This is a genomic window from Streptomyces thermoalcalitolerans (assembly GCF_039525155.1).
Lineage (GTDB): Bacteria > Actinomycetota > Actinomycetes > Streptomycetales > Streptomycetaceae > Streptomyces > Streptomyces thermovulgaris.
This window is the reverse complement of sequence record NZ_BAAAHG010000038.1, coordinates 1-54,741: the sequence shown is the minus strand read 5'-3', so window position 1 is coordinate 54,741 and position 54,741 is coordinate 1. Positions and strand designations below refer to the sequence as shown.

General features: G+C 71.5%; 55 protein-coding genes, 2 pseudogenes and 1 riboswitch (1 of these 58 only partly in view). Of the genes and pseudogenes, 22 read left to right on the top strand and 35 right to left on the bottom strand.

Annotation, left to right across the window (positions count from 1 at the left end):
- The 8 genes from traA to ABD224_RS20570 all read right to left on the bottom strand — a co-directional run.
- On the bottom strand, positions 1–499 hold the 5' portion of the coding sequence (gene traA / locus ABD224_RS20605) for a plasmid transfer protein TraA (protein ID WP_344052011.1). It extends 50 nt beyond the left edge of the window; only the first 499 of its 549 coding nucleotides appear in the window; the start codon lies at positions 497–499; its stop codon lies off the left edge, out of view.
- A gap of 19 nt (positions 500–518) precedes the next feature.
- A complete protein-coding gene (locus tag ABD224_RS20600; RefSeq protein ID WP_344052009.1) occupies positions 519–1,019 on the bottom strand; it encodes a hypothetical protein in 501 nt (166 codons plus the stop codon).
- A 45-nt stretch (positions 1,020–1,064) separates the two neighbouring features.
- The gene (locus tag ABD224_RS20595) at positions 1,065–1,403 is read right to left on the bottom strand and encodes an RRQRL motif-containing zinc-binding protein (protein ID WP_344052007.1); all 339 of its coding nucleotides are present in this window, start codon (positions 1,401–1,403) and stop codon (positions 1,065–1,067) included.
- Positions 1,403–2,368: a DUF2637 domain-containing protein gene (locus ABD224_RS20590; RefSeq protein WP_425581020.1), complete on the bottom strand. Its 966-nt coding sequence runs from the start codon at positions 2,366–2,368 to the stop codon at positions 1,403–1,405. Before ABD224_RS20590 ends, ABD224_RS20595 begins: the two co-directional genes overlap by 1 nt.
- A gap of 187 nt (positions 2,369–2,555) precedes the next feature.
- Complete coding sequence (locus ABD224_RS20585) at positions 2,556–2,825, bottom strand: DUF6284 family protein (RefSeq protein WP_344052005.1); 270 nt, start codon at positions 2,823–2,825, stop codon at positions 2,556–2,558.
- Between the two features lie 575 nt (positions 2,826–3,400).
- On the bottom strand, positions 3,401–4,138 hold the full coding sequence (locus ABD224_RS20580) for a GntR family transcriptional regulator (protein WP_344052003.1): 738 nt from the start codon (positions 4,136–4,138) through the stop codon (positions 3,401–3,403).
- Positions 4,139–4,563: 425 nt separating this feature from the next.
- Positions 4,564–5,043, bottom strand: coding sequence for an HIT family protein (locus ABD224_RS20575; RefSeq protein ID WP_344052001.1), 480 nt, complete (start codon positions 5,041–5,043; stop codon positions 4,564–4,566).
- Between the two features lie 188 nt (positions 5,044–5,231).
- Complete coding sequence (locus tag ABD224_RS20570; RefSeq protein ID WP_344052041.1) at positions 5,232–6,878, bottom strand: FAD-dependent oxidoreductase; 1,647 nt, start codon at positions 6,876–6,878, stop codon at positions 5,232–5,234.
- A 282-nt stretch (positions 6,879–7,160) separates the two neighbouring features.
- Between ABD224_RS20570 and ABD224_RS20565 the strand changes: the two genes are divergently transcribed.
- The 7 genes from ABD224_RS20565 (at position 7,161) to ABD224_RS20535 (ending at position 12,457) form a co-directional block, all read left to right on the top strand.
- Positions 7,161–8,309 carry a SchA/CurD-like domain-containing protein gene (locus tag ABD224_RS20565; protein ID WP_344051999.1) on the top strand — a complete coding sequence of 383 codons (1,149 nt, stop codon included), beginning with the start codon at positions 7,161–7,163 and terminating at the stop codon, positions 8,307–8,309.
- 63 nt (positions 8,310–8,372) lie between these two features.
- A complete protein-coding gene (locus ABD224_RS20560) occupies positions 8,373–8,789 on the top strand; it encodes a cupin domain-containing protein (RefSeq protein WP_425581023.1) in 417 nt (138 codons plus the stop codon).
- The gene (locus ABD224_RS20555; RefSeq protein ID WP_344051995.1) at positions 8,786–10,054 is read left to right on the top strand and encodes a beta-ketoacyl-[acyl-carrier-protein] synthase family protein; all 1,269 of its coding nucleotides are present in this window, start codon (positions 8,786–8,788) and stop codon (positions 10,052–10,054) included. The genes ABD224_RS20560 and ABD224_RS20555 overlap by 4 nt, the downstream gene beginning before the upstream one ends.
- Positions 10,051–11,301: a beta-ketoacyl synthase N-terminal-like domain-containing protein gene (locus ABD224_RS20550; protein ID WP_344051993.1), complete on the top strand. Its 1,251-nt coding sequence runs from the start codon at positions 10,051–10,053 to the stop codon at positions 11,299–11,301. Before ABD224_RS20555 ends, ABD224_RS20550 begins: the two co-directional genes overlap by 4 nt.
- Positions 11,302–11,372: 71 nt before the next feature.
- Positions 11,373–11,630 carry an acyl carrier protein gene (locus ABD224_RS20545; RefSeq protein ID WP_344051991.1) on the top strand — a complete coding sequence of 86 codons (258 nt, stop codon included), beginning with the start codon at positions 11,373–11,375 and terminating at the stop codon, positions 11,628–11,630.
- 1 nt (position 11,631) lies between these two features.
- Positions 11,632–12,114: an SRPBCC family protein gene (locus tag ABD224_RS20540; protein ID WP_344051989.1), complete on the top strand. Its 483-nt coding sequence runs from the start codon at positions 11,632–11,634 to the stop codon at positions 12,112–12,114.
- A 19-nt stretch (positions 12,115–12,133) separates the two neighbouring features.
- On the top strand, positions 12,134–12,457 hold the full coding sequence (locus ABD224_RS20535) for a TcmI family type II polyketide cyclase (protein ID WP_344051987.1): 324 nt from the start codon (positions 12,134–12,136) through the stop codon (positions 12,455–12,457).
- 261 nt (positions 12,458–12,718) lie between these two features.
- Here ABD224_RS20535 and ABD224_RS20530 read toward each other — a convergent pair whose 3' ends face one another.
- The 5 genes from ABD224_RS20530 to ABD224_RS20510 all read right to left on the bottom strand — a co-directional run bounded on the left by ABD224_RS20530 (position 12,719) and on the right by ABD224_RS20510 (position 18,123).
- Positions 12,719–13,747: a methyltransferase gene (locus tag ABD224_RS20530; protein ID WP_344051985.1), complete on the bottom strand. Its 1,029-nt coding sequence runs from the start codon at positions 13,745–13,747 to the stop codon at positions 12,719–12,721.
- Positions 13,748–13,820: 73 nt separating this feature from the next.
- Positions 13,821–14,879, bottom strand: coding sequence for a right-handed parallel beta-helix repeat-containing protein (locus tag ABD224_RS20525; protein WP_344051983.1), 1,059 nt, complete (start codon positions 14,877–14,879; stop codon positions 13,821–13,823).
- A gap of 114 nt (positions 14,880–14,993) precedes the next feature.
- The gene (locus tag ABD224_RS20520; protein WP_344051981.1) at positions 14,994–16,496 is read right to left on the bottom strand and encodes an MFS transporter; all 1,503 of its coding nucleotides are present in this window, start codon (positions 16,494–16,496) and stop codon (positions 14,994–14,996) included.
- A gap of 69 nt (positions 16,497–16,565) precedes the next feature.
- Complete coding sequence (locus ABD224_RS20515) at positions 16,566–17,546, bottom strand: zinc-binding dehydrogenase (RefSeq protein ID WP_344051978.1); 981 nt, start codon at positions 17,544–17,546, stop codon at positions 16,566–16,568.
- Positions 17,547–17,622: 76 nt separating this feature from the next.
- Positions 17,623–18,123, bottom strand: a complete 501-nt coding sequence (locus tag ABD224_RS20510) for a hypothetical protein (protein ID WP_344052039.1) — start codon at positions 18,121–18,123, stop codon at positions 17,623–17,625.
- Positions 18,124–18,165: 42 nt separating this feature from the next.
- Here ABD224_RS20510 and ABD224_RS20505 point away from each other — a divergent pair, with 42 nt between their 5' ends.
- Positions 18,166–19,581, top strand: a complete 1,416-nt coding sequence (locus tag ABD224_RS20505) for a M1 family metallopeptidase (RefSeq protein ID WP_344051976.1) — start codon at positions 18,166–18,168, stop codon at positions 19,579–19,581.
- A gap of 52 nt (positions 19,582–19,633) precedes the next feature.
- On the opposite strand, the gene ABD224_RS20500 is transcribed toward ABD224_RS20505, so the two are convergent.
- Positions 19,634–20,209, bottom strand: a complete 576-nt coding sequence (locus ABD224_RS20500; RefSeq protein WP_344051974.1) for a TerD family protein — start codon at positions 20,207–20,209, stop codon at positions 19,634–19,636.
- A gap of 182 nt (positions 20,210–20,391) precedes the next feature.
- Between ABD224_RS20500 and arfB the strand changes: the two genes are divergently transcribed.
- Positions 20,392–20,856: an alternative ribosome rescue aminoacyl-tRNA hydrolase ArfB gene (gene arfB / locus ABD224_RS20495; protein WP_344051972.1), complete on the top strand. Its 465-nt coding sequence runs from the start codon at positions 20,392–20,394 to the stop codon at positions 20,854–20,856.
- A gap of 199 nt (positions 20,857–21,055) precedes the next feature.
- Here arfB and ABD224_RS20490 read toward each other — a convergent pair whose 3' ends face one another.
- Positions 21,056–21,547 carry a flavin reductase family protein gene (locus tag ABD224_RS20490; protein WP_425581022.1) on the bottom strand — a complete coding sequence of 164 codons (492 nt, stop codon included), beginning with the start codon at positions 21,545–21,547 and terminating at the stop codon, positions 21,056–21,058.
- Between the two features lie 650 nt (positions 21,548–22,197).
- Here ABD224_RS20490 and cdgB point away from each other — a divergent pair.
- The gene (gene cdgB, locus ABD224_RS20485; RefSeq protein ID WP_344051968.1) at positions 22,198–23,844 is read left to right on the top strand and encodes a diguanylate cyclase CdgB; all 1,647 of its coding nucleotides are present in this window, start codon (positions 22,198–22,200) and stop codon (positions 23,842–23,844) included.
- Positions 23,845–23,963: 119 nt separating this feature from the next.
- The gene (locus tag ABD224_RS20480) at positions 23,964–24,863 is read left to right on the top strand and encodes a CBM35 domain-containing protein (RefSeq protein ID WP_344051966.1); all 900 of its coding nucleotides are present in this window, start codon (positions 23,964–23,966) and stop codon (positions 24,861–24,863) included.
- Between the two features lie 6 nt (positions 24,864–24,869).
- Here the strand turns inward: ABD224_RS20480 and ABD224_RS20475 are convergent, their stop codons facing one another.
- The 3 genes from ABD224_RS20475 to ABD224_RS20465 all read right to left on the bottom strand — a co-directional run bounded on the left by ABD224_RS20475 (position 24,870) and on the right by ABD224_RS20465 (position 28,008).
- A complete protein-coding gene (locus ABD224_RS20475; protein ID WP_344051964.1) occupies positions 24,870–25,802 on the bottom strand; it encodes a 1-phosphofructokinase family hexose kinase in 933 nt (310 codons plus the stop codon).
- 120 nt (positions 25,803–25,922) lie between these two features.
- Positions 25,923–27,065 (bottom strand): N-acetylglucosamine-6-phosphate deacetylase, encoded by a 1,143-nt coding sequence (gene nagA, locus ABD224_RS20470; protein WP_344051962.1) that lies wholly within the window; start codon positions 27,063–27,065, stop codon positions 25,923–25,925.
- 7 nt (positions 27,066–27,072) lie between these two features.
- Positions 27,073–28,008, bottom strand: a complete 936-nt coding sequence (locus ABD224_RS20465) for an ROK family protein (protein WP_344051960.1) — start codon at positions 28,006–28,008, stop codon at positions 27,073–27,075.
- A gap of 338 nt (positions 28,009–28,346) precedes the next feature.
- Here ABD224_RS20465 and ABD224_RS20460 point away from each other — a divergent pair.
- Positions 28,347–28,574 (top strand): annotated as a pseudogene (locus ABD224_RS20460) (DUF3263 domain-containing protein); the annotation flags it as partial.
- 59 nt (positions 28,575–28,633) lie between these two features.
- Positions 28,634–29,530, top strand: coding sequence for a trehalose-phosphatase (otsB, locus tag ABD224_RS20455; protein ID WP_344051958.1), 897 nt, complete (start codon positions 28,634–28,636; stop codon positions 29,528–29,530).
- Positions 29,531–29,582: 52 nt separating this feature from the next.
- Here the strand turns inward: otsB and ABD224_RS20450 are convergent, their stop codons facing one another.
- Together ABD224_RS20450 and ABD224_RS20445 are read right to left on the bottom strand one after the other, a co-directional pair.
- The gene (locus ABD224_RS20450) at positions 29,583–31,013 is read right to left on the bottom strand and encodes an alpha,alpha-trehalose-phosphate synthase (UDP-forming) (protein ID WP_344051956.1); all 1,431 of its coding nucleotides are present in this window, start codon (positions 31,011–31,013) and stop codon (positions 29,583–29,585) included.
- A gap of 193 nt (positions 31,014–31,206) precedes the next feature.
- Positions 31,207–32,178 (bottom strand): glucosyl-3-phosphoglycerate synthase, encoded by a 972-nt coding sequence (locus ABD224_RS20445; RefSeq protein ID WP_344051954.1) that lies wholly within the window; start codon positions 32,176–32,178, stop codon positions 31,207–31,209.
- 146 nt (positions 32,179–32,324) lie between these two features.
- A riboswitch (SAM riboswitch) is annotated at positions 32,325–32,502 on the top strand.
- Between the two features lie 18 nt (positions 32,503–32,520).
- Here ABD224_RS20445 and thrC point away from each other — a divergent pair.
- From thrC to groL, 4 genes are all read left to right on the top strand, one after another.
- Complete coding sequence (gene thrC, locus ABD224_RS20440; RefSeq protein ID WP_344051952.1) at positions 32,521–33,825, top strand: threonine synthase; 1,305 nt, start codon at positions 32,521–32,523, stop codon at positions 33,823–33,825.
- Complete coding sequence (locus ABD224_RS20435) at positions 33,822–34,097, top strand: ubiquitin-like small modifier protein 1 (protein WP_344051950.1); 276 nt, start codon at positions 33,822–33,824, stop codon at positions 34,095–34,097. Before thrC ends, ABD224_RS20435 begins: the two co-directional genes overlap by 4 nt.
- Positions 34,098–34,543: 446 nt before the next feature.
- Positions 34,544–34,747, top strand: a complete 204-nt coding sequence (locus ABD224_RS20430; RefSeq protein ID WP_004986573.1) for a cold-shock protein — start codon at positions 34,544–34,546, stop codon at positions 34,745–34,747.
- Between the two features lie 330 nt (positions 34,748–35,077).
- Positions 35,078–36,703 (top strand): chaperonin GroEL, encoded by a 1,626-nt coding sequence (gene groL, locus ABD224_RS20425; protein WP_344051948.1) that lies wholly within the window; start codon positions 35,078–35,080, stop codon positions 36,701–36,703.
- A gap of 210 nt (positions 36,704–36,913) precedes the next feature.
- Here groL and ABD224_RS20420 read toward each other — a convergent pair whose 3' ends face one another.
- Positions 36,914–37,210, bottom strand: coding sequence for a hypothetical protein (locus ABD224_RS20420; RefSeq protein WP_344051946.1), 297 nt, complete (start codon positions 37,208–37,210; stop codon positions 36,914–36,916).
- 108 nt (positions 37,211–37,318) lie between these two features.
- On the opposite strand from ABD224_RS20420, the gene ABD224_RS20415 reads away from it, so the two are divergent.
- Together ABD224_RS20415 and ABD224_RS20410 are read left to right on the top strand one after the other, a co-directional pair.
- Positions 37,319–37,684 (top strand): hypothetical protein, encoded by a 366-nt coding sequence (locus tag ABD224_RS20415; protein WP_344051944.1) that lies wholly within the window; start codon positions 37,319–37,321, stop codon positions 37,682–37,684.
- A gap of 279 nt (positions 37,685–37,963) precedes the next feature.
- Positions 37,964–39,088 (top strand): NADH:flavin oxidoreductase, encoded by a 1,125-nt coding sequence (locus ABD224_RS20410; protein ID WP_344051942.1) that lies wholly within the window; start codon positions 37,964–37,966, stop codon positions 39,086–39,088.
- A 160-nt stretch (positions 39,089–39,248) separates the two neighbouring features.
- Here ABD224_RS20410 and ABD224_RS20405 read toward each other — a convergent pair whose 3' ends face one another.
- The 11 genes and pseudogenes from ABD224_RS20405 to ABD224_RS20355 all read right to left on the bottom strand — a co-directional run bounded on the left by ABD224_RS20405 (position 39,249) and on the right by ABD224_RS20355 (position 50,963).
- Complete coding sequence (locus ABD224_RS20405; RefSeq protein ID WP_344051940.1) at positions 39,249–39,833, bottom strand: NADPH-dependent FMN reductase; 585 nt, start codon at positions 39,831–39,833, stop codon at positions 39,249–39,251.
- Positions 39,834–39,986: 153 nt separating this feature from the next.
- Positions 39,987–41,456: an aldehyde dehydrogenase family protein gene (locus ABD224_RS20400; RefSeq protein ID WP_344051938.1), complete on the bottom strand. Its 1,470-nt coding sequence runs from the start codon at positions 41,454–41,456 to the stop codon at positions 39,987–39,989.
- Positions 41,457–41,568: 112 nt separating this feature from the next.
- Entirely contained in the window at positions 41,569–42,540 is a 972-nt protein-coding gene (locus ABD224_RS20395; RefSeq protein WP_344051936.1) for a quinone oxidoreductase family protein, read from the bottom strand.
- A gap of 84 nt (positions 42,541–42,624) precedes the next feature.
- A complete protein-coding gene (locus tag ABD224_RS20390; protein WP_344051934.1) occupies positions 42,625–43,239 on the bottom strand; it encodes a nuclear transport factor 2 family protein in 615 nt (204 codons plus the stop codon).
- A gap of 35 nt (positions 43,240–43,274) precedes the next feature.
- Complete coding sequence (locus ABD224_RS20385) at positions 43,275–44,342, bottom strand: MBL fold metallo-hydrolase (RefSeq protein WP_344051932.1); 1,068 nt, start codon at positions 44,340–44,342, stop codon at positions 43,275–43,277.
- Positions 44,343–44,691: 349 nt separating this feature from the next.
- Positions 44,692–45,798: an NAD(P)-dependent alcohol dehydrogenase gene (locus ABD224_RS20380; protein WP_344051930.1), complete on the bottom strand. Its 1,107-nt coding sequence runs from the start codon at positions 45,796–45,798 to the stop codon at positions 44,692–44,694.
- Positions 45,799–46,999: 1,201 nt separating this feature from the next.
- Positions 47,000–47,782, bottom strand: coding sequence for a FadR/GntR family transcriptional regulator (locus ABD224_RS20375; RefSeq protein ID WP_344051928.1), 783 nt, complete (start codon positions 47,780–47,782; stop codon positions 47,000–47,002).
- Between the two features lie 213 nt (positions 47,783–47,995).
- Positions 47,996–48,367: pseudogene (locus ABD224_RS20370) on the bottom strand (transposase); the annotation flags it as partial.
- 68 nt (positions 48,368–48,435) lie between these two features.
- Positions 48,436–49,020 (bottom strand): hypothetical protein, encoded by a 585-nt coding sequence (locus tag ABD224_RS20365; protein WP_344051926.1) that lies wholly within the window; start codon positions 49,018–49,020, stop codon positions 48,436–48,438.
- 24 nt (positions 49,021–49,044) lie between these two features.
- Positions 49,045–49,980: an N-acetylmuramic acid 6-phosphate etherase gene (gene murQ, locus ABD224_RS20360; protein ID WP_344051924.1), complete on the bottom strand. Its 936-nt coding sequence runs from the start codon at positions 49,978–49,980 to the stop codon at positions 49,045–49,047.
- Positions 49,981–50,066: 86 nt separating this feature from the next.
- Positions 50,067–50,963 (bottom strand): MurR/RpiR family transcriptional regulator, encoded by an 897-nt coding sequence (locus tag ABD224_RS20355; protein ID WP_344051922.1) that lies wholly within the window; start codon positions 50,961–50,963, stop codon positions 50,067–50,069.
- Between the two features lie 110 nt (positions 50,964–51,073).
- Between ABD224_RS20355 and ABD224_RS20350 the strand changes: the two genes are divergently transcribed.
- Positions 51,074–51,460 carry a hypothetical protein gene (locus ABD224_RS20350; RefSeq protein ID WP_344052037.1) on the top strand — a complete coding sequence of 129 codons (387 nt, stop codon included), beginning with the start codon at positions 51,074–51,076 and terminating at the stop codon, positions 51,458–51,460.
- A gap of 27 nt (positions 51,461–51,487) precedes the next feature.
- Entirely contained in the window at positions 51,488–51,766 is a 279-nt protein-coding gene (locus ABD224_RS20345; protein WP_344051920.1) for a DUF4031 domain-containing protein, read from the top strand.
- Here the strand turns inward: ABD224_RS20345 and ABD224_RS20340 are convergent.
- The 3 genes from ABD224_RS20340 to ABD224_RS20330 are packed head-to-tail and all read right to left on the bottom strand — an operon-like array spanning position 51,748 to position 54,069.
- A complete protein-coding gene (locus ABD224_RS20340; protein WP_344051918.1) occupies positions 51,748–52,815 on the bottom strand; it encodes a GNAT family N-acetyltransferase in 1,068 nt (355 codons plus the stop codon). The genes ABD224_RS20345 and ABD224_RS20340 overlap by 19 nt on opposite strands.
- Positions 52,816–52,843: 28 nt before the next feature.
- Positions 52,844–53,488 (bottom strand): HD domain-containing protein, encoded by a 645-nt coding sequence (locus tag ABD224_RS20335; RefSeq protein ID WP_344051916.1) that lies wholly within the window; start codon positions 53,486–53,488, stop codon positions 52,844–52,846.
- Between the two features lie 47 nt (positions 53,489–53,535).
- A complete protein-coding gene (locus ABD224_RS20330; protein WP_344051914.1) occupies positions 53,536–54,069 on the bottom strand; it encodes an ATP-binding protein in 534 nt (177 codons plus the stop codon).
- Positions 54,070–54,178: 109 nt separating this feature from the next.
- Between ABD224_RS20330 and ABD224_RS20325 the strand changes: the two genes are divergently transcribed.
- Positions 54,179–54,655 carry a helix-turn-helix domain-containing protein gene (locus tag ABD224_RS20325; protein ID WP_344051912.1) on the top strand — a complete coding sequence of 159 codons (477 nt, stop codon included), beginning with the start codon at positions 54,179–54,181 and terminating at the stop codon, positions 54,653–54,655.
- Positions 54,656–54,741: the final 86 nt, after the last annotated feature.

Sequence of the window (54,741 nt, the reverse complement as noted above, 5' to 3'; positions counted from 1 at the left end):
GCCGGACCCGGTTGATCTCCTCCTCGTACTCCTGCTGGAAGGTCGCGTAGCAGGCGGCAGCGTTCTTCGCGGCGTCCCGCAGCGCGTCAGCCGAACGCTGCAGCTTGCGCGCGACCTTCTGCGCCCGGACCCGGGAGCCGAACGCGCGGCCCTGCGGGTCGGGTACGGCCGTAAGAACGCCCTTGAGGATCTCCGCGCCCATCGCGACCTCGATGGACAGCGCCACCGCCGCGGCCCGCAGCGTGTTGCAGTACTGCCGCACCTGCGCCGGCGAGGTGAACTCCGGAGACGGAAGCAGCGCCTCGGCATGCGGGCGCCCGTCCCGGCCACCGCTGCCGCCGCCGTGGTTGTGGGTCGTGCGGTTGACGCTGACGTTGATCGGCGGGGCGAACGAACTGCCCAGACCACCGATGAACCCGCCGGCGGCGGCGCCCGCGTTAGCGAACTTGTTGCCCTTGCCGTCGCCGCTGGCGGTGCTGTTGCGCGTCGGGGTTGCCATCAGAGCAGACCTCCTCGGGTCAGTGCGTGCGGCGGACGATGAGCCAGGCGGTCTGAGCGGTCAGCCAGGTGAGCAGCCACAGCAGCTCCAGCGGCCCGGCCAGCGGCCCGAACCCGGCCGCCAGCGCCACCCAGGCGCAGGCAACGCCGGCCAGGGCGGCGAGCCCGGCACGCCAGGCCAGAACCGCAGCACGGGCGGGCCGACGGCGCTGTATGACGGCCAGCCACACCAGCGGCGCCCCAGCGGCCGGGGCGAGCAGCAGCCCGGACCACCACGCGATCGCGTGCAGGACAGCAGTCACGGGCACAGCCAGCAGCGCCAGCCCGGTCGGAGCGAGCGCACCGCGGAAACGCCACAGCAGGCCACCCAGCACGCTGAGCGCTTCGCGGGCCAGGGAGGGACGTTCGGGGACGACGATCACAAACGGCTGCGCGCTGCGGCGTCCGCGCCGGCGCGGGATGTGGACGGTGTGCACGCTCGCGGCCGTCTTCACGCCGCGAGCACGGGTACGACTGGACACAGCACAACTCCTTCTCGGAGCAGACGAAGGGGTGATGGAAAGGGGTCAGGCGGCGCGTTGTTCCTCGGGAAAGGCGCAGGTGACGCACATGCCGAGTGAGGTGGGGATGACATATCCGGCATCCCGGCGGCATTCCGGGCACCTGCGTCGTGCGGCGTTCGCCCTGGCCAGCGCGGCCTGCTTGGCGGGTGTCATGGGCCGGACGGGCTTGGCCAGGTCGATGCGGTAGAGGTAGGCGACCAGCGGGCCGCGGCGGCGGCGTGGGCGTTCGAGCTGGGCGGCCACGGCCTGGCCGCCCGGCCGCAGCCCGCGGGCGCGAAGCTGCCGGCGGGTGGCCAGACCGTCAGGGGCGAGCCGCCATGGATAGACCGGGACGGCGGCCATCAGCGGCTCGCAATCGCCAGCTCAGCCCCGCCCGCAGCCGGGGCACGATGTTCGGCGTAGCGGGCGGACACCCACCCCACCGACCAGCCGCACAGCTCAGCCGTCTGCCGTACAGGCAGCCCAGCTGTGAAGGCGGCAGCCACGATTCGGCGGGCCTCGTCTTCAGGGAGCTTGCCCGTGGCCGGGCCGCGGGCAAGCAGCGCGGCGCGTTCACGCTCGGCCTGCTCTGCGCGGGCCTGGCGTTCACGGCGTTCACGTTCCTCGCGCTCGCGGCGTTCCCGCTCACGGCGTTCGGCGGCCTCCCGCTCGATGCGTTCACGTTCCCGTTCGCGCTGTTCACGCTCGCGTTCACGCCGTTCACGCTCGGCCCGCTCCGCAGCCTCGCGGGCAGCCTGCAACTCCTGCTCTTTCAGCCAGCGTCGCTCCTCTCGCTCGGCCTGTTCACGAGCCAAGCGGGCTTCATGCTCGCGCTGTTCACGCTCGCGTTCACGGCGTTCGCGCTCGATCCGCTCGCGCTCGGCGCGCTGCCGCTCCTCCAGTGCCGTCACCGCAGCGGCAATGGAGCGGCGGTAGGCCAGCCCGGTCTCCGCAGTGACAATCAGCAGCAGCGGCGCCACCGCATGCACGGCCACGCCCACCAGGTCTTTCTTCAGCGCGGAGTCTGCGGTGTTCAGGGCCAGAGTCATGACGCCGGTCATCCACCGCAGCGTGACCGGCCACCGCCCGCCACGCTCGCCGAGCCGGGCCAGCACCGAGTCCAGACGGACCACGATGACCACCGCGGCATCGACCACGAGCGGCAGGATCGGCGCCGTCCAGTCCCACTCATCGGGAGTATGGGCGGCCATCAGCGGGGTGACGGTGAGGACCGAGTACAGCATGGCGCCGCACACGATCAGCCACGTGCCCACCGACAACGCGCGCTCCGCTGAACGGATCTGAGCACCGCTGTGGATACCGTTCACGACCCGCCCCCGATCCGCTCACGGCTAGAGGTCGGCATCCGGCGGCGATCCCTCACGGCGTCGTCCGCCGTGAACGCGATCATCTGTCGGACAGCCTCTGCGTGAACACGTTCATCTCCGGGCGTCCAGCCGTGAACGGCGGCACCGGTCGGCAGCATCCCGGTCCGCACCGTCGTGAGTGTGCGGTTCATGCCGCACCTCCCGGCAGGCTCGCGCCGGCTGTGCGGTTGGCCAGCGCCCGGCGCGCGGCCAGCACCCGGCGGCGGGCCCGGCGGATACGGTGGACATCCAGCTCGGTCGGCGTGCGGTCCAGGGTGATGATCTGCGCGTCGAGCAGGTCGATGTCCGCGAGGATCGTGGGCATCTCCTCCTCGATCGCGTCCAGCTCCGCGGTCGTCGGCTCGATCCAGTCGGCGAACGCGGTAACAGCGTCCTGAACGGTGACGATGTGGCTCATTGGGTCGTGTTCCTCTCACAGATGGAACGGCCCGAACGCGGCTCCCGGGGGGCGTCCCGGGGGCCGCTTGCCGTTGGAGTCGGCTCCGGCTCCCCGCGCTCCCGCCCGTATGACCACGCGCAGTACGCGGGACAGACGGGCGGGAGAGGCAGCCGGCCGTGGCGTCTTGTGCTGTGAGGCCGGGAAGGGACCGCGAAGGGGTTGTGCAGGCGCCGCCGACCGGTCCCTCTCACGGCGGCGCCTGTCGATGTCGTCGACTCACCGGATCTCTCCTCACTCGAAGCGGACAAGGACTGCTGCAAGGGGGACCTGTGTCCCCACCCTCCGGCCGTTGCTCGCGGTCACCGGGCCACCTCGCCAGTCGGGCCGAAGCCCTGTCCCCTGGCCTTGTCGGGCGGTCTTGCAGCGTGTCCGCCCTGAGAGTCCGCGCACGCCGGATGAGCCCCTATGGGCTCCCCGGGCGGCCAACCTCCCTAGGGATATTTAAAGCACTCCTCCCTAGGGAGGTCAACAGGTGTCGGGCATACGAAAAGGGCCCGCCTGTGGCGGGCCCTCTCGGGTAACGCGCTTTCCGGTCAGCTCGTGATGCGGTACTCCATGACGTACACGCCGGCGTCCAGGAGCATCCTGTTCACCTCTACCGGCTTGCCGTCTTCCGTAATGGCGGTGCGGTAGATCTCCACTACCGGAGTCCCTTCGGCCAGATGCAGTCGCTCAGACTCGTCCTGACTCGGCATCCGCGCCCGCAGTTCCTCCACGAACCGAACCGGTTTCGCCCCGAGTTCAGCGAGGCGCGCGTACGTGCCGCCCGGCCCGGTGTCTTCCTGAGCAATCGCCGACCCCCGTACCAAGTCGGCCGGGAGGTAGGAGACGGCGGCCTGCACAGGCTCACCCTCCACGGCGAAGAGCCGATCGCGGACTACTACGCGTGCGCCGTCCTCCAGGTCGAGGATCCGGGCCACGTCATCCGGTGCCGGCGCTTCATAAACCCGCAGCTCGGTGACCGTCATCGACCGCTGGCCTATGTCAGCACTCCAGATGGAACGCCCTCCGCCCCATCGCTCCTGTGAAAGCCTTTCGTTCGCGACCCGTCGGATCGGCTGGAACTCCCGAACGTACGTCCCGCTGCCCTTGCGTCGGACAGCCAGCCCTTCAGTCACCAGCAGGGTCAGAGCCCGACGGGCCGTCTCCTTGGCTACCCCGTGCTCCCGAACAAGGGCGGGCTCACCGGGGAGCCGAGCACCGGGGCGCAGCTCGCCCGAACGAATGCGGTCGCGCAGTTCGTCGGCGATCTCCCTGGCGGTCTCCGCCATCAGTTCCTCACTTCCCTAGGGTGGTTCCGACTACCAGCTTGACACAGGTGTGCCCAATACCCCACACGGGAGAGATGCGGATCACGACGGCGACGTAAGCAGCGGCAGCCGGCCTCTGGCCAGGGAGCGTTGTCGCCGCGGTCTCAGTTCCGGTCTCAGTCGTTGCTTGTTCCGTGAGCGTCCGCCCTTGTCTCCTGACGTCTGGAACACCTGCTGAGCAGGCAAGGAACCGATCCCGCGTACGCTCACGGACGTCCTCGGACCAAGATCGGACAACTTGTAATGCGTAGGTCGTCGGTTCGAGTCCGACAGGGGGCTCTGAGAAAAGCCAGGTCAGACGCTCTCTGACCTGGCTTTTTCCGTTTCCGTTCCGTTCCGTGCCGTGGCAGGGGGGGAGGGCCGGCCCGGGAGGCGTGTCCATGGCGTCAGGGCGCCGAGTACAGCCGGTCCAGCTCGCTCTTGATCGCGTCGCGCGGCACGTCGTGCCGCGGACCGAGCCGGAACCGCTCGTCGCTCCACCGGTCACGGGGATACAGCCACACCGGCCTGCTCACCAGCTCGGGCGGCTCCCAGGCGAACCGGGGCCAGACGTGGGCGTGCAGAAACGGGTCCTTGTTCCCCAGGATCTCCAGGTTGACCCGGCGGAAGCCGGGGTCCAGGCGGCGGCAGGCCCGTTCGACCGCCTCTCCGAGCCGGTCCATGTCGGACAGGAACGACAGCCGCTTGGCCCTCGGCAGGTCGGACAGCCGTCGCACACCCGGTTCGTCCACCAGGAGGACCGAGTAGCCCGGCAGGAACTGCACGTCGCCGAGCACCGCGAAGCCCGCCTCGAGCCGTCGCAGGACGGTGGGGTTCTCGCCTCGCAGAGCCGCCTCGATCCGGTGCGTACGCCAGTCGCCGGTCATGCCCCGAACCTATCCCCGCGCATACATGCGCATGAGAGGCCGGCTGTCACGGTCCGTTGCGTGCGCCGGACGCCGGACGGCGGAGGTCCGTCCGGTCGAGCAGGTCACCCGCGTCGCCCCCGCGCCGCGGGTGACCCTCCTGACCTGACCGTCCGTCCGTCTTCGCGGTTCAGGCGGTTCTGAGCAGCTCAGGCGGTTCTGAGCAGTGTCCGTACGACCTGGCGCAGCGTCGCCTCGGCGTCCGGTACGGCGCCTGCCGCCCGCCAGGCGACGAAGCCGTCCGGGCGGACCAGCACCGCTCCGTCGGAGGTCGTGCCGTGGGCCTGGGCCCAGTCCGGTGCGGTGCCGGACCCGTCGTCCTGCGGGGCGTACGTCAGCTCGGCGCCGAACCGGTACGAGACCAGGCGTGTGCCGTCGGCCTCGGCGATGCTCCGGGCCGCCGTGTGCCAGTCCGTCGCCGACCGGGCGTCGCTCAGCAGGACCAGGGAGCGTTCGTACAGGTCGAGGGTCGAGATCCGCTCGCCCTCGTGCCGGACCCACAGGTGGGGAGCCCGGGTGCCCGGGTCGCCGTTCAGGCGCAGGGCGTCGGGGACGACCTCCTGGTCCGGGTCGGCGCCCAGGACGGCGCCGTGGAGGTAGCGGTAGCCGAGGACGACGTTGAGGATGCTGCCGCGCTTGGCGCCGCCGACGCCGGGGGCGGGGGCGAAGCCGGGGTGGCTGTGCTCGACGGAACGGGCGGAGGCGCGGGCGCTGGTGGCCGTGGCGACCGGGCGGCGTTCGGTGTCGTAGGTCTCGAGCAGGGCGGGACCGGCCCAGCCGTCGAGGACGGCGGCCAGTTTCCAGGCGAGGTTGTGGGCGTCCTGGATGCCGGTGTTGGAGCCGAAGGCACCGGTGGGGGACATCTCGTGGGCCGAGTCCCCGGTGAGGAACACACGCCCGACCGCGTAGCTGTCGGCCACTCGTTCGGCGGCTCGCCAGGATGCCTTTCCGGTGATTTCGACATCGAGGTCGGAGACGCCGACGGCACGGCGGATGTGCCGGGTGAGGCGGTCCTCGGTGAACTCGTCGAGGGTTTCGCCGCGCTCCGGGTGCCAGGGGGCGTGGAAGACCCAGTGCTCCTTGTTGTCGATGGGGAGGAGGGCTCCGTCGGCCTCCGGGTTGGTGAGGTAGCAGCAGATGAAGAGGCGGTCGCCGACGACATCGGCGAGGAGCTTGGAGCGGAAGGTGACGCTGACGTTGGCGAACAGGTCGCCGGGGCCGCTCTGGCCGATGCCGAGGCGGTTGCGGACGGGGCTGCGGGGACCGTCGGCGGCGACGAGATAGGCCGCGCGGACGGTGTACTGCTCGTCGGTGTCCCGGTTCCGTACGACCGCGGTGACCCCTTCGCCGTCCTGCTCGAAGGTTTCCAGCTCGTGGGAGTAGCGCAGGTCGCCGCCGAGCCGGCGGGCGCCGGCGAGCAGGACGGGCTCGAGGTCGTTCTGGCTGCACAGGCACCAGGTGGTGGGGCTGAACCGGGCCAGGCCGCCGCCCGGGTCGATGTGCTTGAAGAGCCATTCGCCGGCGTCGCCGACCAGCGTCGGGGTCTGCAGGATGCCGTGGTTGTCCGCGAGCAGTGAGGCGGCCGTCTTGATCTCGGGCTCGATGCCGGCGACCCGGAACAGCTCCATGGTGCGCACGTTGTTGCCGCGCCCACGGGGGTGGATGGAGGTGCCGGAGTGCCGCTCGACCAGCATGTGCGGTACGCCGAGGCGGCCGAGGAACAGCGAGGTGGACAGGCCCACCAGGGAACCGCCGACGATGAGGACGGGTACCTGGTGGTCGGCTTTGTGGTGCATCGATGCCTCCAGGAGCGGGGTGCGGGTGGGGGCGCGGCCTGTGGGGCGCATCGGAGTTTCCTTGCCCGGTCGGGGGCCGGTTCGCGTGCGCCGGCGGGCTCAATCACCCCTGTGATCACCCGGGTGGTGCACACGAGTCGCGGACCGTCCCGTACCGGCACAGGATCGGGATCACGCTGACGTCGCGTCATCCGCGGCCGGCGTTCTCCCTGTCCCGCCAAGCCCCGCCAAGCCCCGCCAAGCCCCGCCCAGGACGAGCCCCCGCCAAGGAGACGTACGCAGATGACCGCCATCTCTGAGCGTGTTTCAGACCCGAGCAGGCAGCAGACCTCGAAAACCGTGTCCCAGTCCGTCTTCGACGGGTCCCGGCTCCGGGTGGTGCTGCTGGTGGATGTCTACGACGGTGCCCAGCAGCAGTTTCTGGAGGCGTACGAACAGCTGTGCAACCAGGTCGCCTCGGTTCCGGGGCACATCAGCGACCAGCTGTGCCAGTCGATCGAGAACCCGTCCCAGTGGCTGATCACCAGCGAGTGGGAGAGCGCCCCGCCGTTCCTCGCCTGGGTGAACAGCGAGGAGCACGTGCGGATGGTGGAGCCGATGCACAGCTGCATCCGGGACACCCGGTCGCTGCGGTTCCACATCGTGCGGGAGACCGGCGGCGAGAAGGCGGCCGCCGCCGCGGCCGCCGGGCGGCGGCTGCAGGCCCAGCCGCGGATCGGTGACGGCGTGATCCGGCACGCGCTCACCTTCACGGTGAAGCCCGGCAGCGAGCGGAAGGTCGCCGAGATCCTCGCGAACTACAAGTCGCCCAAGGCGCAGGTCGACGACACGACCCGGCTGTGCCGGACCTCGCTGTTCATGCACGGCAACCGGGTGGTGCGGGCGATCGAGGTGCGCGGGGACCTGCTGGCGGCGCTGCGGCATGTGGCCCGGCAGCCGGAGATCCGGGAGGTGGAGGAGGCCATCAACCCGTATCTGGAGCAGGACCGCGACCTGAACGACCCGGAGTCCGCGCGGGTGTTCTTCACACGGGCGGCGCTGCCCGCGGTGCACCACGTGACGGTCGGTCAGAAGGACGAGCAGGCCGAGCGGCACGCCCTGTTCTACCCGGCGCGGCCCGGCATGGGCATGAAGCTGGCCGAACAGCTGTCCCTGCACGACGAGCGGGCGGCGGACGATCCGCGCAGCCCGGTGCTGCGCAGCACCGTGTTCGAGCGGGACGACGTGGTCGTACGGCTGATCGACGTCCGGGGCGGTCTGAAGGCCGTCGACCCGGCCCTGGCCCTGGGGCTGCGGGACTCCGCGCAGGTGTCGGAACTGACCACCCTGCTCGACGAGGGCGCCACCGGAAAGGACGCCGACCCGGAGCGGCTGCTCTCCCTGACCCGCATGGAACTCATCACCGACCGCCGGTCCGCACCGGACGCCTGAGGCACCCCCGTCGACGCAGCACACCACCGGAGGAACGACGTGACCAAACCCCGACCCCGAATCGTGGATCTCAGCGAGATCGAGCCCAACGTCAAGCGCGGAGGCGATCTGCGTGCCATGCTCACGCCGACCACGGTCGGTTCCACCAGCGGTTTCATGGGCGTGGCCATCGTGCAGCCCGGCGATCGCATCGGCGAGCACTACCACCCGTACTCCGAGGAGTTCGTGTACGTCGTCTGCGGTGAGCTGGAGGTGGACCTCGACGGCGAGCCGCATCCGCTGCGGCCGGAGCAGGCGCTGCTGATCCCCGCGTACATGCGGCACCGGTTCCGCAATGTGGGCAAGGTGGAGGCGCGGATCGTCTTCCATCTGGGGCCGCTGGCGCCGCGCCCGGAGCTCGGCCATGTCGACACGGAAGGCGTCGAGGCCGTGCCGGTGGCGGCCGCCGCGGAAGCCGGCGCGGCGGAGACACGGTCATGACCCGGCGGGTGGCGGTCACCGGCATAGGCGTGGTGGCGCCGGGCGGTATCGGCGCCCCTGCGTTCTGGGACCTGCTGGCCAACGGACGGACGGCGACGCGGGGCATCACGTTCTTCGACCCGTCCGGCCTGCGGTCCCGGATCGCCGCCGAGTGCGACTTCGATCCGCTGGCCGCGGGGCTGGACGAGGAGCAGGTGGCGCGCTGCGACCGGTACATCCAGTTCGCGCTGGTGGCCGGTGAGGAGGCGATACAGGACTCGGGCCTCGACCTGGAGCGGGAGAACCCGTGGCGGGTCGCGGTCTCCCTGGGCACGGCGGTGGGCGGCACGACCCGTCTGGAGCACGACTACGTCCTGGTCAGCCACCGCGGTGAGCGCTGGGACGTGGACCACCACCGGGCCCAGCCGTATCTGGAGCGGGCGTTCACCCCGAGCACGCTGGCGTCGACGGTGGCGGAGCGGTTCGGGGCACGCGGCCCGGTGCAGACGGTCTCGACGGGCTGCACCTCCGGGCTGGACGCGGTCGGATACGCCTTCCACACCGTGGAGGAGGGCCGGGCGGACATCTGCATAGCCGGGGCGTCGGACTCGCCGATATCGCCGATCACGATGGCGTGCTTCGACGCGATCAAGGCCACGTCGCCGAACAACGACGATCCCGCGCACGCCTCCCGACCCTTCGACAACGACCGTGACGGATTCGTCATGGGCGAGGGCGGTGCGGTGCTGGTCCTGGAGGAGCTGGAGCACGCCAGGGCCCGCGGCGCCCATGTGTACTGCGAACTGACCGGCTACGCCACCTTCGGCAACGCCTACCACATGACCGGCCTGACCCGTGAGGGCCTGGAGATGGCGAAGGCGATCGAGGTCGCCCTGGACCACGCCCGTCTGGACCCCACGGAGATCGACTACGTGAACGCGCACGGCTCCGGCACACGCCAGAACGACCGGCACGAGACGGCCGCGGTGAAGCGGGTGCTGGGCCCTCATGCCTACGACACGCCGATGAGCTCCATCAAGTCGATGGTGGGGCACTCACTGGGGGCGATCGGGGCGATCGAGGTGGTGGCCTGTGTGCTGGCGCTGGCCCACCAGGTCGTTCCGCCGACGGCCAACTACGAGACCCCGGACCCCGAGTGCGATCTGGACTACGTCCCGCGGGAGGCCCGCGAGCGGAAGCTGAACAGTGTGCTCTCCGTGGGCAGCGGGTTCGGCGGTTTCCAGTCGGCGGTGATCCTGACCCGGCAGAGGGAGAGGACACGATGAGCGCACCCCCCAGGCGGAGGGCCGTCGTCACCGGTATCGGTGTGATCGCGCCCAATGGAACGAGCACCGAGGCCTTCTGGAAGTCCACCCAGGAGGGTGTGAGCGTCCTGGACCGCGTGACCCGTGAGGGCTGCACGCACCTGCCGCTGAAGGTGGCCGGTGAGGTCCGGTCCTTCGATCCGTCGGCGGTGATCGAGGAGCGCTACATCGTCCAGACGGACCGGTTCACGCATTTCGCGATGGCCGCGGCCGACGCCGCTCTCGAGGACGCCCGGCTGGGCCGGGCGGACACCGAGGGAAGGCCGTTCTCGGCGGGCGTGGTCACCGCGGCCGGCTCCGGCGGCGGCGAGTTCGGCCAGGGGGAGCTGCAGAAGCTGTGGGGCAAGGGCAGCCGCTATGTCGGCCCCTGGCAGTCGATCGCCTGGTTCTACGCGGCCAGCACCGGTCAGATCTCGATCCGCCGCGGCTTCAAGGGGCCGTGCTCGGTGGTCGCCGCCGACGAGGCCGGCGGCCTGGACGCGCTGGCGCACGCGGTGCGGGCCGTGCAGCGCGGCACGGATGTGATCGTGGCGGGCTCGACGGAGGCGCCGCTGGCTCCGTACTCGATGGTCTGCCAGCTCGGGTACCGGGAGCTGAGCCCGGTGGACGATCCGGCGCGGGCGTACCGGCCGTTCACCGAGGCGGCGTGCGGATTCGTGCCGGCCGAGGGCGGTGCGATGTTCACCGTGGAGGAGCTGGGCGCGGCCCGGGAGCGGGGAGTGCCGGTCCGGGCCACGCTGGCCGGGCACGCGGCGACGTTCACCGGGGCCTCCTGCTGGGAGCGGTCCCGGGAAGGGCTGGCGGAGGCGATCCGCGGGGCGCTGGCCGAGGCCGGATGCGCCCCGGAGGAGGTCGACGTCGTCTTCGCCGATGCGCTGGGTGTGCCCGAGGCGGACCGGGCCGAGGCCCTCGCCATCGGCGACGCGCTGGGCGCGCACGGGCGGCGGGTGCCGGTGACGGCACCGAAGACCGGTACGGGCCGGGCGTACTGCGCGGCGCCGGTGCTGGACACGGTGGCGGCGGTCCTGGCGATGGAGCACGGGCTGATCCCGCCCACCCCGAATGTCTTCGACATCTGCCATGACCTCGATCTGGTGACCGGTCGTGCCCGTCCCGCGCGGGTGGAGACGGCGCTGGTCCTCAGCCGGGGGCTCATGGGCTCGAACTCGGCGCTGGTTCTGCGGCACGGAGCCGCCGACGTGACCTGACCGGGCGCGGGAGCGACCAGCGGGAGCAAGGGAGCAACGGGAGCAACGGGAGCAATAAGGAGAGGAACCGCATGAGTGACCGCATCACCGTGGAAGAACTGTCCGAACTCATGAAGAAGACGGCCGGTGTCGCCGTCAGTCCGCAGGAGCTGGCGGAGCGCCCCGACGTCTCCTTCGAGGAGATGGGCATCGACTCGCTCGGCCTGCTCGGCATCGTGGGCGAACTGGAGAACCGGCACGGTGTGCCGATGCCGCCCGACGCGGAGCGCTGCAAGACGCCCCGGGAGTTCCTCGACCTCGTCAACAGCACCCTTCCTGCAGGAGCGTGAGATGGCCGGCCACACGGAGAACGAGATCACCATTGCCGCACCGGTGGACCTGGTGTGGGAGATGACCAATGACGTGGAGAGCTGGCCGCAGCTGTTCAGCGAGTACGCCTCCGCGGAGATCCTGTCGCGGGAGGGGAACAAGTGCACCTTCCGGCTGACGATGCACCCCGACGAGAACGGCAAGGTCTGGAGCTGGGTCTCCGAGCGTGAGCCGGACCGGGAGACGCTCACGGTCAGGGCCCGCCGGGTGGAGACCGGGCCGTTCGCCTACATGAACATCCACTGGCGGTACGAGGAGGTGCCCGGCGGCACCCGGATGATCTGGACGCAGGACTTCGAGATGAAGCCGGACGCCCCGGTCGACGACGCCTGGATGACCGACAACATCAACAAGAACTCCAAGATCCAGATGGCGCTGATCCGCGACAAGATCGAGAAGGCCGCAGCCGAACGAGGGGCCGAGCCGGCCCTGAGCTCCGACTGAGCCGGACGGAGGACACACTGTGCACCAGGCCCTGATCGTCGCCCGGATGGCTCCGGGATCGGCCCCCGACATCGCGAAGATCTTCGAGGAGTCCGACCGGGGTGAACTGCCGCACCTGGTCGGTGTCACCCGGCGCAGCCTCTTCCAGTTCCACGATGTGTACCTGCATCTGATCGAGGCGGACCGGGAGCCGGGGCCGGCCGTCGCCGCGGTGGCGGACCATCCGGAGTTCCGGAAGATCAGCGAGCAGCTGTCGGCGTACGTCAGCGCGTACGACCCCAAGACCTGGCGTTCGCCGAAGGACGCCATGGCGCACCGCTTCTACCTGTGGGAGCGCGACTGAGCCACCCTCCCGATGCCGTCCGGTTCCCTCACGGACGGTCTCCGGCCGCCGGACCCGTGATGCAGCGGGTCCGGCGGCCGGTGGGTGAAGGGGAGAAGGGGGAGAGTGAAGAAGGAACGTGCGGAGGAGGAAGAGGGAGGGGGAAGGGGAGCGGGGCGAGGGGGAGGAAGAGGGAAGGAAGAGGGAAGGAAGAGGGAAGGAAGAGGGGACGGAAAGGGGCTGGAGAAGAGGGGGGCCTTCTCCAGCCCTGTCCGGTTTCCGTCAGGCGGGCACCGTGCAGTCGAAGGCGTGCAGATAGGGGTTGACGGGACTGATGTCGTTGATGGTCAGTCCGGCCGCCTTCAGCCGCTCGACCATGCTGTCGGTGGTGTGCTTGGCCCCGCCGACGTTCAGCAGGAGCAGCAGGTCCATGGCGGTGCTGAACCGCATGGACGGGGTGTCGTCGACGAGGTTCTCGATGACGACGACACGCGCCCCGGGCCCGCCGGCGTCGATGACGTTGCGCAGGCAGTGGGCGGTGGAGTCGTCGTCCCACTCCAGGATGTTCTTGATGATGTAGACGTCGGCCTTGACGGGGATGGCCTCACGGCAGTCGCCGGGCACGATCCGTACCCGGTCCGCGAGCGGACCGCCCTCGAGCAGCCGGGGGTCGGCGTTCTCCACCACGCGCGGCAGGTCCAGCAGGGTGCCGTGCAGGTGCGGGTGCTTCTCCAGCAGGCTGGCCACCACATGGCCCTGGCCGCCGCCGATGTCGGCGACGGAGGAGGCGCCGGACAGGTCGAGGAGTGCGGCGACGTCCTGGGCGGACTGCCTGCTGGAGGTCGTCATGGCCCGGTTGAAGACGTCCGCCGACTCGGGGGCGTCCTCGTTGAGGTGGACGAAGAACTCCTTGCCGTACAGGTCCTGGATGACGTTGCGGCCGGTGCGCACCGCCTCGTCCAGCTTGGGCCAGGCGTCCCAGGTCCAGGGCTCGGTGCACCACAGGGTGATGTAGCGCAGGCTGTTCGGGTCGTCCTCGCGCAGCAGCCGGGACATGTCGGTGTGCGCGAAGGTGCCGTCGGGCTGTTCGGCGAAGACGCCATAGCAGGTCAGGGCGCGCAGCAGCCGGCGCAGCGGCTTCGGTTCGGCCTTCACCGCGGAGGCGAGGTCCTCCGCGGACATGGGGGTGTCGCCGAGCACGTCGGCCACACCCAGCCGGGCGGCTGCGCGGAGGGCGGCGGCACATGCCGCCCCGAACGCGAGCTCCCTGAGCCGCATGGACGGTGGTGGGGCGGACTGAGCGGTCGTCATCTGCCGCCTTTCCTTCCTTGTCGGTCCCCGTGGGGTTCGGTCGGGTTCGGTCGGGTTCGGGGGAGTGACGGTCTCAGCACAGTCCCTCGGGCGTGGAGGCCCGGCAGGCGTTGCCCCGGAAGGTGTTGTTGTGCTGGGTGTTCTCCTGGTTGACCAGGTCGGCGGGAGAGTTGCCCCGCAGCGCGTTGTGGTGGATCCGGTTGTTCTCGCTGGTGGCGCCGACCATGCTCTTGAAGAGCACGATGCCGCCCGACAGCGGGGACTTGCCCGAGTTGCCGACGACCGTGTTGCGGGTCACGAGGGTGTCCTCGGCGCCGGTCAGGACGATGCCCGAGCCCTGCAGGTAGGGCAGCCGGGCGGTCGCGGCGCAGTACTTGTTGTTCTCCACGACCTGGTTGTCGCTCACGGTCAGGTCACCGGCCTTCGGCTTGTTCTCGTCGCCGACGACGAACACGCCGGCGCAGTTGCCGGTGATCTCGTTGGCGGCGACGGTGAGGTCCCGCAGCCGGCGGACGGTGACGCCGATCCGGTTGTTCTCGAGCCGGTTGTGGGCGACCTTGGTCCCCCCGGTGTAGAAGGCGCCCTCCTCGGCGGTGATGGTGTTGGCGAGGAAGATGCCCGCGTCGCCGTTGCCCCGGGCGGTGTTGTTCAGGTACTGGCTGCGGACGGAGCGCTCCTCGGCGAGGCCCCACACTTTGTTCTTCTCGGCGGTCACATTGCGTACGGTCAGCCGGTCGGTGTCGAGCGCCATCACGCCCGCGTGGGAGAAGCCGGCCACGGTCAGATCGGCGATGGTGACGCCCTGCAGGCGCTTGTCCTTGCTTCCTTCCACACAAATGCCGTTGCCGCGTTCGCCGCAGTCGCCGGTGGCCTTGGCGGCCGGCTCCAGCACGGTGTCGCGGCCCGCGCCGCGCAGGGTCAGGCCGGGCTTCGTCACCTTGACGCTCTCGTGGTAGATGCCGGGCGCCAGGAGGATGGTGTCGCCCGTCTTCGCGGAGTCCACTGCCTTCTGGATCGACTCTCCCGGGGACACCAGAAAGGTCCTGGGGTGCGCGTGCGGCAGGCCGACGGCGACCGTCGAGGCGGTCAGCACGGCGGCGCTCAGGAGAAGAGCGGTGTGGCGTTTTGTCATATCCTGCACGCTATGGCCCTGGAGTCCGGTCGCAAGGTCTGATAGGCCGATCGGGGGCGTGTCCCGTGCGCGGAACGCGGGCCTGTCCACAGCTGTTCGGGGGCGCCGGCCGGGTCAGCTCACCGACTCCGGTACGGCGGCCTTGGCCGGCACCCTGCGCTTGGGGGCCTGGCCCGTGATCATCACAGCGGCCACCAGGCCGGCCAGGAGCATGATGCCCGCGGCCCACCAGAGGGCGACCGTGTAGCCGTACACGATGCCCTCGGCGACCACCCGCGGCCGGTCCTCCGAGCCGCGCGGACGGGTGGCGAGATAGGCGGCGCTGCTGGTCGTGGCGATCGTGTTGAGCAGCGCGGTGCCGATCGAACCGCCCACCTGCTGCGAGGTGTTCACGGTCGCCGAGGTCACGCCCGAGTCCTGCGGGGCGACGCCCGCGGTGGCGGTGGCGAACACCGGCATGAAGGTCAGTCCCATGCCGAGGCCCAGCAGCAGCAGCGCGGGCAGCACCTCGCTCGCATAGCGCGAGCCGGCCGTCAGCCGGGTCAGGAGCAGCAGGCCGCTCGCCGCCAGGACCATGCCGGGGACCAGGAGCGTGCGCGGCGCCACGTGCTGCAGCAGCCGGGCCGAGATCTGCGTGGAGGTCACGACGATCGCGCCGGTCAGCGGCAGGAAGGCCAGCCCGGCCCTCAGCGGCGAGTAGGCGAGGACTCCCTGCAGGTAGTAGGTCATGAACAGGTACACCCCGAACACGCCGATCACGGCCAGCAGCATGGTCAGGAAGCAGCCGGCCCGGTCGCGGTCCCGGACGACGTGCAGCGGCAGCAGCGGCATCGGCGCCCGGGCCTGCCACCACACGAAGACCGCGAGCAGCGCCAGGCCCGTCGCGAGCAGGCCCGGCACCCGTGGATCCGTCCAGCCGCGCGGCTGGGCCTCGCTGAGCCCGTAGACGATGGCCACCAGACCGCCGCAGCCCAGCACCGCCCCGCGCACGTCCAGCCGGGCGCCGGGGTTCCCGGGCCGGTCGCGCAGGAGGGTGAGGGCGCCGAGAACCGTGACGGCGGCGATGGGCACATTGACGTACAGGCACCAGCGCCAGTTCAGGAACTCGGTCAGCACACCGCCCACGATGAACCCGATCGCCGAGCCGCTGCCCGCGAGGGCGCCGTAGACGCCGAAGGCCTTTCCGCGTTCCTTCGGGTCGGGGAAGGTCGTGGACAGCAGACTGAGCGCGGAGGGGGCGAGGACGGCGGCGAAGACGCCCTGGAGGGCGCGGGCGCCGTAGAGCATGCCGGAGGACGTCGCCGCGCCCCCGAGCGTGGAGGCGACGGCGAAGCCGATCAGCCCGGCGATGAACGTGCGCCTGCGGCCCACCAGGTCGGCGACTCTTCCGCCCAGCAGCAGCAGTCCGCCGAAGGCGACGGAGTAGGCGGTGATGACCCACTGCCGGTTGCCGTCCGACATGTGCAGGGCGCGCTGCGCGGAGGGGAGCGCGATGGTCACGATGGTCGCGTCCAGCACGACCATCAGCTGCGCGAGCGCGATGACCATCAGGGCCCACCAGCGATGGGGGTCGGTCACATGGGGCGATGAGGGTTCACCTGAACAAGGGCGGCTCATTCGGCCAGAACACCATGAATCAGATCATTGTGCACTCCTGGAGGGTCAGGTCGGGGCACGGCCGGCCGCTCAGGGTTCCAGCACCACCTTGCCGACGGTCCCGCGGCTTTCGAGTGCCCGGTGGGCGTCGGCCGCCGCGGCGAGCGGGAAGCGGGTCACCGCCGAGGTGAGGCGGCCCGCGGCGGCCTCGGCGAGGGCGCGCTGCTCCAGGGTGCGCAGCGGGTTCGGGCCGCCCGTCCTGTTCAGCATGGCGGGGCCGAGGATCTGCTCCGACAGGCCCTCGACGAGGTGGGGCTTCCCGTCGTGCAGGCCCTCGCCGGACCAGCCGAAGACGAGGTGCTGCCCGCCCGGGCCGAGCAGGGCCACGGCCTCGCGGGCGATCTTTCCGCCGACGCCGTCGAAGACCACGGTGGCGGACCGGCCGCCGAGATGGGCGCGCACCTTCTTTGCCCATCCCGGCTCCCGGTAGTCGACGGCCAGGTCGGCGCCGTTCGCCCGGACCAGGGCCGTCTTCCTCGGGCCGCCCGCGAGGCCGATCACGGTGGCGCCGGCGTGCTTGGCGTACTGCACGAGCAGGGTGCCGATGCCGCCCGCGGCCGCCGGGACGACGGCGACGGACTGCGGGCCCAGCTCGGTGAACTGGAGGATCCCCATCGCCGTACGGCCCGTGCCGATCATCGCGACGGCCTGGGCGAAGTCCAGGTTCTCGGGGATCTCGTGCAGCCGGTCGACGTCGGTGACGGCCAGCTCGGAGTATCCGCCGGGAACGAAGCCCAGATGGGCGACGACCCGCCGGCCCAGCCAGCGCTCGTCGACGCCCTCGCCGAGTGCCTCCACCCGGCCGGCCACCTCGCGGCCGGGGATGGTGGGCAGGGCGACCGGCTCGGGCAGCGGCCCTTGCATGCCCTCGCGCAGCGCGGTGTCCAGGAGGTGGACACCGGCGGCGGCGACGGCGACACGGACCTGGCCGGGGCCGGGGAGGGGATCGTCGACCTGTTCGTACGTCAGGTTCTCGGGCGGGCCGAAGGCATGCAGACGTATGGCGTACATGCGGTCACTGTTCAACCTCGAGCAAGGTTGAGGTCAAGGGCGGGAAGAAGGGTGGCCGAAAGAAGGCCCAGGGGGATCAGGGGACGCGGGGGAAGCGGGCCTGGAGGGTCCAGATCACCGGGTTCTCCGCCAGGTCCTCGTGCAGGTCGCACAGATCGGCGATCAGGTCGTGCAGGAAGTCGCGGGCCTCACGGCGCAGTTCGGCGTGGGAGAAGGACAGCGGGGGCTCCTCGGCGGGCGTCCAGTCGGAGGTGATGTCGACCCAGCCGAAGCGGCGCTCGAAGCGCATCCGGTCCGTGGACTCGGTGAAGTCCAGCTCCGCCCGCTGCGGGCGGGAGGCGCGGGAGCCGGCCGGGTCCCGGTCCAGCCGCTCGACGATGTCGCACAGCGCCCAGGCGAAGTCCAGCACCGGCACCCAGCCCCAGGCCGTGGCCAGTTCGCGGTCCGTCTCGGTGTCCGCCAGATAGACGTCGCCGCAGAACAGGTCGTGCCGCAGGGCGCGTACGTCCACCTGGCGGTAGTCCGTCTGGGGAGGGTCGGGGAAGCGGGAGGAGAGGGCGTAGCCGATGTCGAGCACAGAGGCGATGGTGTCACGGACGTGCGGCATAGGATCGCGCCCATGGAGCGATCCGCGTTGATTGTCCGGAAGGTCGTTCTCTGCTGTGTCCTGTCCGTGCTCGCGCTGACGGGATGCGGCAGGGAGGTGCGCGGCACTCCGGGCGGGGCCGGGGTGGGTGACCCGTACTTCCCCAAGGCGGGCAACGGCGGATACGACGTCAGCCACTACGATCTGACCCTCGCCTATGACCCGGACCGCCGTCATCTGACGGGGACGGCGGTCATCACCGCCCGGGCCACCAAGGACCTGTCCGCCTTCAACCTCGACCTCAAGGGGCTCGAGGTGCGCGGTGTCACGGTGGAGGGGAGGGACGCCTCGTTCAGCCGCGCCGGCCAGGAACTCACCGTGCGCCCGCACGACGGCCTGGTGCGGGGGGAGACCTTCGAGGTGACGGTGCGTTATGCGGGCCGGCCGCAGACCGTCGTCGACCCCGACGGGGAGAAGGAGGGCTGGCTGCCCACCGACGACGGTGCGCTCGCCCTCGGCCAGCCGGTCGGATCGATGGCGTGGTTCCCGGGGAACAACCACCCGTCCGACAAGGCCGCCTACGACGTCTCGGTCACCGTCCCCGAGGGGTTCCAGGCCGTCTCCAACGGCGAGTTGAAGAGCGAGACGACCAGCGGGGGACGCCGGACGTTCCACTGGCACATGGCCGAGCCGATGGCGAGCTATCTGGCCACCGTCGCCATCGGACGCTTCGAGATCACGCGCTCCACCCTGAAGAACGGCCTGCCGGTGTACATCGCCGTGGACCCGTCCCAGGCGGAGGCGAGCCGTGCGGTGCTCGCGCGGATTCCCGAGATCACCGAGTGGGCGGAGCGCACGTTCGGCCCGTACCCCTTCTCGTCCACCGGTGCGATCGTCGATCCTGCCCGGGACGGTTTCTACGCCCTGGAGACCCAGACCCGGCCCGTCTACCCCGGCGCCCCCAACCTGGACACCGTCGTCCACGAGATCGCCCACCAGTGGTACGGGAACTCCGTCAGCCCCAGGAGCTGGCAGGACATGTGGCTCAACGAGGCCTTCGCGACCTACGCCGAGTGGCTGTGGGCGGAGGAGCACGGCGGCAGCAGCGCGCAGCAGATCTTCGACGAGCTCTACCGCGACGAGCACTATCCGGACGAGGCCCACAACAAGGCCGTCTGGGCCTTCCCGCCGGGCAGGCCGAGCAGCGCCGCGCACATCTCGGACCCGCCCGTCTACGACCGCGGCGCGATGGTCCTGCACAAGATCCGCCAGACCGTCGGCGACGCCGCCTTCCACGACATCATCCGAAGCTGGGCCGCCGCCCACCGCCACGGCAACGCGTCCACCGACGACTTCATCGCCCATGTGGAGAGAAAGGCCCCGGACAAGGACTTCGACGGGATCTGGAAGGACTGGCTGTACGGCGAGGGCAAGCCGGCACGTCCCTGACGGGCCGAGCCCCGGCCCCGGCGGACCGGGGCTCGGCCGGCGTGCGTCGTCCTCAGACGTTGACGCCGAAGTCCTGGGCGATGCCGGCCAGACCCGAGGCGTAGCCCTGGCCCACCGCGCGGAACTTCCACTCCGCCCCGTGGCGGTACAGCTCGCCGAAGATCATGGCCGTCTCGGTGGCCGCGTCCTCCGACAGGTCGTAGCGGGCGATCTCGGTGCCGCCGGCCTGGTTGATGATCCGGATGTAGGCGTTGCGGACCTGGCCGAAGTTCTGGCGGCGGTTCTCGGCGTCGTAGATGGAGACCGGGAAGACGACCTTGTCGACCTCGGGGGGCAGCGCGGTGAGGTTGACGTTGATCGCCTCGTCGTCGCCCTCGCCCGCGCCGGTGCGGTTGTCACCGGTGTGGACGATGCTGTTGTCCGGGGTCTGCTTGTTGTTGAAGAAGACGAAGTAGGCGTCGGAGAGGACCTTGCCCTGGGCGTTGACCGCGATCGCGGAGGCGTCCAGGTCGAAGTCCGTTCCGGTGGTGGTGCGGACGTCCCAGCCGAGGCCCACGGTGACGGCGGTCAGGCCCGGAGCTTCCTTGGTGAGCGAGACATTGCCGCCCTTGGACAGGCTTACAGCCATGTTCGGGAGTCCCTTCCCTCGTTTTTGCGTATGCGGACGTTCTGCGTATGCGGACGAAGCTACAGCCACCCGTAGGAACGCCGCGGCGCTTCCCGGGGTTCCTCATCTCTTTGCCTTTTTCGCCGGGCCCTGTTCGCAGGCGCGCGAAAATCCGATGACGTGAACCGGGCGGGAGCGGGAACATGGGCGGCATGGCCGGTCCCTATCCCATTCGTGGTTCCGTCGTGCTTCCCGAAGCCGAGCTGGTCTGGCGGTTCTCGCGGTCCTCGGGTCCCGGCGGACAGCATGTCAACACCAGTGACTCGCAAGTGGAGTTGCGCTTCGACCTCGCAAACACCGAGGCCCTGCCCGAGGCGTGGAAGCGGCGCGCCCTGCAACGGCTCGCGGGCCGCCTCGTCGACGGGGTGATCAGCGTCCGCGCCTCGGAGCACCGCTCCCAGTGGCGCAACCGCGAGGCCGCCGCCGTACGCCTCGCCGCGCTCCTCGCCGAGGCCACCGCGCCCCCGCCCCCGCCGCGCAAGCCCACCCGGATCCCACGCGGCATCAACGAGCACCGGCTGCGGAAGAAGAAACGGCGCTCGGAGATCAAGCGGGAGCGGTCCGGGAAGGACTGGAAGCGCCAGGCGATGCAGCAGGGGTGGGGGTGACCGGGGCCGGCACGGCGGGACGGCGAGGGCCGGTGCGGGGCCGACAAGGGGCCGGTACGAGGCTGATACGGGGGGCGGTGCGGGCCGGCACGGCGGGACGGCGAAGACCGGTACGGGGCCGACAAGAGGCCGACACGGGGCTGATACTGGCCGATGCGGGGCCGGTGCGGGCCGAGGCGACGGGCCGGGAGCGCCGCCGTCAGCCCAGCCGGCGGTAGTTCCCCCGGTAGTACAGCAGCGGGCCGCCCTCCGTGCTCGGGACACGGGCCGTCAGCACACGGCCGATGACCAGGGTGTGGTCGCCCGCCGTCACCCGCTGCTCGGTGCGCAGCTCGAAGGTGGCCAGGGCGTCGGCCAGCAGCGGCGCGCCGGAGGACTCGCCGCGCGTCCAGGAGAGGTCCTTGAACAGCAGCCGGTCGCTGATCCGGCCCTTCATGGCGAAGCGGCCGGCGATGTGCCGCTGGTTCTCCGCGAGGATCGACACCGCCCACAGCGGCTGCTCGGCGAGCAGGTCGTCCATGCGGGAGCCCTCGCGCAGGCTGACCAGGGCCAGCGGCGGGCCCAGGGACACCGACATGAACGCCGTCGCGGTCATGCCCGCGTCCTCGCCGGCCGGTGCGTGAGGGTCGTCCGGGTCGAGCGGCGGCTCCTGTGCGGTCACCAGGACCACACCCGCGGCCAGCCGGGACATCGCGGCACGGAATTCCTCGTCGGTCACCCCCTCAGCATGCCCGGAGGCAGGGGAAACGGCGGAGGAAGCGGCGGAGGAGGAGACGGCGGGTGCAGGGGATGGGTTCAGCACACAGGAAACGCTAGCCAGCGGCATGCGCCCCTCGCATCGGGCCTCCGCCCGAAGCCGGACCTAGGTCTTTCGTCCGGGTTGGGGTGGATCGGGGGGGGGGGGCGGAGGGCCGGTGCCGGAGCGCCCGACGCCCTTCGGACGGCGGGGGGAGGAAACCGCGGGGCGGGGTCCTGCCGGACGGCCGCAGTACGGTGGGACGGAACGCCGGGTTCCGCGGGCCCGGCGCGATCCGGGCGGAAAGAGCCGGGGCCGGGCGGAGCGTGCGGCGGGAAACCGCGGTTTCCGCGCGGTGCGCCGGAGATCTCGTGCATCATGTCCGCACATGCACACCATCCGCGGTCGGGAAACGCACAAGGAAAACGCAGAAACTCCACTCCATTACGCACGCTTTTCTGTGACTTGAGTCACAAGAGCCATGAATTGTTGACCCTGTGTACCGGGTGGGCTTCGCGCTGTGATTCAGTGGCGGAGGCCGCACAGGACGATACGCCGAAGAGCACCCTATTGATTCACCACGAGGTCGCGGGGGGAGGGCGAACATGGAGAGCGAGTCGGAGCCGTACGTCCGCCTTTCGACCCTGCGGCGACTGCACCAGGCCATGGCGGAGATGAACACCGCGAGGAGCCTGGCCGACACGCTGCAGACCGTTGCCGACGGCATCGTGAAGGGCCTCGGCTACGAGCTGGCCTGCGTCAACCTCGTCCGCCCCGACGGCGACCTCGTCGTGGCCGCCTTCGCCGGGAACCCCGCCGCCGCGGCCCTCATGACCGGCCGGGTCGGCTCCCGCGCGTCCTGGGAGCGCCGGCTCTCCTTGGGAGAGCAGTGGGACGGGCTGGTCTTCATACCTCACACCGAGGGCTGGGTTCTCGACAACGACGACGTACCGCAGTGGCACACCGAGGGGCCCGAGCCCCGCTTCGAGGACGAGTGGCACCCCTCCGACCGGCTGTACGCGCCCATGTACACCCCCGGTTCTTCCGGCGAACTGCTCGGCGTGATCTCCGTGGACCGCCCGCGCAACGGCCGCCGGCCCGGCGCCTGGGGCCGCGAGGCGCTGCAGATGTACGCGTTCCAGGCCGCCATAGCCATCAGCAACGCACGTCTACGCGCGAATATGCAGCGCGCCCTGGTCCGTCTGGAGCGCGAGCAGCAGGCCCTGCGCGCCAGCGAGGAGAGTTTCCGCCAGGCCTTCGAGTACGCCCCCTCCGGCATGGCCATCGCCGAGATGGGCGGGGAGCAGCACGGCCGCATCCTGCGCTCCAACGACGCCCTGTGCCGGCTGCTGGGCCGCCCCGCCTCCGCGATGCGCCGCTACTCCTTCTCCGACCTCGTCCACCCCGAGGACGTGGGCACCCTGCTGCGGACCTCCGCCGAGGGCGGCCGGGCCGAGCTGCGCCTCGCCCGCCGGGACGGCACCTACGTCTGGGTCTCCCTGCGCAACTCCGTCGTCGCCGACACCGCCGACGGCCCCCGTTTCCTGCTCACCCACGTCGAGGACATCGAGGAGCGCAAGCGCCGCGAGCTCCAGCTCGCCCACCGCGCCTCCCACGACTCCCTCACCGGCCTGCCCAACGCCGCCGAGCTGCGCGCCCGGCTGTCCGCCCGGCTGTGCCAGCGGTCCCTGACGGGGAGCGGGAACGAGCCGGAGTCGCCGGACGCGGCCTACGGCCACCCCGCCTACGGCCTCGGCGGCCACGACTTCGACTTCCACCTGGGCTCACCGGCGTACGGCTCCTACGACCACCATGTGCACGTCGTCGCCCCCGAGGGGGACCGTGACGACGGCACCAAGGGGCTGGCCGTCCTCTTCTGCGACCTCGACGGCTTCAAGTCGATCAACGACCGGTTCGGGCACAACGCGGGCGACGCCGTCCTCATCGAGGTGGCCCGGCGGCTGAGCAACGGCGTGCGCGACGGCGACACCGTGGCCCGTCTCGGCGGCGACGAGTTCGTGATCCTCGCCGACGGCCTCGGCCAGGCCGACGCCCAGGACCTCGCCGTACGTCTGCGCAACGAGATCATCCAGCCGATCCGGGCCGAGGGCCGGGCCGTCCGGGTCGGGGCGAGCTTCGGCATCGGCTGGGCCTGCTGCGGCATGACGGCGGACGAAGTGCTGAAATCCGCCGACGAACGGATGTACATCGAGAAAAGGTCCCGCCCCCGGCAGCATCGCCGTGCCGGCTGAACCGCGGGTCGGCGCACGGGTGCGGCGTGAGTCACCCGTTCGGGTCCCCGGAAGCAGGTAGGCTCGCTATCTCTCACGACGTACGGCACCACCCGCACCACGCTTGAGGAGACCAAGGGATGACGGCCGGCAACAGCGGCGCGAGCACGCCCGAGGACGACGATCCGTTCGGCTACCTGTACGCCGACGGTCAGGCCAAGGGAGCCCAGCCGCCCTCCGGTGGTTACGGCTACCCTCACTCGGTGAACCGGGTCCGCACCGTCGGTCAGCGGCAGTACGGCCAGCCCCCTGCGGCCGCGCAGCAGCAGAACGCGCACTACGCCGCCCCGGAGACCTATCCCGGCGGTGCGCCCGCGGCCCGGCAGCAGCACCAGGGCGGTGCCGGCCGCGGCCGGGGCCCGAACACCAGGGGGCTGCTGATCGGCGCCGTCGCGGTGGTCGCCGCGGTCGTCACCGGCATCGGCATCGCCATGATCAGCGGCGACCCCGAGGACAAGGACGAGAACAAGGCCGGCGGCACGACCCCCACGGTCACGCAGAGCGCCGAGCCGACCCCGTCGACGAGCACCAGCGCGGCTCCCCAGAAGGAGCTGCCGAAGATCGACGCCAAGGCGCTCCTGCTGGAGAACGGCGTGACGACCGCGTCGGACGTCCCGGGCGCCAAGGCGGACGGCGGCGTCTATGTGACCAACTTCAACAACCTCGGCGCCTCGGTCACCTGGAACGTCAACGGCATCCCCGAGGACGGCAAGTACACCCTCTTCATCACCTACGGCGTCCCGGGCAAGGACGGCACCGCCACCCTCACGGTCAACGGCAAGCCGTCCACCACGCTCGTGAAGCTGAAGAACTGGGCGGGCGCGCCCGAGGGCGACTACGAGAAGGGCTGGACGAAGACCTACAACTACATCCAGCTCAACAAGGGCACGAACACCATCAAGATCTCGTGCGAGGCGGGCAACCAGTGCGACGCCAACTTCGACCAGCTCTGGCTGGCGAAGGGCTGGGTCGGCAGCTGAGCCCCGTCAGGCGGCGCTGACCTCCGCGGTCACCGCCACCTGCCCCAGCAGCTTCTCGTAGGCCTGACGGTCGAACTCGCCCGCCGCCGGGGACAGGACCGTCGCCGTGGACAGGGCCGCCGCGCGGGCCAGACGGTCCGGCCAGGGAAGGTTCTCCGCCAGGGCGGAGAGCAGGCCCGCGACCGCCGAGTCGCCGGCGCCGGCCGGGTTGCCCTGGACCCGGGCGGGCGGGGCGGCCCGCCAGACGCCGTCGGGGGTGTGGGCGAGAAGACCGTAGGCGCCCAGGGAGGCGACCACCGCGCGGGCGCCGCGCCGGCGGGCGTCCCGGGCGGCACGCAGGGGCTCGTGGGAGCCGGTGAGCTCGGCCAGCTCCGCGGCGTTCGGCTTGATGATGTCGGGGCGGGCCGCCACGCCGCGCCGCAGGGCCTCGCCGCTGGTGTCCAGCAGCACGGGGACCCCGGCCGCCCGCGCCGTGCGTATCAGACCGGCGTACGCGCCCACCGGCAGCCCCGGCGGCAGACTGCCGCACAGCGCCACCGCCGACACCGAGCCGAGCAGCTCCTTGTACACGTCCTGGAGGGTGGCCCACTCGGCGGGGCCGATGACCGGGCCCGGCTCGTTGAACTGGGTGGTGTCGCCGGTGCGCTCGTCCACGACGGCCGTGGTGCGCCGGGTCGCGCCCGCGACCGGGACGAGGGCGTCCACCACCCCCGGCGCCTGGGAGGCGAGCCGGTCACGCAGCTCACGCCCGGTGGCCCCGCCCGCGAAACCGGTGACCGTCACCTCGTGGCCCAGGGCCGAAAGGACCCGGGCGACATTGATGCCCTTGCCGCCGGGCCGCTCGGTCGCCTCGGACACCCGGTGGGAGGCGTGGGGCTTCAGGGACGGCACCCGATAGGTGATGTCGAGAGCGGTGTTCAGCGTGACCGTGAGGATCACGTGGGCCGACCTCCCCCGAGTAGGAGCGCGTGCTGCGATGTTCCGGAGCTTCGATCATGCCAAAGACCCGGCCGACCGCCCACCCCGCGGATCGGCCACCCGGCCGCACGGGCGGACGGATCATCCCAGCCGGGGGTCGACCACCCACGCGCCCTGCCGCATCACGCCCTTCAGCGTGAAGTCCTCGTCGAACAGCACCAGATCGGCGTCCTTGCCGGGTTCCAGGGAGCCCACCCGGTCGTCCAGGCCGAGCAGCCGGGCCGGGTTGGCGGACAGCGCGGCCACCACGTGCTCGACCGGCAGCCGGTCGACCGTCACGGCACGCCGGAAGGCCCGGTCCAGGGTCAGGGTCGACCCCGCGATCGAACCGCCCTCCACCAGCCGCGCCACCCCGCCCGCGACCTCGACCTGGAGCGGGCCGAGCGTGTAGCGGCCGTCGCCGTTCCCGGCGGCGTCCATGGCGTCGGTGATGAAGGCGACCCGCTCGGGGCCCGCGTGGTGGAAGGCCAGTTGGAGGGTGGCCGGATGCAGATGCACCCCGTCGTTGATCAGTTCGACCGTGACCCGCTCGTCCTCCAGCAGGGCCGTGACCGGACCCGGGGCGCGGTGCCCCAGGGGCGGCATCGCGTTGAACAGATGGGTGGCGACGGTGGCCCCGGCGTCGATCGCCTCCACCGTCTGCTCGTACGTGGCGTCCGTGTGCCCGACCGCCGCGATCACGCCGTGCTCCGCGAGCAGCCGCACGGAGTCGAGGCCCCCCGGCAGCTCGGGGGCGAGCGTGACCATCTTCGCCCGGCCGCGCGCGGCGTCGAGCAGCTTGCGCACCTGGGCCGGGGCCGGGGCGCGCAGCAGCGCCTCGGAGTGCGCGCCCTTGCGGCACGGCGAGATGAACGGCCCCTCGAAGTGGATGCCCGCGATCTCCCCCTGCTCGGCCAGCTCCGACAGCAGTCCCGCCTGCTTGACGAGGGCGCCCAGGTCGTCGGTGACGGTGGAGGCGACCAGGGTGGTGGTGCCGTGCCGCCGGTGGGTCTCGACGGCGGTCAGCGCGTCGTCGGCGGTGCCCGCGAAGGAGGCGCCGCCCCCGCCGTGGTTGTGGAGGTCGACGAAGCCGGGGACCAGCCAGTGCCCGCGCACGTCGAGGATCTCGGCGTCCTCACGGGCGCGGTCGGCGATCCGCGTGCCGTCGACGATCACCCGGCCACCGTCCACGATCCCGGTGGGCAGCACCACCCGGGCTCCGGTGAAAACCTTGCAGGGGGCCATCAGGCGGCTACCTCCGGGGAGTCGTAGAAGTGGTCAGAAGGTCCCAGGCCAGCAGCCCCGCGCCCAGGCAGCCGGCGGTGTCCCCCAGAGCGGCGGGGACGATCGAGGGCGGCTTCTGGAAGGTGATCCGCCGCCGGACGGCCTCCCGCAGCGGTGCGAACAGCGTCTCGCCCGCCTCGGCGAGCCCGCCGCCGATGATCAGAGTGCGGGGGTCCAGCAGGGTCAGCGCGGTGACCAGCCCGTCGGCGAGCGCGTCCACCGCCTCCTGCCAGACCGCTCGTGCCCTGGTGTCGCCGGACTCCACGGCCCTGGCGCAGTCGGCCGCGTCCGCCCGTGGGTCCCCGCACGCCCGGGCCCAGGCCCGGCCGACCGCCGCCGCGGAGGCGAACCGCTCCAGGCAGCCGCGCTGCCCGCACGGGCACGGCGGGCCGCCGGGCCGTACGACGATGTGGCCGATCTCGCCCGCGAGGCCGTGCGCGCCCGCCTCCACCCGGCCGTCGATGCCGATGGCGCCCGCGATGCCGGTGCCCAGCGGCACGAACAGAAACCGGTCCGTGCCCCGGCCCGCCCCGATCCGGCCCTCGGCGAGCCCGCCGGCGCGCACGTCGTGCCCCAGGGCCACGGGGACGCCGAGCCGTTCGGCGAGCAGGTCGCGCAGGGGTACGTCACGCCAGCCGAGGTTGGCGGAGTAGGCGGCCACCCCCCGCTCCTCGTCGATGATGCCGGGCACGGCGATCCCGGCCGCGGCGGCCTTCTCGCCCAGATGCGCCGCGCCGTGTGCGCGCAGGTCGGCGGCGAAGTCGAGGATGCCCTCCACCACGGCGTCCGGGCCGTGCTCACGGCCGGTCGCCCGGCGCGCCCGATGCAGCAGCGAGCCGTCGGCGGCGATCAGAGCCGCTTTCATCCCGGTGCCGCCCACATCGAGGGCGATGACGTGTCCCACGGGGGACAGTGTGACCCTTGGACCCACAAGAGGTCTAGTCCATTCGTGTGGCGGCGGCCTTATGGCTGATCTTTTTCGGACGTCCGTGTCATGCGCCGGTGCGGGTTCCGGTGCCGTGCCGGCCCGTTCGGCGTACGGCGGCGGCCCGGGGGCGAAGAAAGGCGGTCCAGGGCCGCACAGGCGGGGCGGCGGCGTGGGGGCGGTGCCCCGGCACTGTCGTCGGCGGTGGTTACGGTGCTGGCATGGCCGACAAGCAGGACGACCCCAAGGACGCCCACCAGGACGCCGCCCAGGACGCCCACCAGGACAACGCCCAGGACGCCGCCCGGGACGGCCGGGAGCACGCACTCGGCCGCAGGGAGCGGGACATCCTCGCCCTGGAGCGCCGCGGCTTCTCCGGCCCCGGTGCGAAGGAGCGCGCCATACGGGAGGAGCTGGGGCTGTCGCCCGTCCGCTACTACCAGCTCCTCAACGCCCTCCTCGACGACACCCGCGCCCTGGCCCACGACCCCGTCACGGTGAACCGGCTGCGGCGCATACGCGAGGCCCGGCGCGCCGAGCGGTGACCTCGCGCACAGTGCGCCGCCGAGGAGTGCGCCCCGCCCCGGGCGGATAGGTTCGGCACATGGGTAGCAGTCAGGACAGTCACGCCAACGACCCGGCCGACGCCCTTCCGTCTCCTCCGTCCCTGCCGACGCCGGCCACACGGGCCGGCCGGGACGGGCTCGCCGCGATCCTCGAGCGGCCGGAGCGCGCGGTGATCGCGCTCGACTTCGACGGGACGCTCGCCCCGATCGTGCCCGACCCCGACCAGGCCAGGGCCCACCCGGACGCGGTGCCCGCCCTCGCCGCCCTCGCCCCCAAGGTGGCCTCCGTGGTGGTGGTCACCGGCCGCCCGGCCGACGTCGCGGTGCGGCACGGCGGCTTCGCGGGCGTGCCCGGCCTGGACCACCTCGTCGTCCTCGGCCACTACGGCGCCGAACGCTGGGACGCCGCCACGGGCGCCGTCACCGCCCCGGCCCCGCACCCCGGAGTCGCCGCGGTCCGCGCCGAACTGCCCGGCCTCCTGGACCGGATCGGCGCCCGGAGCGGCACCCGGATCGAGGAGAAGGGCCGCTCCGTCGCCGTCCACACCCGCCGTGCCGACGACCCCCAGGCCGCCTTCGACCTGCTTTGCGAACCCCTCGCCGGCCTGGCCGCCCGCCACGGTCTGATCGTCGAACCCGGCCGCATGGTCCTCGAACTGCGGCCTCCCGGCATGGACAAGGGCGTCGCCCTGCTGGACCACGTCCGCGGCCTGGGCCCCGGCGCGGTCCTCTACGCCGGCGACGACCTCGGCGACCTGCCCGCCTATGCCGCGGTGGAGAAGCTCCGCTCGGACGGCCTGCCGGGGCTTTTGGTGTGCAGCGGCAGCACGGAGGTCACAGAGCTGTCAAAGCGGGCGGACCTGGTGGTGAACGGTCCGGCCGGTGTGGTGGAGCTGCTGAGGGCGCTGGCGGAGCGCGTGCGGAGCGTTTCCTGACGTGCGGGGGCGGGAGCGGACGCCTCCGCCCCGCCCCGCCGCACCCGCTCCGTCAGGCGCTCAGCTCGTTCAGCTGATCCAGGAACCACTGGGTGGGAGGAAGCGCGGTCGCGGCGGCGGCCAGCCGCTTGGTGCGCTCCAGCCGCTCCGCCCCCGGCATGCTCAGCGCCTCGTGCAGCGCCTGTGCCGTCCCCACCACGTCGTAGGGATTGACGGTCACCGCGTCGTCCCCCAGCTCCGCGTACGCCCCCGCCTCCCGCGACAGCACCAGGGCGCACCCGGAGTCGGAGACGACCGGCACCTCCTTGGCCACCAGGTTCATCCCGTCCCGGATCGGATTGACCAGCGCCACGTCCGCGATCCGGTACGCCGCCAGCGACCGTGCGAAGTCGTCCTTGACGTGCAGCAGCACCGGCCGCCAGCCGGGCGTCCCGTACTGCTCGTTGATCTCCTCCGCCAGCCGCCGCACCTCGGCGGTGTACTCCCGGTACACCGCGAGGTCCTGCCGCGACGGATACGCGAACGCGAGATGCACCACCCGCTCGCGCCACTCCGGCCGGTCCTCCAGCAGCTGCCGGTAGGCGAGCAGCCCCCGCACGATGTTCTTGGACAGCTCCGTCCGGTCCACCCGCACGATCGTCCTGCGCGCGCTTCCGTCCGGAGCCGCGCCGATCTCCTCGCGCAGCGCCACCATCCGTTCCTTGACGTCGGCCCGCTGCGACCGCTCCCGCAGGAACTCGGCGTCCGCGCCCAGCCCGTGCACCCCGATCCGGGTGCCGCCGAGCCCGCCGACCAGGGCGTCGCAGCAGTCGGCGAACGCGTTCGCCCACCGCTGGGTGAGGAAGCCCAGCCGGTCCGCGCCCAGCATCCCGCGCAGCACCTGCTCGGCGATGTCGTCGGGCAGCAGCCGGAAGTAGTCCGCCGGCGCCCACGGCGTGTGCGAGAAGTGCCCGATCCGCACATCCGGCCGGAAGTCGCGCAGCATCCCCGGCACGAGCGTCAGGTGGTAGTCCTGCACGAGCACGGTCGCGCCCTCGGCCGCCTCCTCCGCCAGTGCCTGGGCGAAGGCCCGGTTGTAGGCCTCGTACGACGCCCACTGGCGGCGGAACTCCGCGTCGAAGACCGGCTCCAGGGGGGTCTGGTAGAGCATGTGGTGGACGAACCACAGCACGGAGTTGGCGATGCCGTTGTACGCGTCGGAGAACACCTCCGCGTCGATGTCGAGCATCCGTACCCGTTGACCGCCGGTGTCCTCCGACGGCAGCCGGCGCCCGCCCTCGAAGCGGTGGGCCGCCGTCCGGTCGGCGTCGCTCAGCGCGGCGCACACCCAGACCGCGCCCGCCTCCGGACCGATCGCGGACAGCCCGGAGACCAGCCCTCCGCCGCCGCGCCTGGCGTTCAGCGAGCCGTCCTCGCGCACTTCGTACGAGACCGGACCGCGATTGGAAGCGACCAGTACCTTGGCACCGTGGGTTGAAGCCATGGTCCTCAACCTAGCCCGACCCGGAAACGCTCAAACGTACGACTCCGCTGCGTGAACGGCCGTGCACGGGTGAACCGGGGTTTCACGCCAGAGGGGCGAGCCGCGGCCGCACGCTGCTTTCCCGCCCCTTCTTCCGCGCTCTTTCGCGTTACCTTCGCGTTCTTTCGCGCTCTTCCGTGTTCTTCCGTGGCTTTCACGCCACTTTCCGGGCCGCGTACTCCGCGATCCCCACCATGGGGGGCCGCTCCTCGGTGTCCACGGGGTAGGTCCGCGGCTCGAAGCCGTTCTCGCCGCGCTCGAACTGGGTCAGGGCGGGGCGGAGCAGATGACCGCGGGCCAGGCGCAGCTGGGCGGTGCGGTAGATCGCGGCGGCCATCCGGCCGAGCGCCTGCCCGTCCTGGTGCCGGTGCTTGCGCACTCCGACGTCGACCTGGGCGAGGGCGTCCAGACCCACCAGGTGCAGGGCGTCGACCAGCATGCCGAGCTCGACGCCGTAGCCGACGGGGAACGGCAGCTGCTCGAGCAGCGAGCGGCGGGCGGCGTACTCGCCGCCGAGCGGCTGCACGAAGCCGGCCAGCTGCGGCCAGTGCATGTTGAGCAGCGGACGCGCCATCAGCTCGGTGACCCGCCCGCCCTGCCCGGCGAAGAGCGCGTCGGAGGCGGACCCGTCGGACACCGTGAGGGGCCGGTCGTACATGGCTTTGACCAGGGCGATGCCGGGATCGGTGAGCAGCGGGCCCACGATGCCGGTGACGAAGTCGGAGGAGAAGTCCCTGAGGTCGGCGTCGACGAAGCAGATGATGTCCCCCCGCGTGACGAGCAGGGAGCGCCACAGCACCTCGCCCTTGCCGGGCACCGCCGGCAGGCGCGGCAGGATCTCGTCGCGGTGCACGACCCGCGCGCCCGCGGCGGCGGCCACCTCGAAGGTGCGGTCGGTGGAGCCGGAGTCGACGACGACGAGCTCGTCCACGAGCGGTGCCTGCTCCATCAGGTCGCGCCGGATGACGGCGACGATGTCGCCGACGGTCTCCTCCTCGTTGAGGGCGGGCAGGACGACGGAGACCGTCTGGCCGGTGTGCTGCTTGGCGGCCAGGATCTGGCGGAGCGGACGGTCGGCCACGGACCAGGAGCGGGTGGCGAGCCAGCGCTCGACTTCTTCCAGCACGGTCTGGCGGCTCCTCACGGTTGTCTCGCGGTTCGGACGGCCATCTCGACGGTCGTGGCCCTTCGGATACAGTCTTGAGCAACGCGGATGACCATCGCATACCGGGGTCTCCGCCGCCTTACAACCGCGTACCGACAACCTCATACAGCTCATCCAGAGGGGCAGAGGGACACGGCCCGATGAAGCCCCGGCAACCCTCCAGCCGGTTCTCGTAGACCGCTGACCGGTGCCCTCCGGTCACGGTCGGTCGTTCACGCGAGGCTCCTGGCTAGGGAAGGTGCCAATTCCGTCTCACGGCGAGATGCGTCGTGAGGAAGATGAGGAGAAAGGGCCTCGCCTCACATGGCTGTGCAGACTGCTGCAAGCAGCACTGGTTCCAGTGTTTCCACCGTTTCCACCGTCGACCTCGGCCCTGCCACGGCCCTGAGCTGCCGCGAGTGCGGCCACCGCGTCCCCCTCGGCCCGGTCTTCGCCTGCGAGGAGTGTTTCGGCCCGCTGGAGGTCGCCTACGACTTCTCGGCCTACGACACCGAGGGGCTGCGCAAGCGGATCGAGGAGGGTCCCACGAGCCTCTGGCGCTACGCGCCGCTGCTGCCCGTCCCCGCGGACGTGGCCGACAAGCCCAACCTCAACCCGGGCTGGACCCGGCTCGTCCAGGCCGACCACCTCGCCCGTGAACTCGGTGTCGACGCCGGCAAGCTCTTCGTCAAGGACGACTCCGGCAACCCGACGCACTCCTTCAAGGACCGTGTGGTCGCCCAGGCCCTGGAGGCGGCACGCGCCTTCGGCTTCACCACCCTGTCCTGCTCCTCCACCGGCAACCTCGCCGGTGCCGTCGGCGCCGCCGCCGCCCGTGCCGGCTTCCGCTCCTGCGTGTTCATCCCGCACGACCTGGAGCAGGGCAAGGTCGTCATGGCCGCCGTCTACGGCGGCCGGCTCGTGGGCATCGAGGGCACCTACGACGATGTGAATCGTTTCTGCTCCGAGCTGATCGGTGACCCGGCCGGCGAGGGCTGGGGCTTCGTCAACGTCAACCTGCGGCCGTACTACGCCGAGGGCTCCAAGACGCTGGCGTACGAGATCTGCGAGCAGCTCGGCTGGCGGCTGCCCGACCAGATCGTCGTCCCGATCGCCTCCGGCTCCCAGCTCACCAAGATCGACAAGGGGCTGCGGGAGCTGATCGAGCTCGGTCTGGTCGAGGACAAGCCGTACAAGATCTTCGGGGCGCAGGCCGAGGGCTGCTCCCCCGTGTCCGCCGCCTTCAAGGCCGGCCACGACGTCGTACGGCCGCAGAAGCCGGACACCATCGCCAAGTCGCTCGCCATCGGCAACCCGGCCGACGGGCCGTACGTCCTGGACATCGCGCGCCGCACCGGCGGCGCCGTGGAGGACGTGACCGACGAGCAGATCGTGGACGCCATCAAGCTGCTCGCCCGGACCGAGGGCATCTTCGCGGAGACGGCCGGCGGGGTGACCGTCGGCGTGACGAGGAAGCTGATCGAGAACGGCGTCCTCGACCCGGCGAAGACCACGGTCGTCCTCAACACCGGCGACGGTCTGAAGACGCTGGACGCGGTGGCCGGCACGGGGCTCACCGCGACGATCCGCCCGAACCTGGACTCCTTCCGAGAGGCTGGCCTGCAATGAGCGTGACCGTTCGTATCCCCACCATCCTGCGCACCTACACCGGCGGCCAGGCCGAGGTCACGGCCGAGGGGGCGACCCTGAAGGAGGTCATCTCCGACCTGGAGAAGAAGTACACGGGCATCGCCGCCCGCGTCCTGGACGACCAGGGCAAGCTGCGCCGGTTCGTCAACGTCTACGTCAACGACGACGACGTCCGGTTCGAGCAGGGGCTGGAGACGGCCACGCCGGACGGCGCGGGCGTCTCGATCATCCCGGCCGTCGCCGGCGGATGACCGTCTCCGCGGACGCTCGTTACCTTCGGTAACAGGCGTCACCGAGTGTGTTCGGGATTGCCCCCTCCGTGAGAGAAGCGGAGGGGGCGATTCTGTGGGATTAAACGCGGTAGAGTTGGGGAACGCGCTCCCGATTCCCTGATGCGGAGCCATGAATTCCTGCCGCACAGCCGACAAGAAGCAGCCAAAATGTGTGCGCTCTTTGTGGCATATGTCTCTTTCGTGCGGCCTGACTTGACCTGAATTCAGGTGAATTCTCGTCACATTCCCGGCCGTCGGCGTCCGGATTTCTCGTCCGAGTGACCTGTTGCAGAGGGCAGTTGGGCAGATACATTCAGCCGCGGTCGACGCGTTCCGGCGCACGCCCCCAATCCATGGGGGGTGAGGTCTGACCCGGATCCGCGAAGTGTGGATCTGTGCAAGGGCCAGTAATAGGGGAGTTAGGCATGGCTCAGGGCACCGTCAAGTGGTTCAACGCGGAGAAGGGATACGGCTTCATCGCGGTCGACGGTGGTGCAGACGTCTTCGTCCACTACAGCGCGATCCAGATGGACGGCTACCGCACGCTGGAGGAGGGCCAGCGGGTCGAGTTCGAGATCTCGCAGGGTCAGAAGGGCCCGCAGGCCGACATGGTCCGCGTCACCGCCTGAACGTTCTTCGGACGAAGGGCCCGCGCCCCGAGGGCGCGGGCCCTTCGCGTGTGCTTTTTCTCCGGTGCGACGGTCCCTTTCGTCCGGTTCGATCCGGGGCTCTTCTCCCTGTTCGCCCCGGGCTGATCCCTCCGGGGGCGCTTGCACTCGACCATGCCGAGTGCTAATCATTGGCGTTAGCACTCTGAAGGTGAGAGTGACAACGGAAGGACCGGGTCGGTGAGGCCCGCAGGTCCGGTGGAGCAAGGAACCACTGGCCGGCGAGCCGTCCGTCGCGGGCGCGGGCGCGGTCCGAAGGAATCACCCCCAGTCCTGGAGGGACCACTTCACATGGCCAAGATCATCGCGTTCGACGAGGAGGCGCGGCGCGGCCTCGAGCGCGGCATGAACCAGCTCGCGGACGCCGTCAAGGTGACCCTGGGCCCCAAGGGCCGCAACGTCGTCCTCGAGAAGAAGTGGGGCGCCCCCACGATCACCAACGACGGTGTCTCCATCGCCAAGGAGATCGAGCTCGAGGACCCGTACGAGAAGATCGGCGCCGAGCTGGTCAAGGAAGTCGCCAAGAAGACCGACGACGTCGCCGGCGACGGTACGACCACCGCCACGGTCCTCGCCCAGGCGCTGGTCCGTGAGGGCCTGCGCAACGTCGCCGCCGGTGCCAACCCGATGGCTCTCAAGCGCGGTATCGAGAAGGCCGTCGAGGCTGTCTCCAGCGCCCTGCTCGACCAGGCCAAGGAGGTCGAGACCAAGGAGCAGATCGCCTCCACCGCCTCCATCTCCGCCGCCGACACCCAGATCGGTGAGCTCATCGCCGAGGCCATGGACAAGGTCGGCAAGGAAGGCGTCATCACCGTCGAGGAGTCGCAGACCTTCGGCCTGGAGCTCGAGCTCACCGAGGGCATGCGCTTCGACAAGGGCTACATCTCCGCCTACTTCGCCACCGACATGGAGCGCATGGAGGCGGTGCTCGAGGACCCGTACATCCTCATCGCCAACTCCAAGATCTCCTCGGTCAAGGACCTGCTCCCGCTGCTGGAGAAGGTCATGCAGGCGGGCAAGCCGCTGCTGATCATCGCCGAGGACGTCGAGGGCGAGGCCCTGTCGACCCTGGTCGTCAACAAGATCCGCGGCACCTTCAAGTCCGTCGCCGTCAAGGCCCCGGGCTTCGGCGACCGCCGCAAGGCCATGCTCGGCGACATCGCCATCCTCACGGGCGGCGAGGTCATCTCCGAGGAGGTCGGCCTCAAGCTGGAGAACGCCACCCTCGACCTGCTGGGCCGCGCCCGCAAGGTGGTCATCACCAAGGACGAGACCACCATCGTCGACGGTGCCGGCTCCGCCGAGCAGGTCCAGGGCCGCGTGAACCAGATCCGCGCCGAGATCGAGAACAGCGACTCCGACTACGACCGCGAGAAGCTGCAGGAGCGCCTGGCCAAGCTCGCCGGCGGTGTCGCGGTCATCAAGGCCGGTGCCGCCACCGAGGTGGAGCTCAAGGAGCGCAAGCACCGCATCGAGGACGCCGTCCGCAACGCCAAGGCGGCCGTCGAGGAGGGCATCGTCGCCGGTGGTGGCGTGGCCCTGGTCCAGGCCTCGCAGACCTCCTTCGAGAAGCTGGACCTGGAGGGCGACGAGGCCGTCGGTGCCGAGATCGTCCGCAAGGCCCTGACCGCTCCGCTGGCCCAGATCGCCGTCAACGCCGGCCTCGAGGGCGGCGTCGTGGTGGAGAAGGTCCGCAACCTCACCCCGGGCCACGGCCTGAACGCCGCGACCGGCGAGTACGTGGACATGATCGCCGAGGGCATCATCGACCCGGCCAAGGTGACCCGTTCCGCCCTGCAGAACGCGGCCTCCATCGCCGGTCTGTTCCTCACCACCGAGGCCGTCATCGCCGACAAGCCCGAGAAGGAGAAGGCGGGCGCCGGCGCCGGCATGCCGGGCGGTGACATGGACTTCTGATCGACCGGTTCCGGTTGATCGACCGTCCGACCGAGGGCGGCGCTCCCTGGCAGCAGGGGGTGCCGCCCTCGGGCTTTTCCGCCGGAGTCGGGCAGGGCCGTATTCCGGCTGGATCAGGCGGCCGTCGGTCCGGGTGCGCCGTCGGCTGATGCGCAGGGGCGCGGATCGGGCCGTTGCTCCCGGACCGGCGGACCGGACTCCGAAAGGGCTTCAGTCCCTCGGCCTGATCGCCACCGCCAGTGTGTCGCCCGGCCGCAGCCTGCGGTGGAGCCATGTGGCGTTCTCCGGGCCGAGGCCGATCCAGGCGCTGCCCCGGGAGGCACAGGTGAGGGAGCCGATGTAGAGGCTGGAGCCGTCGGTGCCGCGGAGTTCGACCACGTACGGATCGTCCGTCGTGCAGGCGGACCTGGTGAGTTCTCCGACGGCCTCCCGTGTGAGGCCGCGTTTCGCGGCGACGGTCAGCAGCTCGGTGGAGGAGCGGAGCGGGCGGCTCGTGGCCATGGGCATGGCCCGGCCGTCGACGGTCAGGGTCCGCCGCTCGACGGCCTCTGGCAGACGGCCGCGCCCACACCGCTGAGGCTCACGTCGGCGTACGCGGCGGTCGCGGCCGGCGGCGTGTACGCCGAGCCGTACACCGTCGCCCGCATCACCCGTGACGGCCGTACCGTCCACTCCGCGCGCCCCGACCGCCACCGGGTCCTGCCCGAGGAGGAGGTCCCTGAGGTGGCCGCGCCGATCCAGGGCGGTCTCCAGGCCGGCTCTCCGGCGGCCCTGTTCACGGCGGGAGCGGGCGGCGGCATCACCCGCCGCACGGTGTGGACCGTTGCCTACGAGGACCGATTCACCCTGGCCGTCGCCCTCTTCGCCGACAAGCCGGGCAAGAAGAAGAACACGACGGTTCCCGCGCTGTTGCCGACGTCTCCTTCACCGACGGAGTTCACCCGGCGGACGGCGCTCCGCGTCTGGGAACGCCTGAAGTGAGCGGTGGACGCGGACCGGTCGCGGGCCGGAGCACGAGCGTCGGGCCACAAGGCTCTCGGAGCCGCGGACGGGGGCGAGGACGGGGATGGGGGCGGGGACAGGGCGAGGACAGGACGGGGACGGGAGGGCGGCCGGACCGGGGCGGCGTGAGAGGCATCACACGACAGGGTGCGTGGTGCCGGAATGCGGACCGGCGCACGGACGGTTACTTCAGGTACTGCAACGATGCGTGCGCACATACCGTCCAGTCAACAGAGTCACTCACGAGGAGCCTTCCACGTGACCGTCACGTCCTCCGCCTCCCGCGCGGCACAGATCCTCTCCCGCCCCGTCGCGCTGAACGGCCTCACCGTCCCCAACCGGATCGTGATGGCACCGATGACCCGCAAGTTCTCGCCGGACGGCATTCCCGGGGAGGACGTGCGGTCGTACTACGCCCGCCGCGCCGCCGCCGGTGTCGGGCTGATCATCACCGAGGGCACCTATGTGGGGCACCCGTCGGCCGGTGAGAGCAGCCGGGTGCCGCGGTTCCACGGCGAGGAGCAGCTGGCGGCCTGGGCGAAGGTCGCCGAGTCCGTGCACGCGGCGGGCGGCACGATCGTGCCGCAGCTGTGGCACATCGGCATGGTCCGCAGGCCGAACCAGCCCCCGTTCCCGGACGCGCCGCCGGTCGGTCCGTCCGGGCTGCGCATCGGCGAGTCCGAGGCCACCGGAAAGGCGATGACCCAGAAGGACATCGACGACGTCATCGGCGCCTTCGCCGAGGCGGCCGCCGCCGCGGAGCGCATCGGCTTCGACGGCGTGGAACTGCACGGTGCCCACGGCTACTTGATCGACCAGTTCCTCTGGGCCGGCACCAACCGCCGCACCGACGCCTACGGCGGCGACCCGGTGGCCCGGACGAAGTTCGCGGCGGAGCTCGTGGCCGCGGTGCGTGCGGCCGTCTCGCCCGAGTTCCCGGTCGTCTTCCGCTTCTCGCAGTGGAAGCAGGAGGTCTACGACGCCCGCCTCGCCGAGACCCCGGAGGAACTGGAGGCGATCCTGACCCCGCTCGCGGAGGCCGGCGTGGACGTCTTCCACGCCTCCACCCGCCGCTACTGGCTCCCGGAGTTCGAGGGCTCGGACCTCAACCTCGCGGGCTGGACCAAGAAGCTGACGGGCAAGCAGGTCATCACCGTCGGCTCGGTCGGGCTGGACGGCGACTTCATCAAGGCGTTCCAGGGCGAGGGCGCGGCACTCGGCAGCCTGGACAACCTGCTGGACCGCATGGAGCGCGACGAGTTCGACCTGGTGGCCGTGGGCCGCGCGCTGCTCCAGGACCCCCAGTGGGCGGAGAAGGTGCTGAACGGCCGCTTCGAGGAGCTGAGGCCGTACGACGCGGCATCGCTGAAGACGCTCTCCTGAACCGGCCGGGCGCCCGGGCCGCCCGGGCCGCCCGAGCCGGCGGACCGGGGTCCGGCCCGGGCCGGACCCCGGCCGGCTCCGGACGGAACCCGCACGAGGGCGTCGCAGTACTGGACCGAGCTCGGCGACGGTGTGTACGCCGACAGGTGCGGGTGGGCGGTCAGTGTGTGTCCGGCTGTGGTGCGCGCAGGGGGCGGAGGGCCGCTTCGACGCGGACGAGTTCGTCGAGCATGAGAGTGGCTGCCTCGCGCATGACGTCGTTGGGGACGATGGTCCTGCTGTCGTCGAGGAAGTCGTGGACGAAGGGGATGGAGATCGCCTCGTTGAGGGGCACCATCTTGAGGGTGGTGACCACCTGTTTGATCATCTGGGCGGCGCGGGTGCCGGCGGAGACGCCGCCGTAGCTGGCCAGGCCGACGGGCTTGTACTGCCATTCGTTGTACAGGTAGTCGAGGGCGTTCTTCAGTTCGGCGTTGTAGCCGTAGTTGTATTCGGGCATGACGAAGATGAAGGCGTCGGCCTCGGCGACCTTCTTGCTCCAGTCACGGGTGTGCTGGTGGACGTACTGGCCCAGTCGTGGGTGGTGGGGTTCGTTCATGAAGGGCAGGTTGAGCTCTGCCAGGTCGACGAGTTCGATGTCGTCGAAGCCGTTGTGTGCGCGGGCTTCCGACTCGACCCATTGGGCGACGGGCAGGCCGACGCGTCCTGGCCGGGTGCTGGCGACGATGATCTTCAGGTGTGCCATCTTCTTTCCTGACGGTGGTGTGTGCTGCGCTGTGCGTGCAGGGGTGTGGTGGCGCCCGTGGCGCTCCGGCCTGGTGAGGGCTGAGCGGCGCTGGGGCGGAGTCTTCCGTGCGGGTCCGGCCCGGCGGGGGTGTGCCGCCGGGCCGGGCGGCGGTCAGTGCTCGATGGTGCCGGGGCGCAGGGCGATGTGCTTGTACTCGGTGAAGTCCTCGAGAGCGGCGATGCCGTTGAGGCGGCCCTGGCCGCTGTGCTTGTAGCCGCCTTCCTCGAACTCGTCGTAGATGGTGGCCCAGTCGTTGATCCAGACGGTGCCGGCCTCGAGTTCGCGGGCGACGCGCAGGGGCTGGTCGACGTCGCGGCTCCAGACGCTGGCGGCCAGGCCGTAGACGCTGTCGTTGGCGAGCGCTATGGCCTCGGTCTCGGTGTCGAAGACCTGCATGGTCAGAACGGGGCCGAAGACTTCCTCCTGGACGATGTCGAGGGTGGGGTCGGTGACTTCGAGGAGGGTGGGGCGGTAGAAGGCGCCGTTGGCGAGGGGGCCGTCGGTGACGGGGCCGCCGCGGACGACGGGGCGGGCGCCGGCGGCGATGGCGTTCTCGACGAGGGTGTTGACGCGGGTGACGTTGGCCTGGTCGATGAGGGGGCCCATGTCGCTGGCGGGGTCGGCGGCGGGGCCGGGCCGGACGGCGCGCAGGCGCCGGGCGAGCTGGTCGCGGACCTGGTCGGCGAGGGAGCGGTGGACGAGCAGGCGGCTTCCGGTCATGCAGAACTGCCCGGCGAAGGTGGTGAGGGCCTTCTCGACGACGGGGAGGGCCTGGGTGAGGTCGGCGGACTCGAAGAGGATGATCGGGGTCTTGCCGCCGAGTTCGAGGCCGAAGCGCTTGAGGTGGGCGGCGCCGGCGGCGGAGATGGCCTTTCCGGTGGCGGTGCTGCCGGTGAAGCTGATGGCGGGGACGTCGGGTGAGTCGATGAGGGCGGCCGCGGCGTCGCGGTCGGCGGTGAACATGTTCACGATGCCGGGTTCGAGGCCGTCGGTCTGGGCGATGATCTCGGTGAACAGGCGGTTGATCTGGGCGGTCTGCTCGGGGAGCTTGACCACGGCCGTGCAGCCGGCTGCCAGGGCCGGGGCCAGGGAGCGGATGGTCAGGATGACCGGGGAGTTCCACGGGGTGATGACGCCGGCGACGCCGAGGGGCTCGCGGACCACCATCGAGTAGCGGCCGGGGCGTACTTCGGCGGCGCGGCCGAAGTCGCTGAGGGCGAGTGCGGCGTTGTAGCGCAGCTTGGGGGCGACCATGTCGATCTCGAGGGCGGCTTCGGTCTTGATCTTGCCGTTGTCGAGGGCGAGGAGATCGATGAGGTCGTCGCGGCGTTCCTCGACGCGGTCGGCCATGGTGTTGAGGACGGCGGCGCGCAGCTGGCGGTCGTGGCGCCAGGAGGTGGTGCGGAAGGCGCGGTGGGCGGCGGCGATGGCCTGCTCGACCTGGGCGCGGGTGGCCTTGGCGTAGGTGCCGATGTGGGTGCCGGTGGCGGGGTCGTAGCTGTCGTCGTGGACGGGGGAGTCCGTCCAGGCGCCGTCGATCCAGTTCTGGGCCGGGGTGGTGGGGGTGATGGGGTGGGGCATGGTGTGTCCGTGTGGGTTGGGGTGGTTGAGGTTGGTGGTGGTTTGGTGGGTGGTGGGGTGCCGGGCCCCGGGAGCCCGTGGCTCCGGGGGCCGGGGGTCGGGTGGGGTGGGGTCAGGTGGTGAGGACGATCTTGGTGCCGGGGGTGCCGTCGATGACGGCCTGGTAGGCGGCGGAGGCCTGGTCAAGGGGGAAGGTGGTGGTCCTGGGGGGTGTGAGGGCGCCGGTGTCGAAGCCGCGGCGCAGGATGTCCAGGACGTCGGCGGCCTTCGCCAGGGGCAGGTCGAGGGTGTTGACGCCGTGGAGGGTGCGTTCGTTGCGGTAGAAGTCGAGGACGTCGACGGTGGCGGTGGGGCTGAGGGCGCTGGCGATGACGGCGGCGCGGCCGCCGGGGCGCAGCGTGGTGAGGGCGGGGTTGAGCAGGGGGCCGCCGACGGTGTCGAGGACGGCGTCGACGCCGGTGCCGTCGGTGGCGCGCAGGACGGCCCGGGTGAGGTCGTGGGTGGTGGTGTCGATGGTGACGTCGGCGGTGAGGTCGTCGGCCAGGCGCCGGTCGGCGGCGATGACGGTGGCGCCGCGCCAGTGGGCGATGTCGGTGGCGGCGCGGGCGACGGCTCCGGAGGCGCCGGTGACCAGGAGGGTTTCGCCGGCGTGGAGGTTGAGGCGGTCGGCGAGGGCGAGCCAGGCCACGGTGTGGGTGAGTCCGGCGGCGGCTGCCTGGGCGAAGGTGAGGGAGGCGGGTTTGGGGCGGACGGTGTCCTCGGGGACGAGGAGGTAGTCGGCCTGGGCGCCGTCGTGGGTGACGGCCAGTCCTCCGCTGGTGCCCCAGACCTCGAGGCCGCGCAGGTGGTCGGGCCCGTCGGTGACGACGCCGGCGTAGTCGCGGCCCGCGGTGCGGGGCAGGGGGGTTGCGGGGCGGTGGACGGCCGAGGTGACCTTGCCGGCCAGGTTGGCGAGGTCGACGGGGTTGACGGTGGCGGCGCGCACATGGACCAGGACGGTGCCGGGGGTGCGGCGGGGGGTGGGGATGTCCTGGACGGTGAGGGCGTCGGGTCCTCCGTGGGCGGTGATGCGGACCGCGCGCATGGTGGGTGCCTTTCCGTGGGGGGGTGGGGGGCCGGGGCCGGGCGGGGCACGGCCCCGGCCGGTGCGTGTGGGGGTGGGGGTGGGTTATGTCCAGTGGTCGAGGCTGTCGGCGGTGCCGTCGAGCCAGGCCCGGCCGAGGGCGTAGAGGGCGTCGGTGCGCGGGCCGGTGGTGCCGGGCATGTCGGTCTTGACGGCGTAGCCGAGCCGGGTCTGCAGGTAGGCCAGGTGGCGGTAGCCGGCCGGGAAGCGGGCGAGCAGCTCCGGGTCCAGGTCGGGCCAGGCGCCGGGGGTGACGGGGTCGAGGCGGTCGCGTTCGTAGATGGGCTGGCGCAGGACCATGCCCCAGCGGCCGTCGCGCTTGGCGAAGAAGTCGTAGAACCGGCCGGTGCATACGACGTCGCACATGACGCCGTCGACGTCGGCGCGCTGGGCGATGGTCATCTTCGTCTGGGCGACGGCGCGGTCGCCGGCGACGTCGATGGTGGTGCCGCCGTGGGAGTGCAGGATGCTCACGCCGCGCTCCCAGCCGTCCTTCGAGGCGGCGATGAAGTCGTCGGCGCTGCCCTGCTGCCAGGTGGCCAGGACGCGGGCGCCGGGGTGGAAGACGGTGCGGAAGCGGTCCCAGTCGCCGGCGTCGCGCCACAGGATCCAGTTGTCGATCAGGGCGCGGATGGCGTCGGTGTCGGTTGTGGTGGTCATGGTGGTGTTGGGGTGCCGTTCGTGGTGCGGGCGGGTCAGATGAAGAACTTGTCGCTGGTGGGGGTGCCGTCGCGCCGCATGTAGCCGTTGTGGGTGCGTTCCAGGCGGGTCTTCTCGAGCATCGCGTAGGCGTTGTGCTTGGTCAGGACGTCGGCGCCGTTGAGGCGCTCCTCCCAGCGCTGGCCGTTGGAGGTGGTGCGCTCCAGGACCTTCTTGGTGACGTAGTTGACCAGGGCGGCGAAGTAGTTCTCCTCCACGGCGCGGAAGGCGGCCTTGTAGGGGCCGTCCATGCCGGCGTGGAAGTACTCCATGGGGATGGTCTCGAGGGCTTCGCGGGAGTAGCGGACCAGGTCGTCGATGTACTCGACGCCTTCCTCGACGTCGGCGCGGTTGCCCAGGCGGGAGACGTGGCCGCTGACGACGGTGTCGAAGTCGTACTCGAGGACCTGGTGGTGGGCCTGTTCCCAGCCGGCGAGGTTCTCGGAGGAGTCGCAGTCGCGGAAGGTGACCCAGGCGGGGCTGGCGATGTCGATGGCGCCGAGGACCTTCTGGCGGGGCAGGTAGGTGAAGATGTTGCCCTCGGTGTGGTTCTGGCCCTTGTAGGACAGCTCGATGGGGACGCCGCCGACCTCGAGGGTGGCGTCGGTGGCGAAGGTCTCGGTGGGCAGGGGCCGGTAGGGGTCGGGGAAGCGGGCGAGCAGCTCGCGGGTGCGTTCGTGGGCGACGATGGTGATGTCGGGGCCGAACATGGAGGCGGCGCCGATGTGGTCGGCGTGCCAGTGGCTGTAGATGAGGTGGGTGACCGGCTCGCGGGTGACGGACTCGATGGCGGCCAGGAGGCGTTCGCCGATGGCGGGGGGTGCGTCGAGGACGACGACGCCGGATCCGGTGACGACGAACATGCAGTCGTACCAGCCGATGGAGACCCAGTAGACGCCGTCGCGGATCTCCGAGACGTGGTAGCCCTTCTCGAGGCGGTCGCGGGTGAAGAGGATGCCGTGGGAGCGCTCGGGCGGGGGCGCGAAGTCGGAGAGCTTGACAAAGCTGGCGCCCTTGGGGCCGAGGTCGTCCACGAGCCAGGCGGGCTTGGTGTTGTCCGTCATGGGTGGTGTTCCTTGGTGTGTTGGGGTTGGGTTGGTGGTTGGTTGGGTTGGTGTGGTCGTGGTGTGGTTGCCGGCCGCTCGGGGCGGCCGGGGTCTTGGGGGCCTGTTGTCCGGGGCTGCCCTCTGACGGGGGGCGGGCCCCGGGGGGGCCGGGGCTGCGGCCGGGCGGCCTGTCGGCCGAGGGCCGGGGGCGCCGTGGCCGCGGGCGGGTGCCTGGGCGCAGTGATGTCCCGGGGGGCCGGAAGCGCGGAGGGTGCGGGCCGGGGGCCGGGGCCGGGGCCCGGGGTTCCGGTTCCGGATCTCGGGGTCCGGGGTCCGGTGGTTCTGGTCCCCGGGGCCGGGGGCGGGGTCAGTTCATGAGGAGGACGGGCTTGATGACCTTGCCGCTGGCGGCGTCGGCGAAGGCCTGGTTGATGTCGGCGAAGTCGTAGGTGCGCACCAGGCGGTCCACGGGGAACTTGCCCGCGCGGTAGAGGTCGACCAGCTGGGGGATGAAGATCTGCGGGACGGAGTCGCCCTGGGCGATGCCGCGCAGCCGGCGGCCGCCGTTGAGGAGGCGGTTCATGTCGATGGGGGCGGTGGTGCCGGCCGGGGCTCCGCCGATGAGGGCGGCCGTTCCCATGGGGCGCAGGTGGTCGACGGCGAGGGCGAGCATGCGGGGCTGGGCGGTGATCTCGAGGATGTAGTGGTATCCGTCGGGGCGGATCTGCCGCAGCCGCGCGTCGGTGTCCTCGGTGGAGGCGTTGACGGTGTGGGTGGCGCCGAGTTCCTCGGCCAGGGCCAGGCGGGAGGGGTTGATGTCGACGGCGACGATGGTGGTGGCGCCGACGGCCTTGGCGGCCATCACGGCGGCCAGGCCGACCGCTCCGGTGCCCAGGACGACCAGGGACTCGCCGGCGCCGACCTCGAGGGAGTTCATCACGGCGCCGGCGCCGGTCTGCATGCCGCAGCCGAGCGGGCCGGCCAGTTCCAGCGGCATGTCGTCGGGGAGGCGCACGGTGTTGCGTTCGGTGGCCAGGGCGTAGCGGGCGAAGGAGGACTGGCCGAAGAAGTGGCCGTGGACGCCGTCGCCGTAGGCGTTGGTGCCGTCCTGGCGGGAGGCGCCGAAGGCCAGTTCGAAGCCGTGGGTGCAGTTGGCGGGGAACCCGGCGCGGCAGGCGTCGCAGCGTCCGCAGGAGGGGAAGGTCATCGCGACGCGGTCGCCGGGGGCCAGGTCCTTCACGGCGGAGCCGACCTGTTCAATGATGCCGGCGCCTTCGTGGCCGAGGATCACGGGCATCGGGATGGGATAGTCCTGGTTGCGGCTGTGGGCGTCGGTCTGGCAGACGCCGGTGGCGACGACGCGGACGAGGACCTCGTCGGGGCGGGGCTCTTCGAGGGGGACCGTCCTGATGCGGAAGGGGTCGCCTTTCGCCTCGACGACGGCTGCTTCGACGTCCATGGGTGCAGACGGCATGGTCGTGCTTCTTTCGCGGGTTCGTCCCCCCGTTCCCAGGGGCGGGTTCGCTCCGCAGGGAGCGGGCGAGGGGGGTGGGTGGTCGTGTGCTCGGGTGTGAAGGAAAAGAAGGGGAGGGTGCGACCTGGGGGTGGGGGTCAGGTGGTGGGTTCGGGTTGGGGGTGGGGTTCGGTGGGTGTGCCGGGCGGGGGTGCGGGGGCTGGTTGCGCGGGGTGTGCGCACCGGCCTGGGGTGCTGGTCGGCAGGTTTTCCCGCTGGTTCTTCCGGGCCGGGATCGTGTCCTGAACCGGATGCCCGCCTCGCCCAGGGGCTGCCCGGGCGCCGCGCCGTCCCCCCTGGGGGCGGGCGGGAGGTGCCCGCCCTGGTGTGGCGCGTGCTGCCCGGTGGGGTGGCGGTCTGCCGGTGGTCCGGCCGTCAGCGGTCCGGGTGGGGTGTGCCCGGGCTGGTGTGCCGTTGTTGGTCCAGGTCATGTTCCGGCCTTCGTGTCCCTGGGGGGCGGCCCCGTGCCGGGCCGCCCCCTCCTCTATTCGGCTAAGTGGCTTAGCCAATTCATCGGACAGGTGGCATAGCCAATTCCGGGCCGCGGATATTCCGCCCGCCCCCATTGCCGTTGTGTGATCCGCGTCACGGGCACGGGGGCGGCGGGCAGGCCCTGCAGGGAGACGGCGGTACGGCGGGCGGACAGCAGCGATCAGCGGAGCGGGAGCACGATGGGCCGGGGAAGAGGGTGGCGGGCAGACGGGCGGGGTGCGCACAGACAGGGGCAGGCGGGCGGGGCGGGTGAGGCCGCATCCGTCCGTCCCGGACACGGCCAGAGCGCAGCCGGGGCACGGGCCGAGGCTCGGGCCGAGGCTCGGGCCGGGGCTCGGGGCGGCAATCGCCTTGCGGCGCTTGCCGGTCGCTGCGTGGCCGCAGCTGCCGGGCACGGTCCCCCAGGGGTGCCCCCTGTGTGTCCTGGGCCGAAGGGCGTCAGGGGTGCGCCGGGCCGGTGGGCCGGGCGGACCGGGACCGCGGTGAGACGTTCTGCCGCTTCCGCCTGTCAGGGGATCGGCATGCCCGGAAAAGGGGACGGGCAGTGGGGCTGTTCCCGGCTGCTGCGGGTGTGGGGGCTTGCGCTTCCCGGCAGCGGGAACCGTCCCGTATCCCCTGCCGGCGAGGGATACGGCGGGGCCGGCCCGCGCACGTGCGGGCGCACGGCGGGCTACAGGCCGCGGTCCCAGCCGGGCAGGTGCAAGTCCATGTGCTCCAGCAGCGCACGCTGGTGGGCGATCGCGGCACGCTCGAACTCCCGGCGCCGGCCCTGCGCCAGCGCCTGCGCCATCGGCTCGTGCAAAGCGATCTGCTCCTCGAACCCCTCGCCCGTCAGCCAGCTCGGCGCCTGCTCGCCGGCCACCCACCGCTCGTACGCCTTCTCCACCAGCGCGGTGTGCACGCTGGAGAACAGGCTCGTCAGAAACCGGTTGCCGGCCAGGCGCACGACCTCGACATGGAACACCGTGTCGGCCGCGATCCACTCCGCCGCACTCCCCCGCGCCCGCCGCAGACCCTCCAGCGCCCGCTCCAGCGGCTCCAGGTCCCCGGCCCGGTGCGCGATCGCCTGCCGCCCCGCCGTCAGCTCCAGCAGGAACCGCAGATGCGCCGCCTCCCCGACGGAATCCGGCTCCAGACGCAGCATCAGCTCAATGCTCGCGTCCACCATGCTCGCCGGCCGGCGCAGCACGTACGCACCGGAACCCGGCCGGATCGTCACCAGCCCCTGCACCGCCAGCGACCGCAACGCCTGACTGACCGTCGGACGGGAACTGCCCACCAGCTCCGCCAGCCGCCGCTCACTGGGCAGCCGCTCCCCCTCAGCCAGATCCTCATCCACGATGTAGGAGCGGATCTGCTCCGCGACCCGGTCCGCGACCCGGGACACCGGCTCGATGCGGAACGCCCCGCCGCCCTCTCGCGCACCCGTCGACCGGCGCCCCGGCACTGCCATCGCCACTGTGCTCCCACCAGCCGCAACCCGACCTGCCGCACCCGCACCCTTACGCACCGAGCGCGGCCATCCGGCCATGATAAACACCCCCGCCCCACCCCCGGACCACACGCCGCGACCACTCCCGGGCCCCCACAGCCACCCCCTCACCCCAAGCCCCGGCACCGGTCACCCCCTCACCCCGCCCGGCTCACCGCATACGCCGGCACACCGTGCATGTCCCAGGCGATGCCGCTGCACCCCGGCCGGCCTCGTCCCCTTCTTCAGGAAACCGGTGTCGTCCACGACCAGGACGGCGTTCGGGCCGCCGAGGTTGTCGACCGCGTACCGGCGCATGTCGTCGAGGACCTCATCGGCATCCCAGCCGATCCGGTTCGGCAACCGCTGAATACGGTCCGGACCCGTGTGGCCGGCCTGTTCCGCCGGCGTCCAGCCGTTCTTCCGCTGCAGCGGAGCGATCGGACCCCGCATACAGGCCAGTGCCGACTCCCGCGGCTCCGACCGGCTGAACCGGTGCACGAACCGCCCACGCACAGCATCCGGTTCACCCGCCCACAACCCGACATCAGCAAGGTCCCCACCCATGACCACACCAGCGACCGACCTGGCCACCGGTCACGGCAAGCACCGTTGCGGTACTCACCGTTGCAGTACTAGGGACTGCCCATCGGCTCGATGTCGGTCCGCACGGGGTGGCCCCAGATCCGTACCACCTCGTAGTCGGTGAACTCGTGCACGAGCCGGTAGGCCGACGCGGCGCGGGGCGCCCGGCGCTGGGCGGCGATGAACAGCTCCGCCTCGCGCCGGTCCCGGCGCGGGGTCCCGCACAGCTGCCACTCCCGGCCGTTCCACATCTCCGGCAGCCACCGCTGCTGGGGCTGCGGCCGGTCCCCCCGCACCCCGTAGCGGGAGGGGACGCGGCCTGCGGGCTCGGTGCGGGGACGGTCGTACGCCGGATAGGAGCCGTTCACCCGGGAGCGGTGGGCGGCCCGCCGCCGGGTCTCGCACAGCAGACACAGATCGGGCGCGCTGGTGTCGACGGGCCCGTTCGGATGCTCGGGACACCGGGTGGTGGGCGCGGCCGTCGTCACGGTCTCGTCCAGCAGCTCCAGAGCACGCCGAAGGTCCGCCCGCACCTCGTGCAGCTTGGCGTCGGGCGTGTCGGCGGACAGCGCCTCGCCGTGCTCGCCGAGCAGGCGGAGGGCGCGGCCGAGAGCGGTGAGCTGGGCGTGGTTCATGATGTCCTCCAGCGTAGGCCGGGCTCAGCTCCTCGCCCCCTCGAGGGCGGCGCGCAGATGGCCGTCGGACTCCTCCAGCAGACGGGCGGCCGTCGGGCCGTCGACATCGGCCAGGAGGGTGAGGATCGCGTTCTTCACCTCGCCGTCCGTGGCCGCCAGGGCCCGCTCGATCTCGTCGTCCGAGGCGCCCGTGGCGAGGGCGACGATACGGCGGGAGCGGGCGCGGAGCTTGTCGTTGGAGGCGCGTACGTCGACCATCAGGTTCCCGTAGGTCTTGCCCAGGCGGATCATCGTGATCGTCGAGATCATGTTCAGGACCAGCTTCTGGGCCGTTCCGGCCTTCAGCCGGGTGGAGCCGGTGAGGAGTTCGGGGCCGACGACGACCTCGATGCCGTACTCGGCGGCGGCTGCCAGCGCGCTGTTCGCGTTGCAGGCCAGGCCGATGGTCAGGGCGCCCAGCTTCCGGGCGTGCTCCACCGCGCCGACGGCGTAGGGGGTGCGGCCGGAGGCGGAGATGCCGACCACCGTGTCGTCCGGGGTGAGCTTCAGGGCGTCGAGGGCCTCGACCGCCAGTTCCCTCGAGTCCTCCGCGCCCTCGACCGAGGTGATCACGGCCTCGGGGCCGCCCGCGATCAGACCGACCACCTGCGACGGATCGGTGTTGAAGGTCGGCGGGCACTCCGAGGCGTCGAGCACGCCCAGCCGCCCCGCCGTGCCCGCGCCGGCGTAGAGCAGCCGGCCGCCGCGCGCCATCCGCTCGGCCACCGCGTCGATCGCGGCGGCGATCCGCGGCAGCTGTCCGGCGACGGCGGCGGGCACGGTGGCGTCCTCGGCGTTCATCAGCCGCGCGATCTCCAGCGTGGGCAGCCGGTCGATCTCCGCCAGCTCGGGGCGGAACGCCTCGGTCGTCAGCGCCTCCAACTCGGTGCGCAGCTCACGGTAGGGGGGCGTGGAGGTCATGAAGGGAGACTCTCTTCGTGCGATGCGGTACGGCCGACCGTACTGATCCTCGCGCGTCGCCCGGCTCCGCGCGCCTGCCGCGCGGGCTACGCGCGCCTGGTCCGCGGGCTGCGCCGGTGGGCCAGCGCCTCGTACGACGCCGCCAGCGCCGGGGCCGCGGTCTCGTACGTCCGCTGCGCCACCCCGACGAACAGGCAGTCCACCACCAGCAGCTGACCGGTCCGGGAGGACATCGCCGCCGGGCGCAGCTCGCTCTCGCGGGCGGTGGAGGTGGTCAGGACGTGGTCGGCGTACTGCGTGACGGGCGCGTCGGGCCGGCCGGTGATCGCGACGGTGGTCGCGCCGCGCTCGAAGGCCACCCGCAGGGGCTCGATCACGTCCCGGGTCGACCCCGAGTGGGTGATCGCGACCGCCACGTCGCCGGCACGCAGCTGCACCGCGTTGGTGACGGCGAGGTGCGGATCGCCGGGGGCGTGGGCCATCAGTCCTATGCGCAGCAGCTTCTGGGTGAGGTCCTGGGCGACCAGACCGGAGGCGCCGATGCCGTAGACGTCGATGCGACGGGCGGAGACCAGGGCGGTGACGGCCGCGCCGAGCTGGACCGTGTCGAGGCCGGCGGCGGTGTCGGCGAGGGTCTGCTGCTCGTCGTGGGCGAGCTTGGCGACGACATCGGCGATGGGGTCGTCCACCGTGATGTCGGTCGTGAGGGCGGGCGCACGGCCCGACTGCTGCTGGGCGGCCAGACCCGCGAGCGCCAGACGCAGATCGCGGTAGCCCGGATAGCCCAGCACCCGGGCGGTGCGGACGACGGTCGCCTCGCTGGTGCCGGTGCGCTCGGCGAGACCGGTGACCGTGAGGGCCGCGCAGCCGGCCGGGTCGCTCGCGACGGCCTCGGCGACCCGCTGCATGGAGCGGGTCATCGTGGGCGCGAGCGTGCGCACCTTGGCCGCGAGAGCGGCGGGGGCGGGAGGAACCGGGGGCATACCGCCGGAAGTGCCTGTGCCTCCGTAAGTTTCTTTTATGCCCTGGGCCACACTGTGAAAGGTATTTTCCGTTCGATGACGCGGTCAAGACTGCGCACAATGGAGACATGATGGCCCCCGTAAGCCCACTGGAGCAGGCCCTGCACGCCGCCCGCGCCCTCGTTCTCGCCGATCTGGTCGCGGCGGAGGTCGCCGAGGCGGACGTGGTCTCGCTCGTGGAGGACTCCGTCGCCCGGCGCCGCTGGTGGGTCGAGCAGTGGCCGGACGGCGCGGAGTTCGTGGCCGGGCTGGTCGCGCAGGACGTCCAGGACGCCCTCCTGGAGCGGTACGGCCGCTGGCCGCTGTGCCCGGTGTGCGGCCACGGCGACCCGCACGCGCTGGACGTCGAGCCCGAACTCGGACCCGACCCGCACTGGGTGTGCCCCAAGGCGGGCGTGAAGGTGGCCCCGGTGGGCGGACTGGCGGAGGCGGCCGGCGGCGGGGAACCGTCCTCATGACGCGGCGGTGACCCACCGGACGACCCCATGGCCCTCTACATCGATCCCCCCACCTGGCCGGGCCACGGCCTGATGTGGTCCCACCTGGTCAGCGACGTCTCCTTCGAGGAACTCCACCTCTTCGCCGCGTCGTTGGGCATCCCCCGGCGCGCCTTCGAACGGGACCACTACGACCTGCCCGCCCACCGCTACGCCGACGCGGTGGCGGCCGGCGCGATCGAGGTCAGCAGCCGCGAGGTGGTGCGGCTGCTGCACGCCGCAGGGCTGCGCCGCCCCCGGCGATGGACTCAGGCACGCAGCTCGTAGACGTACTCGGCGCCGTTCTTCGCGACACGGGTGAACCCGGCACGGGTGACGACGTTCTGCGAGGGCGTGTTCTCCCGGGCGATGACGGCGGCCACCGTCCGTACGCCGTCCTGCGCCAGCGCCCACGCCGACAGCGCGCGCAGCGCCTCGGTGGCGTAGCCGTTCCCGCGGGCGCCCACCACGAGGTCGTAGCCGATCTCCACCCGGCCGGTCCCGTCCGGGACGCCGTGGAATCCCATGGCGCCCACCGCGCGGTCGTCCTCGCGCCGCACCAGCGTGTACATGCCCCACTGCGGGTGGAACACCCCGTCCTCGTACTGCTGGAACATGAGCCCCGCGCCCACGCGGGTGCCGTCGGCCGGCTGCGCGCCCACCCACTCCCAGCCGCCGTCGCCGCCGTGGTTCAGATCGCGGGCGGCGGCGGGGCAGACGCCCTCCAGGGTCAGCCGCTCGGTGGGCAGGACAGGAGGGTTGTTCCACCGCCACTCGGTGACCGGCGCACGCCCGGGCAGCTCGCCGCGGCCGGTGGCCCACAGCAGGGTCGGCCAGGGGGCGGCACCCGGCCTGACCCACGGGAAGATCCGGGTCAGCACGCCCTCGCACAGTTCGGCGGGCGGCTCGTACGCCAGCCCCAGGCCGACGGCGATGTCATGCGTGTGCAGCAGCACCTCGGTGACCCCCATCGCGGCGAAGCCCTCGCGGTTCACGCTGCGGAAGGGGTAGGGGTGGAAGGCCCGCACCGCGCGCGGGGCGGTGCGCACGGTCGCGACGAGCAGCGCGCCGGCCGTCTCGAGCATCCGCAGGACGTCCGCGGTGCCGGTGCCCTCGTCGAGGGCGAGGCGGAAGGGGAGGTACGCGTCCTGCGCACGCCCGGCCAGCTGCCTCGCGTAGGTGAAGAGGGCATGCGCGGTGTGCTCCGCGGTGTGCCGGCAGCTCCACTCCAGCCGCCCGGCCCTCACCCCGTCCCAGTCCCGGTCCGCCGCCGTCCGCAGCAGGGTCACGGCACTCGCGACGGCCTGCTCCACCTGTTCCCCGCCCCATGCGCGCATACGGCGCAGGGTAGACCCGGCGGGGTCGTCACGACGACAGCGTTTCCAGCTCGGACGTCAGGTTGTGGCGGGCGGCGGCCTCCCAGTGCTCCGCTCCGTACGGGGTGCGGAAGAGGGCGGGCAGGGCGAGGAGCCGGCGCAGGACGGCGGCACGGCCCTCGCGGAAGGCGGCACCGGGGATGAAGTGGTACTCCTCGCGGACGGCCGCGGTGTAGGCGGCGTACGCCGACGGGGGCGCGGCGAGGATCGCCAGGTCGGCGTCGCACAGCACCTGGCCGTCGCGGTCGCCGTCGGCCGGGTCGTGCGTGACGGTGAGACGGACCAGCCGGGCCACCTCGGCGGTCTTCCCGGCGCTCACCCCGGCCTCCGGGAGGGCGCGCTCGGCGAGACGGGCGGACCGCTCCTCGTTCTCGGACCGCTCGGGCCGGTAGACGGCGTCGTGGAACCAGGCCGCCAGCCGGACCACGTCCGGGTCGTCGGCGTACCCCTCCAGCAGGTCGATGTGGTCGAGGACGGCGGTGAGATGCGTGAGCGTGTGGTAGCGCCGCTGCGGCTCCTGCCAGCGCCGGAGCAGATTGTCGGCGTACGGCACCGGGTCGGGACCGCCACCGGGCCCACGGACCCCTTCGAGAGCACGGGTCCAGCGGGCACGCAGGGCGTCTGGGTCGGGCATGGGGTCATTCTCCCCGGTGCGCGCGGCTCCGCGTCGCCGGAGGATCCTTACTCAGGCAGTGAGCCCGGCATCCGGAAGGGCACGTGAACGCGGCGTTCGGCCCCCGCGCACGTCATCGGAAGATCCACCTCGGCTCGTACCGTCTTTCCGGGACCGCCCCCTTCCCGTGGCTCGACGGACAGTCGGCTTGCCAGGCAGGTCACCAACCACAGACCACGGCCTGCTTCTGCCTCGGGGTTCTCGGGCGCGCACGGCCGGGCCGGCGGCACGCGGTCGTCTCTGGTGTCGGTGACCTCGACGCGTACACGATCGCGGGCGGCGGACAGTGTCAGGCTCAGATGGAAGTCGCGGCCGGGGACACGGCCGTGCGTCACCGCGTTCGCGACGAGTTCCGCCACGATCAGGGTCAGCGTCTCGTTCACTTCCGAGTCGTACGGGAAGCCCCAGGCGTCCAGGCGATGAGAGGCGAGCCGTCGGGCCAGGCGCGCCCCGCGCGGCGTGGACGTGAAGGTCATGGCGAACCGCGTCTCGGGGTCGGCGATGTGCCCCGCCTTCCCGAACGGGGGATTCTCAGTCGTCATGCCGGTGAGCCTCGCGGCCCGCGCATACGGTGACCAGTGACGAGCCTCTTACACAGTGTGGTTGTGGGGGTGCTGCGCGTGGCTGTCGGAGCAGGGAAGGGGACGGGCGATGGCGCAGATCACGGGGCAGTCGTCGGCACGGGAGGCGGACCCCGCCAACGAACTTCTGCGGTGCTTCGGCAGGCAGATGAAGATCCTCCGCGAGCGGGCGGGACTCACCCAGGCCGCGCTCGCCCAACAACTCGGATACAGCGAGGCGCAGATCGCCGCGATCGAGCAGGGGCGCCGCATTCCACGGCCGGAGACCATCGACCGGCTCGACAGCCTGCTGAACGGCAACGGGCTGCTGATCGCCATGAAGCGGGCCGTGGCGCTCACCCGGTATCCGGCCTTCTTCCGTGATGCGGCGCGGATCGAGGAGGAAGCCGTCGAGTTCCACGCGTACGCGGTGCTCGCCGTGCCCGGTCTGCTGCAGACCGAGGAGTACGCACGGACCATGTTCACCGTGCGCAGGCCGCGGCGGCACGAGGACGAGATCGAGGAGATGGTGGCGGCGCGGCTGGCCCGCCACAAGATCTACCTCTGATCTTGCGAGAGTGCCCCGGCCTTCAGGCCGGGGGTGAATCGCATCTCTGACCTCAGCCGTGGGCACGGGTCCGCACTGTCTACCCA

Coding starts and splice junctions, on each gene's coding strand:
- cdgB (WP_344051968.1), top strand. CDS start 22,198: ATGGAGAGCGAGTCGGAGCCGTACGTCCGCCTTTCGACCCTGCGGCGA.
- ABD224_RS20405 (WP_344051940.1), bottom strand. CDS start 39,833: ATGGCACACCTGAAGATCATCGTCGCCAGCACCCGGCCAGGACGCGTC.
- otsB (WP_344051958.1), top strand. CDS start 28,634: ATGGGTAGCAGTCAGGACAGTCACGCCAACGACCCGGCCGACGCCCTT.
- ABD224_RS20490 (WP_425581022.1), bottom strand. CDS start 21,547: ATGTCCCGGCTGGCCGCGGGTGTGGTCCTGGTGACCGCACAGGAGCCG.
- ABD224_RS20555 (WP_344051995.1), top strand. CDS start 8,786: ATGACCCGGCGGGTGGCGGTCACCGGCATAGGCGTGGTGGCGCCGGGC.
- ABD224_RS20345 (WP_344051920.1), top strand. CDS start 51,488: ATGGCCCTCTACATCGATCCCCCCACCTGGCCGGGCCACGGCCTGATG.
- ABD224_RS20505 (WP_344051976.1), top strand. CDS start 18,166: ATGGAGCGATCCGCGTTGATTGTCCGGAAGGTCGTTCTCTGCTGTGTC.
- ABD224_RS20520 (WP_344051981.1), bottom strand. CDS start 16,496: ATGAGCCGCCCTTGTTCAGGTGAACCCTCATCGCCCCATGTGACCGAC.
- ABD224_RS20540 (WP_344051989.1), top strand. CDS start 11,632: ATGGCCGGCCACACGGAGAACGAGATCACCATTGCCGCACCGGTGGAC.
- groL (WP_344051948.1), top strand. CDS start 35,078: ATGGCCAAGATCATCGCGTTCGACGAGGAGGCGCGGCGCGGCCTCGAG.
- ABD224_RS20365 (WP_344051926.1), bottom strand. CDS start 49,020: ATGAACCACGCCCAGCTCACCGCTCTCGGCCGCGCCCTCCGCCTGCTC.
- ABD224_RS20595 (WP_344052007.1), bottom strand. CDS start 1,403: ATGGCCGCCGTCCCGGTCTATCCATGGCGGCTCGCCCCTGACGGTCTG.
- ABD224_RS20385 (WP_344051932.1), bottom strand. CDS start 44,342: ATGACGGACAACACCAAGCCCGCCTGGCTCGTGGACGACCTCGGCCCC.
- ABD224_RS20395 (WP_344051936.1), bottom strand. CDS start 42,540: ATGCGCGCGGTCCGCATCACCGCCCACGGAGGACCCGACGCCCTCACC.
- ABD224_RS20355 (WP_344051922.1), bottom strand. CDS start 50,963: ATGCCCCCGGTTCCTCCCGCCCCCGCCGCTCTCGCGGCCAAGGTGCGC.
- ABD224_RS20350 (WP_344052037.1), top strand. CDS start 51,074: ATGGCCCCCGTAAGCCCACTGGAGCAGGCCCTGCACGCCGCCCGCGCC.
- arfB (WP_344051972.1), top strand. CDS start 20,392: ATGGGCGGCATGGCCGGTCCCTATCCCATTCGTGGTTCCGTCGTGCTT.
- ABD224_RS20550 (WP_344051993.1), top strand. CDS start 10,051: ATGAGCGCACCCCCCAGGCGGAGGGCCGTCGTCACCGGTATCGGTGTG.
- ABD224_RS20375 (WP_344051928.1), bottom strand. CDS start 47,782: ATGGCAGTGCCGGGGCGCCGGTCGACGGGTGCGCGAGAGGGCGGCGGG.
- ABD224_RS20340 (WP_344051918.1), bottom strand. CDS start 52,815: ATGCGCGCATGGGGCGGGGAACAGGTGGAGCAGGCCGTCGCGAGTGCC.
- ABD224_RS20580 (WP_344052003.1), bottom strand. CDS start 4,138: ATGGCGGAGACCGCCAGGGAGATCGCCGACGAACTGCGCGACCGCATT.
- ABD224_RS20430 (WP_004986573.1), top strand. CDS start 34,544: ATGGCTCAGGGCACCGTCAAGTGGTTCAACGCGGAGAAGGGATACGGC.
- ABD224_RS20570 (WP_344052041.1), bottom strand. CDS start 6,878: ATGCACCACAAAGCCGACCACCAGGTACCCGTCCTCATCGTCGGCGGT.
- ABD224_RS20330 (WP_344051914.1), bottom strand. CDS start 54,069: ATGACGACTGAGAATCCCCCGTTCGGGAAGGCGGGGCACATCGCCGAC.
- ABD224_RS20545 (WP_344051991.1), top strand. CDS start 11,373: ATGAGTGACCGCATCACCGTGGAAGAACTGTCCGAACTCATGAAGAAG.
- ABD224_RS20420 (WP_344051946.1), bottom strand. CDS start 37,210: ATGCCCATGGCCACGAGCCGCCCGCTCCGCTCCTCCACCGAGCTGCTG.
- ABD224_RS20525 (WP_344051983.1), bottom strand. CDS start 14,879: ATGACAAAACGCCACACCGCTCTTCTCCTGAGCGCCGCCGTGCTGACC.
- ABD224_RS20450 (WP_344051956.1), bottom strand. CDS start 31,013: ATGGCTTCAACCCACGGTGCCAAGGTACTGGTCGCTTCCAATCGCGGT.
- ABD224_RS20575 (WP_344052001.1), bottom strand. CDS start 5,043: ATGACCGGCGACTGGCGTACGCACCGGATCGAGGCGGCTCTGCGAGGC.
- ABD224_RS20400 (WP_344051938.1), bottom strand. CDS start 41,456: ATGCCCCACCCCATCACCCCCACCACCCCGGCCCAGAACTGGATCGAC.
- ABD224_RS20335 (WP_344051916.1), bottom strand. CDS start 53,488: ATGCCCGACCCAGACGCCCTGCGTGCCCGCTGGACCCGTGCTCTCGAA.
- ABD224_RS20530 (WP_344051985.1), bottom strand. CDS start 13,747: ATGACGACCGCTCAGTCCGCCCCACCACCGTCCATGCGGCTCAGGGAG.
- nagA (WP_344051962.1), bottom strand. CDS start 27,065: ATGGCCCCCTGCAAGGTTTTCACCGGAGCCCGGGTGGTGCTGCCCACC.
- thrC (WP_344051952.1), top strand. CDS start 32,521: ATGGCTGTGCAGACTGCTGCAAGCAGCACTGGTTCCAGTGTTTCCACC.
- ABD224_RS20435 (WP_344051950.1), top strand. CDS start 33,822: ATGAGCGTGACCGTTCGTATCCCCACCATCCTGCGCACCTACACCGGC.
- ABD224_RS20515 (WP_344051978.1), bottom strand. CDS start 17,546: ATGTACGCCATACGTCTGCATGCCTTCGGCCCGCCCGAGAACCTGACG.
- ABD224_RS20480 (WP_344051966.1), top strand. CDS start 23,964: ATGACGGCCGGCAACAGCGGCGCGAGCACGCCCGAGGACGACGATCCG.
- ABD224_RS20585 (WP_344052005.1), bottom strand. CDS start 2,825: ATGAGCCACATCGTCACCGTTCAGGACGCTGTTACCGCGTTCGCCGAC.
- murQ (WP_344051924.1), bottom strand. CDS start 49,980: ATGACCTCCACGCCCCCCTACCGTGAGCTGCGCACCGAGTTGGAGGCG.
- ABD224_RS20380 (WP_344051930.1), bottom strand. CDS start 45,798: ATGCCGTCTGCACCCATGGACGTCGAAGCAGCCGTCGTCGAGGCGAAA.
- ABD224_RS20390 (WP_344051934.1), bottom strand. CDS start 43,239: ATGACCACCACAACCGACACCGACGCCATCCGCGCCCTGATCGACAAC.
- ABD224_RS20325 (WP_344051912.1), top strand. CDS start 54,179: ATGGCGCAGATCACGGGGCAGTCGTCGGCACGGGAGGCGGACCCCGCC.
- ABD224_RS20565 (WP_344051999.1), top strand. CDS start 7,161: ATGACCGCCATCTCTGAGCGTGTTTCAGACCCGAGCAGGCAGCAGACC.
- ABD224_RS20500 (WP_344051974.1), bottom strand. CDS start 20,209: ATGGCTGTAAGCCTGTCCAAGGGCGGCAATGTCTCGCTCACCAAGGAA.